Origin of the sequence: Acetobacter sp. DsW_059, from assembly GCF_002153695.1 — a bacterium.
Lineage (GTDB): Bacteria > Pseudomonadota > Alphaproteobacteria > Acetobacterales > Acetobacteraceae > Acetobacter > Acetobacter thailandicus.
In genome coordinates this window covers 1-57,373 of sequence record NZ_JOPI01000041.1, presented here as the reverse complement: position 1 = coordinate 57,373, position 57,373 = coordinate 1, and the positions used below count along the sequence as shown (strand labels likewise).

The following is a 57,373-nucleotide window of genomic DNA, read 5'->3' as shown; positions in this document are numbered from 1 at the left end:
TCAGTTCATCATAGAAATGGGGCGCAAGCTGCCTGCTTTTCCACAGGAATGGTGTAATGATGCACACCGTGTTCCTGGTTGTCAGAGTCAGGTATGGCTTGAAGCGAAAGAAGAAGCTGGCAGGCTGTATTTTGCCGGGCTTTCTGATGCTGCCATTGTCTCAGGCCTGGTGGCCCTGTTGCTCAGGGTTTATTCAGGCCGTTCACGTGAAGAAATTCTGGAGACAGATCCAAAATTTTTGCGTGACCTGGGGCTTGTGCAGGCATTGTCAACAAACCGGGGTAACGGTGTTGAGGCCATGGCACGTGCCATTCGTTCAGCTGCGGCGCAGACTGCCTGAGTACCCTGTTATAGTATGATAATATAAAAAAGGGCCACTTCCCGAGGGAGGTGGCCCTTTTTTGACAGTCTTATATTCAGCCTGCAGTTTTAGCCTGTAAGCCGGCAAGAACATCAGCTGGGCGGATAGGCTGGTGGCGCAGCCGTACACCAACCGCATTAAAGACGGCGTTGGCAATGGCTGCACCAATAGCCGTTACACCTGGTTCCCCAAGGCCGGTTGGTTTTTCAGTACTTTTTATAAACTCAATGTCAATTTCAGGCGCATCGGCAATACGTATCGGGGTATAATTGTCGAGGTTATGTGCCTGAGGGTTGCCATTAACAATTTCGGTTGATTCAAACAAAGCCATGCTCAGTCCCCACAGAGCACCACCTTCTGTTTGTGCGGCCGCACCATCAGGGTCAACAATTGTACCGGCATCAAGCACCAGCCAGATTTTCTGGCAGGTTACGACACCTGTTTTGCGGTCCACATGCACCTGTACAGCACCGGCTGTCCATGTCGGCATGTTGCGTTCCTGACCAAAGGTCGTGGCAATGCCCAGGGCCGTGTCAGCCGGCAGGTTTGTTTTACCGTAGCCACATTTTTCTGCCAGACGGCGCAAAACATTGGCCTGACGCTCAGCACCGCCAACTGCGTTCGGAGCGCTGCCGGCATTTCTGCCAGTTGCCCTGAGGTGCTCCAGGCGGAACTCAAGAGGGTCTTTCCCCGCATCATGTGCCAGTTCATCCATAAAGGCTTCATAAGCCCAGGATGTCCAGCCTGCACTGACCGAGCGTAGCCAGCCGGGGCGGAATGTCGCTTCAGCCAGGTCATTGCTCAGAGCACGTACCTGCATGGGGCCAACATCGTACCAGTTATCGGCACCGGCAATGGCAAACTGATCATAGGGTTTGCCATCAACGCCTTTTTCCATAAAGGCGGGGGCCATAACTTTTGTCGGCCAGCCGGCAGAAGCATGATGCTGCCAGCTCGTTACGGCCTTCTGATCATTCAGGGCCGCACGAAGTGTCTGCACAGAAGGTGAGCGAAAAGAGTCAAACTGCATGTCATCTGAGCGGGTCAGAATGAGTTTAACGGCTTTGCCACTCAAGGCTTTAGAGATAAGAGCTGCGGCTACGGCATAGTCACCATTCAGGCGCCGGCCAAAGCCGCCCCCCAGCAGGTAGCTGCACATAACGACTTCTTTTTCCGGCACGCTCAGAGCTTTGGCAATGACCGGCAGAAAAAGAGATTGCCACTGGTTGCCACAATGAACTTCCCATTTGCCGTCGTGCAGACGTGCCAGGGCATTCATGGGCTCCATGGTGTAATGCATGACAGAAGCACAGGTGTATGTTTGCTCAAATACCTTGCTGGCAGAAGAGAAAGCTTTATCTGTGCCGGGGTCATTAAAAACATAAACGCCGCCGTTTTTGTCGGCAATCTGTTTACGGCCGTAATCAATAATGTCCTGTTCAGAAACAGAGGCTGTTTTGCCAGGAGCCCATGTAACTTTCAGTGCATCCGTTGCACGAATAGCAGCCGGGTATGATGAGGCAATAACGACAACCCAGCCAGGTACAGTGTCTGAAGGGTCTTCGATAACGATGTAGCGTTCGTAGCCTTTAACTTTTTTCGCGCCGCTTTCATCAACCGACAGAACTCTGGAGCCGTAGCGGGTGGGCGGCAGTTTAGGGCGTGCATACACCATCCCCTCAAGGGTGGCATCAATACCGTAAATAGCCTGGCCCGTGGTTTTGGCCGGGATATCAAGCGCTTTAACGTCTTTGCCGATCAGGCTTTGTTTTGATACGGGCTTAAGAGGCAGTTTGGCCATTTCTTCAGGTGTGAAGGTGCGTGTCGGGTGCGCCTTCTGAACAATGTCACCGTAGGAGATAGATTTGTTACCTGCGATAATCTGCCCTTTTCGTGCGATACACTGAGCAGGGGATACGCCAAGCAGCTTCGCACCCTCTTCAAGCAGAACGGTTCGGGCAGCAGCCCCTACCTGACGGAAGAGATCCCACGTCATCCATACAGACCACGAACCACCTGTGACCATCAGCCCCCATTTCGGGTCTGTATCAACCTGGGTGATCTGTACCTTGCTCCAGTCCGCTTCCATTTCATCCGCCATGATGCGGGCAAGAGCTGTGCCAACGTGCTGGCCCATTTCGGCGCGGATGATATTGATGTTGATCTGGCCGTCAGGTGAGACAGAAGACCAGATAGTCGGCTCAAAAGCACCGCTTTCAGGCGCACCATCTGCAATAGGATAGATCTGACTGGCGCTGGCCTTACGGGCAAAGCCAAATAAGAAAGCTGAACCGGCAGATGTCAGTAAAAAGCTGCGTCGCGTTGCTTTGAGTCCGTCTGCGCGGTCCTGCTGCATGGCAATACGTTCAAGTTTACCCATGAGATGGTGTCTCCTCACGTGCCGCAGCGGCAGCCTGTTTGATTGCTTTACGAATACGAAGATAAGTCATGCAACGGCACAGATTGCCAGCCATGACGCCATCAATCTGTTCATCGGTTGGGTCAGGATATGTTTTTAACAGGCAGGCAGCCTGCATGATCTGACCAGACTGGCAATACCCGCACTGAGGCACCTGAATATCACGCCAGGCTTCCTGCACAGGGTGCTGGCCCTGTGGGTCGAGCCCTTCAATCGTGACGACTTCAGCTTCGATTACGGAGCTGACAGGTGTAATGCAGGAGCGTGTTGACTGACCGCCAACATGCACGGTGCAGGCACCGCACTCGCCAATACCACAGCTGAATTTGGTGCCGGTCAGTTTAAGTTCATCACGCAGCACCCACAGAAGAGGGGTATCTTCAGGCACATCGACGGAAACGTACTGGCCGTTGAGTTTGAATTTGATCATTGTGTCGCTCCGTGACTGCCTTAGTGAGAAGAATTGACCGGAATAGTCTCAACAGTTGCACGTGCGGCAGCTGCTTTCTTTTCCAGATCTGTCCATGGTGGCAGTGTTGTGCGCGTGCGGCGCAGGTAGGCGGCCAGTCGTGCCATATCTTTATCAGAGAGCGCATTGTAAAAACTTGGCATAACAACGCCTGCCTGGCCTTCTTCAGCGGTGAAACCACGCAGGATGGCCTGATAAAGGTTTGTTGGTTCGTCAAGCCAGAGGGCGTTATTTAAAGCGAGTTCAGGCCTGCCTGAGGCTGGTGTCGGGGCTGAATTATAGTGACAGCCGGCACATGCTCCCTGGTAGAGCTTGGCATCCGGGTCAACGACCGGATGGGTCAGGTCGACAGAAGACTGATTCATAGCCAGAGCAAGCGCATCTTTATCATGTTTTGCGCGTACAGCAGCATTATCAACAAAAGCGAAATAGTGCGCTATGGCATGGACATCCTCTTCCGGAACTGTGGAGAGGAAGCGGTGAGGAACAGGTGACATGGGCCCGCCGGCTGATCCATGCAAAGGCGCGACACCGTTGCGCAGATAAGCATACAGCTCATCTTCGTTCCATGTGGTGGGTGTCGGGTTGTTTGCATTAAGTGGCGGTGCGATCCAGCCATCCACTACAGCGCCATCATAAGTTGAGCCGCTTTTTTCTGCGCCCATTAAGTTACGTGGTGTATGACATGACCCGCAGTGAGCAACGCCTTCGGCCAGATATGCACCCCGGTTCCATAATGCGTCATGTGTCGGGTCGGGCTGATAAACACCCTGTTTGAAGAACAGGAGTTTCCACCCGGCCTGCAGCAGACGGATATTAAGCGGGAAAGGCAGCTCGTTTGGCCGGTGTGTCAGATGCACGGCGGGGCGTGTCATCATGTAAGCATAAAGATCAGAGATGTCCTGATCAGTCATTTTTGTGAAATGGTCGTATGGGAAAGCAGGAATAAGGTTGCCCCCATCACGGCTGATACCCCGGTGCATAGCCCGGCGGAAAGCCTCTTCTGACCATTTACCAATACCGGTCTGCGGATCGGGTGTAATATTAGATGTATAAATAGCCCCGAAAGGGGTTTTCATCTGGTAGTCACCGGCAAATTCGGGGCCGCCACCCAGGTCAGTGCGGGTATGACATTCCGCACAATAGCCTTCAGCGGCGACAATGCGGCCGCGTTCAACCTGTTCAGCTGAAAAGCTTGAAGCTGCGGGAGGGGTGATGTCAGCGATAGCAGGATGCCAGGCGTAGGCAAGAAAACCTAGTCCTCCAAGGAGACCGGCTCCGGCTATTCCAGCCAGGAAGATACGTTTTTTCACTCTGATCCTGCTCCTGTTATATCAGATTAAATAAGTGCGTGCACAGAAAACGCCTGTTGCATCGTTTTCCGTAACATTCTGACACAGACATAGTCTGGGATTGTGATGTGCTGTTGTTTCGCATTGTTAAACAAAGCTGGGGGCAAATGTAATCTGGGGCGCAAGATAGCGGATGATTACAGGATAAAAAAGACTTATTTGGTACTTAAGGAAAATTAAATACGATGTAAACTTTTGTATTTAAGATGATGATATTTTTCTTTTTTTAGTAAAAATTATGAATATTTAAAAAGTGGCACTGAGTGTCATAAAAATAGCCATTACCTGGATGTTAAGAGTCAGGCAATGGCTAAGAAATTTTAAAAAATACTTTTCAGTCAGGCGTGGTGTTAGTGCTCAAGCTGAAGTAGTGTTTTGCGCACGCCGTGTGACTGTATGCTCTTGCGAAGATTGATTACTTCATTTGTGAAGTCCGGATACTGGGCAAGGTCCCACCCTGAAAAAACTGGTATTGTCAGACCTGCTTTGAGATCATGGCTCAAAATCAGTTTTTGGGTGGCATCTGTCAGCTCAGGTTCAGAGAAGCTATAGCTTTTTTTACTGTCAGTGGTGCCCCGCAGATATTCAAGGAAACAGGCTGTGCCAAAAGCCAGCCTTTTATGGTTTTTTCCCGCTTTAAGAATGCCTTTTACGGTATCTGTCCAGAAAACAGGCAGCTTTGATGCGCTGTCTGAGGCAATGCGTAGCAGCTGGTCGCCTACAGCCGGATTGCGGAAGCGGTTAAGAACCTGGCTGGCGTAGTCCGCGAGAGAGACGTCAGATGGTGGTGTGATAAACGGCGATGCATCCTGGGTCAGAAACTGCTCAAGTAAGGTGAGCAGGGCTGTGTCTTTCATCGCCTCAGGTACTGTGTCGTAATCCATAAGCAGGCCGGGCAGGGCCAGCATTGAATGCGATGCGTTGAGCATGCGCAGCTTGACCTGTTCATAAGGCTCAACATTTTTTGTAAACTGTACACCGACGGTTTCAAGTTCAGGGCGACCTGCGCAGAAGGAATCTTCAATGACCCACTGTGTAAAATCCTCTGCGAAGAGAGGCATCTGATCATCAATGCCGCTGAGTTTATTCAGTCGTTCTTTGTCTGCCCCGGAGACGGACGGAGTAATGCGGTCAACCATGGTTGACGGAAAGGTCACGTTTTCACTGATCCATTGACCTAAAGCCGGATCTTTTGCTGTGGCATAGGCACAAAAAGCTTCGCGGGCTACTTTGCCGTTGTCGCGCAGGTTGTCGCATGTCATCACTGTGAAAGGGCCGGTGCCGTTGTCGCGACGCAGGCGCAGGGCCTCAGTTACGAGGCCAAAAGCTGTGTGAGGCACCTCACGCTTCAGGTCCTCGGCAATGGCAGGTGTGTTGAGCATAAATTTGCCGTCTGCATCTATATTATAGCCGCCTTCGGTAATGGTCATGCTGACAATTTTAATGGCGGGGTCTGCCAGGCGCTGAATGGCAGCGGAGCGATCTTTAGCGGCCTGTACATATTCTGTTATGGCGCCCAGAACTCTGGTGGTGTGGCTGCCGTCAGTTGAGAATTCCGTCAGTGTATAAAGGCCGTCCTGCCCGGCCATAATGCCGGCTCGACGGGTTTCGCGTTCGTTATCGCGCAGCCCTATGCCGACAATAGCCCAGTTCTCCTGTCCGGGGCGGGCCAGAACGCGGTCGATATACAATGCCTGATGCGCACGGTGAAAGTTACCAACGGCGAGGTGCGCAATGCCAGGGGTAACCTTTTTGCGGTCGTACCCAGGGGTAATAACCTGTGAGGGGAGCTGGCTGAGTGTGGCGCTGGACAGGGAAATCATGTGAGTGGCAAACCTCGCTTATAAAGTTACGCTTCATGCTGCGGAATGCATGAATCTCTGGTTGTCTAAAGCCTGCAAAAGAGAGCGTATCATCAGATGCAGGTCAGAGCCATGGGAAAGGCGGCAGGTGCAGGGATAGTCCGCATTGTGCCGTGATGCAGCAGGGCAGGAGTGTGTCTGATTGCCCAGGTGAAGGGCAGGCTGCATCTCTCTGATGGCTCATTTTCTCCATAAATTCATTTGAATGGTAGCTTGTAAATTAACTTAAACTCAGCTATGCACGCGACTTCAGATTACACGCGTCCGGGCCTGTGTGGGCATGCCTGGCCGTGTTCTGCTGTTTTTTGCTGATATAACAGCGATAACAAGTTTTCATGGAGTAGTGAAATGCCCAAAATGAAGACCAAGTCATCGGTTAAAAAGCGGTTCAAAATCACCGCAACCGGTAAGGTGCTTGCTGGCCCATGTGGTAAACGCCACGGCCTGATTAAGCGTCCGCAGAAAATGAAACGTACCAACCGTGGTCCTCAGACAATGACACCGCAGGATGGTCGTACAGTTAAACAGTGGGCGCCCTACGGGCTGGTTTAAGGAGCATCTGAGATATGGCACGTGTAAAACGCGGTGTAACAAGCCACGCCCGTCACAAAAAAGTCCTCGACCTTTCAAAAGGTTTTCGTGGCCGGTCCTCAACAAACTATCGTATTGCTATCGAACGTCTTGAAAAGTCGCTTCAGTATGCATACCGCGATCGTCGTAACAAAAAACGTGAATTCCGCGCTCTGTGGATCCAGCGTATCAATGCAGCTGTGCGCGAGCACGGCCTGACCTACAGCCGTTTTATCAATGGGCTGGCAAAAGCCGGCATTGAAATCGACCGTAAAGTTCTGGCTGCTGTTGCATTTGACGATGCAGCAACATTTGCTGAAATCGTTAAAAAAGCTCAGGCTGCTCTCGCTGCCTGAAGTGTGCTGAGCACTGATGATTTTCAGGAAAGGTCGCCTCCCGCAGGCGGCCTTTTTTGTTTTAAGGGGTTTCCTCATGCTGGCGGAGAGGATATTGCCCTGTAAACTATTTTTCTCCTCGCGTGAGGTTTCATGAACGACGATCTTGAGATTTTCCGGCAGAGTGTTCTGTCAGAGCTGGCTGAGGCTGCAGACCTTAAGGCATGGGATGCCGTCCGTGTTGGTGTGCTTGGTAAGTCAGGGCGCCTGACGACCCTGCTCAAGGCGTTGGGGAAGATGCAGCCTGAAGAACGTAAAGCCCGGGGTGCTGCCCTTAACCGCCTGCGTGATGAGCTTAGCCGTGCAGTTGAAGCACGCGGACAGGAGCTTGAGGCTGCAGCACTCGAAGCCCGTCTGATTGCTGAGCGGGTTGATGTTTCTCAGCCGCCACCAGCGTCACCGCGTGGTGCGATTCATCCCATTTCCCGTGCGGTTGAAGAGATGACCGCTATTTTTGGTGCAATGGGCTTTAGCGTTGCAGAAGGGCCGGATATTGAAACCGACTGGCATAACTTCTCCGCTCTGAATACGCCCGATCATCACCCGGCTCGTACTGATCACGATACGTTTTATATTGCACCGTCACCTGAGCTGGATGTGACGCATGTTTTACGTACGCAGACCTCAGGTGTGCAGATCCGCACAATGTTACAACAGCAGCCTCCGCTGCGGGTTATCTGCCCTGGGCGGACGTATCGTGCTGACCATGATGCAACTCATTCGCCTATGTTTCATCAGTGCGAAGGGCTTGTGATCGGTAAAGATATTACACTGGGGCACCTGAAAGGCTGCCTGATCGAATTTTTGCGGGTTTTCTTTGGTAAACCTGATCTGCCTGTGCGCTTTCGCTCTTCTTATTTTCCGTTTACTGAGCCCTCGATGGAAGTTGATATCGGCTGGTCACGCCGCACAGGTGAAATTGGCGGCGGTGAAGACTGGCTTGAGGTGCTGGGGTCGGGCATGGTGCATGCCCGCGTGCTGGCAAACTGTGGCCTTGACCCGCGTGAGTGGCAGGGCTTTGCTTTCGGCATGGGTATTGAACGCCTGGCTATGCTGAAAAACGGTATTCCTGATCTGCGCTCATTTTATGAGAGTGATATTCGCTGGCTGCGTCATTATGGCTCAGACCCGCTTGCGCCAGCCTTACTGCATGAGGGCGTGTGAGTTATGAAATTTACGCTATCCTGGTTGTATGACCATCTTGATACTTCTGCCACGCTTGCCGAAATTTGTGCCAGACTGAACCAGATTGGCCTTGAGGTTGAGAGTGTTGAAAATCGTGGCGCAGCGGTTGCACCCTTTCTGACAGCGCGCATTCTTGAGGCAGAGCGTCACCCCGATGCTGACCGTTTGCAGGTCTGTCGTGTCGATGCCGGTCCAGGGTTTGAAAATGTGCAGGTTGTGTGTGGTGCGCCTAATGCCCGCGCTGGTCTGCCGGTTATTTTTGCACCACCTGGTACTTATGTTCCTGGTCTTGATATCACTATTAAGGCAGGCAAAATCCGTGGTCAGGCGAGTGGGGGCATGCTGTGCTCTCTGCGTGAGCTGGGTCTGGGTGAAGAAAGTGACGGCATTGCCGAGCTGCCGGATGACACGCTGCCAGGTCAGTCTTATGCCGATTTTGCCGGGCTCGATGATGTGGTGATTGATATTGCCATTACACCCAACCGGGGTGATGCTCTGGGTGTGCGGGGTGTTGCACGCGACCTCGCCGCTGCAGGTCTTGGTAAACTTCGCCCATGGCTGGCATCAGCTGTGGAAGGTACATTTACCTCACCTGTTGTGTGGGAAAATACCAATCTGCCAGCCTGTCCGCTCGTTCTGGGGCGTACTGTTAAAAATGTTAAAAACGGTCCAAGTCCTGAATGGCTGAAGCGTAAGCTTGAAAGTATCGGGCTGCGTCCGGTCTCTGCGCTGGTCGATATTACCAACTATTTCTGCTTTGACCTTGGTCGCCCGCTTCATGTGTTTGACGTGAATAAAGTTGCCGGTGGCCGCCTTAAAGTCTGTCAGGGTGCGGGTGAGACATTCCGTGCGCTGGACGGGCAGGACTATATTGTGACACCGGATGACTGTGTTATCACCGATATTAACGGTGTGCAGTCGCTGGCTGGCATTATGGGGGGAGAAGCGTCGGGCGTCAGTGATGAAACAACTGATGTATTTATCGAATGCGCTTTATTTGACCCGGTCCGTATCGCTTTAAGTGCACGCAGAGCCGGTGTTTCCTCAGATTCAAGCTACCGGTTTGAGCGTGGTATTGACCCTGCATTCCCGGTTGCCGCACTTGAAGCTGCAACCCGTATGATCATGGATCTGTGTGGCGGAGAGGCCAGTGAGGTTGTCTCAGCGGGTGAGGCTCCGGCCTGGCAGCGTGAGGCAACATTACGTTTTGCACGGGTGCGTGACCTTGGTGGTCTTGATGTCGCGGCAGATGAGAGTGTTGCTCTGCTTGAAAAGCTGGGCTTCGAGGTGCAGGAACGCAATGAGACAGAGGTACGCGTCAGTGTACCATCATGGCGTAATGACATTGCTCAGCAGCCGGTCTTGTCGCAGGGGCAGGAGCTTGATGCAGCACTCGCTACAGCGGCTGCTCAGGGTGTTGCTCAGATTGAAGCTGAGAGCGACCTGATTGAAGAGATACTGCGTCTCAAAGGGCTTGATAGTATTCCCGCAGTTCCTTTGCCGGCCCTGAGTGTTGTGCCAGCGACAGCGTTAACACCAAAACAAACCCGCCTGGCCCGTGCAGGTCGTATCCTTGCAGTGCGTGGCCTGGTTGAAACGGTTGGGTTCTCGTTTGTATCCCATGAGGAGGCTTTGCGTTTTGGTGGTGCGCCTGAAGCTCTGCGCCTGCTGAACCCGATTGCATCTGACCTTGATCAGATGCGCCCGACCCCGCTGGTTAATCTGGTTGCAGCCTTGCAGCGTAACAGTGCACGTGGTCGTTCAGATATCGGTCTTTTTGAGGCAGGCCCGGCATTCTCTGCTGAGGGGCAGCAGATGGTTGTTGCTGGTGTGCGTGGCGGACATACCCCACGTTACCCGGGACATGAAAGTCAGGCTGTCTCTTTGTGGGATGTAAAGGCCGATGCGCTTGATGTTCTGACGCAACTTGGTGTTTCACCTGATGCGCTTAGTACGGTTGCAGATGCACCTTCATGGTATCATCCGGGGCGTTCCGGTTTGCTGTGCCAGGGGCCTAAAACAGTACTGGCCTGCTTTGGTGAGCTGCATCCTTCCATACTGCAGGCTGCAGGCATTGATGTGCCGGTTGTTGCCTTTGAAGTGTTTATGGATCGTCTGCCAGAGCCTAAAGTGCGTAAAAAATCTGCACCAAAGCTGTCAGCATTTCAGCCGGTTCATCGTGATTTCGCCTTTGTGGTGAGCAGGGATGTGCCATGCGAAAACCTGCTTAAAGCAGTGCGTAACGCAGAGCGTAATCTGATTGTCGCAGTCAATCTGTTTGACCTTTATGAGGGGCCGCATGTACCCGAGGGTCATCGTTCAGTCGGGATCGAAATTGTATTGCAGCCTGTCGATAAAAGTCTGACAGATGCAGAAATTGAAGCTGTTAGTGAACGTGTTGTCGCTGCGGTTTCTAAAGTCACAGGTGCAGTTCTGCGTTGAGACTTTAAATTTTCACTACTGAAACAGGGCAGCACCTCAGGGAGATTATTTTTCTCCTGAGGTGCTGCTTTTTTCTTTTTTAGGTCCAAGGGAGCGTAAGGCGCGCCTGACAATGCGACGGGTGGCTTTATTCTCCGGGGCTTCTTCTGTCCATTTCCAGCAGAGAGCCGTTACCCACTCAGGCTGATCTTTTGCGGCGTCATTCAGCCAGTTGGCCACTGAATCCTGGGCATAACGTGTGGTTTCAGCACGCATGGGTTCAAGCAGAGGCAGCCCCTGTTCAGGGTTTTCTCGCAGTGGGCGAATATGCTGGCACCATACGCCCCTGGGGCGTAGCACCTCAACAGCAAAACGGCGAATATTAAGGTCGTTATCCGCAGTCCATGGGGTCAGTGCTTTAATCGACTGAGTGAGTGAGGCTGCAAGGCAGGGGCGGGCCGCGATCCATGCCCATTCACGCACAGCAAAATGCGGGTCTGCGGCAAAAGGGCGAACAATTTCAAGGAGCGTTTCGGGCGTATCGTTTTTATAATGACTGATCAGCCCGAAAACAGCAAAGCCACGCACAGTGTCGCTGACGTGGTGGCTCAGTCTGTTTAGCAGGGGTATGCCGCCATCATTATTCAGAGCGGCAGCACATAAGTGCATTTTTTCTATAAAGCCGGCTTTGTCGGGTAAAGGCCTGGCACGGTTGTCTGTCAGGGTGTTGAGAAGTAAAGAAAAATCAATTTGCAGAGCATGCTGGAGTGTCGGCGCGGCCTCTTTTCCTTCAGACAGATTTTTGCGCTGTTCCGGGCTGATCATGACGCGCGGCATATTTTCTCCTTTATCTGCATAGTGTTCGTACAGTTATTCACGATGCTCAGAGGATTATCCTTAAATTGTCCAGAACTTCATCCACAGATTCTGTGGATAAACTGAAAATTTCAAAAAAGAGCGCATGGCAGGAAGAAGTGAAAATACTCAACAAAATTAAAATGGTATTTTTATTTCAATGTAGCCAGACCTGTGAAAATAAAAGCTGATTAACAGGTGTATAAAAAAAATTCTTTAGTCTTGGTGAGGTGATAAGAACGGTTTTTTTTTCAATAAGAGGAGCAACGGGACTTTGAGCCATAACCATGCGGTCGATTGTGCGCCATAATGTTTCAGTTTCCTCTGCTGTGAGGTTTGAATCTGTTTTGACCTGGTCGATCAGTCGCTGGATATCAGGGTTACAAAAGCCGGGGATATTGATTGAATTGTCTGAGTCTGGATGAAAATTTTCACATCCCAGCAGGGTATCAAGAAAATTGGAGGGAGAAGGATAGTCAGTCGCCCAGTCTTTGAGGGCAATTTGCACATGATTTGCTGAATTTTGCATGTAGCCTGAGGCCACGGCTCTGTTAAGCGGGCGAAGGGTTGCTTTGTATCCAATATGTTGCAGCATATCGCGTATCCAGGCGCCCATTGCCATCTCAACACTGGTATCGGCAGTAATGAGCGTGACGGCTTCTCCGTAGGTGCCGCTCTCTCTGACTAACTGTTGTGCTTTTTCCAGGTCGGGGCTTTTCCACTCTGTTACAGGTGCATCCGGTGAAGCCGCTTTGCTGTAAAAACAAAAATCAGTTGCACCGGGCAGTGCGGATGGCACCATACCGCAGATGGGTCTGGCTATACCCGGCCCCCCGTAAAAAATGACCATTGCTTTACGGTTAACGGCATAATTTACAGCCTGACGTGCTTTGAGGCTGTTAAATGGCGGGATATTGACGTTCATGGCCAGAAAATACATGGCGGCATGCGGCATGACATGGGTGTTCTGTGCATAATGGCTGCCAAGTTCACCCAGGCGATCCATAGGGATGCTCTCTGCCATCCAGTCATACTGGCCATTCTGCACTGCCGTTACGGCAGTCTCATCAGGAATGCCAAAGCTATATTCTATCGCATCAGGGTAGGCTTCTGGCTGAGCCTCAGCACTCCATTGTCTGAAGTATGGATTACGTTCAAGCTTAAGGCTCTTATTGGGATCGTACGCAGTGATACGGTAAGGCCCGGTTGAGGGCAGGGGTGTGTTGCCGGTATCATGGTCAGGGGCATCGGCAGGCAGAATGACAGCGTGTGTAAAAGCCAGTTTCTGGAGGAATTCGTTGTCAGGGCCCGTCAGGTGAAAGGTAATGGTGCGATGAAGAGGATCATCCGTAATGCCTGCGCTGAGTGTACAGGTCACTGGTGTTTTCAGGCACAGATCAGCGCCGGCTATGACTGAGTAAAAAGACCCGGCGGATGGTGACCCGACTTTAAAAATACGTTGAAAGGATGCTTTAACGTCAGCTGTTGTAACTGGTTTTCCGTCTGAGAAAAAAAGGCCGGGGCGGAGTGTAAAGATATAGGTCCGTCCGTTATCCTGTACGACAGGCATATTTTCTGCCAGATCAGGCACGACTATATTACCATCAGGTCCTTGTGCTTTTTTGAAAGTTGTTAACCCGTCATACACGTTAGCAAATAAATTAATGTACTGGCTGCTGTAATTAATCTGAGGGTCGAGCGTTCCCCCTGATGCGGCAGCAGCTAATCGCAGAGTTCCGCCTCTGTGTACGACATCATATGGCCGAGGGGTATCAGAGAGAATTTCTGCCCGACTGCTGGTTGCTGTCGTGACAGCGCAGAATAAAATGAAGATGAACAGGGATGTCACTGAGCGCAGTGTAGTTCCTGGCGCGCGCAGTAACGTATCGCTATTCACCATCATATATCCCCTATGATTTCTGACCTGCCTGAGTGGGTGCAGGGGTAACAGCTGTCGGGTTTGACGGGCGTGCATAATCCGGTGGCTGGTACCAGGTCGGGGTGCGTCGCCCGTGATGGGAGTGCGGGTGGTATGCATTGTCAGACTGAAAGCTGCTGCAGGCTGTCAGAGTGATGGAGAAGGTGAGAGCTGCCAGGGCAGGAAATATTTTCATGAAGGCACACTACCAGAGAGAGAAAATAAAGACGATAACCGCTGATATTGTGTTGATCGCCGGGCTCTTGTTTGTATGATGTTATTTAAGGAATATGATCCTGCAATGCCAGACTGTATGTTATCTGCCGTCACGTGAATTTGTTACAGGATGTGACATAGCTGCGTTACGGGGAATGATGGTTGCATAATCGTGTATAGTTATTTTTTATCTTACCAACTCTTTGAGACGATAATTAAAAAAGTATGAAATTACCAAAATTCCATATTTCATTTTAATGTCGTAACTGGCATGTAGTGAATATAAAAAATAGTTTTTGACGGAAAGGACAGGAATAGAATGGCAGTCACTGGTCTTGCTGCGGTACTGCTTGCTATTGGAGTATTGTTTGTTGTTGTAAGTGCTGTTCAGCCAATTGCGCGTAAGCTTGAATTATCTGAAACAGTATTGCTGGCTATTGTTGGTATTATTATCGGCAGTGTTGCTGATTTTATTTTGCGTAATTCGCACCTCGCAGCATTGAGTGGTCTGGCTGAAATGATGCTGGACTTTCCCATTAACAGTGAAGCCTTTTTGTTGATCTTCCTGCCCATGCTGGTGTTTCAGGGGGCTCTGGCGATCGATGTGCGGCGTCTGGCGCACGAAACGGGTACAGTGCTTTTGCTGGCTGTTGTGGCCGTTGTTGTCTCAACGGCGACGATCGGGTTTGCGCTTAAGCCGTTTGCTGACATGCCGCTGGTTGTTTGTCTGCTCCTGGGATCTATCGTTGCAACCACAGATCCTTCAGCCGTTGCAGGTATTTTTCGTGATATTGGTGCCGCAACACGTCTGACCCGCCTGGTTGAGGGGGAAGCCCTGCTGAATGACGCGGCTGCTATTTCTATTTTTTCTATCCTGTTGCCATCTATTACGCTGCATCATTCCATTCATCCTGGTGAGGCTGTTGTTTCTTTTCTCGTCTCGTTTGTCGGGGCCCTGATCGTTGGTATTATCTTTGGCCAGCTGACGCTGATGATGATTACGATTTTAGGGGGATCTTCAGCGGCAGAAATTACCCTGACAGTTGCTCTGCCTTATATGGCTTACATTGTCTCTGACGAAATGCTTGGCGTTTCAGGTGTCGTGGCAACCGCTGCGGCGGGCCTGACACTGTCAATGTATGGCCCTTCGACCTTCAGGCCGCAGACCTGGCTGTTTATGAACCAGCTCTGGCAGCAGCTTGTTTTCTGGGCAGGTTCACTGGTGTTTGTGCTGGCATCAATGTTTGTGCCGCACCTGCTGGTTGGAATTACCTGGTGGGATTGTGTACTGGTGCTGATTGCCAGCGTTGCGGGCCTTGCTGCGCGTGGTGCTGTGGTGTTTGGTTTGCTCCCTGTGCTGGCGATGACCAAGCTTTCCCCTCCGGTGCCCGTACCCTTTAAAATAACAATGGTGTGGGGCGGTCTGCGTGGTGCTATCACGCTGGCCCTCGCACTGGCGGTTACTGAAAATGAGCACGTCTCTGCTCCGGTTGCCCATTTTATTGGTATTATCGCGACAGGTTTTGTGCTGATCACTCTTTTGCTTAATGGTACGACACTTCGTTCCCTGGTTCTGTTTCTCAAGCTGGATAAGCTGTCTCCTATTGATGAAGCTTTGCGCCATCAGATTTTGAGTATCGGCCTTGACCGTGTGTGCGATCGGGCTGCCAGAATGGGGCAGGAGCTTGGTTTTTCAGAAGATTCAACTCGCCCTGTATTACAGCAGATTGACCGCCGCGCGCATGAAGAGCAGCTGGTGAATGAGTTCGATACAGCTTTATCTGATATTCAGCGCGTAAACCTTGCGCTTATTACTATAGCCAGTCAGGAGCGGTCCTTATTGCTGGATCTGTTTCGTATTCAGGGACTTTCACGTCGTGTGATGGAAACCCTGCTGCGTAGTAGTGAAGCGGCTATTGATGGTGCGCGTCTTGAAGGGCGTGCTGGCTATGTGCGGGTTTTGCGTCGCAGACTCAGCCCATCTGTGCGGTTTAAACTGGCTCAGATAATTCATCAGAGGCTGCATCTCGACCGTCCCTTAATGTTATGTATGGCCAAGCGTTTTGAAATGCTTATGGTCGCGCATTTTGTATCTGTTTCTCTGACCCGTTTTATGAAAGAGCGCATGGAGCCCACTCTGGGGCCGCGTGTTGGTGAAATTGTGGCTGAGGTTTTACAACGTCAGCGCAAAATGCTTGATGAAGCGGTGGAGACTTTGCGCCTTCATTATCATGGTTATTCAGAGGCGCTGGAAAGCAGAATTTTCAGGCAGATCACTCTGCGTCTTGAAGGGGAAGAGTATGATTCTTTGCTCGCAGAATCCCTGATTAGTGAAGAGCTGAACCGTGAACTGGTGACAGAGCTTGAGCGTCGCCGTAGTCGCCTGCAAAAACCTCTGAGCTTTAACCTTAAGAGCGGAATTGAAAGCCGCCTTAAAAGTGCGGCCATTTTTAAAGGCCTTCCCGGGGCAGAGTTGCATGACCTCGCAACGACAACGTCACTGCGGTTTGTTGCGCCTCATGAGCTGATCAGTAAGCGTGACCGTAAAGTGCGTACGGTTTATTTTGTGAGCGCAGGTCTCGCCGAAGCTCATGTCGCTGAACGTGATATTTATTATAGTGCCGGTGATCTGATTGGTGCTTTAGAGGTTTATCGTAATGAGCGGGTGCCTGCCAGCATCAGAGCTGTGCAGTTTGGACATTTTATGGCTATCCCGGCATCTCGTTTTCGTCGTCTGATTGAAGAATATCCGATTGTACTGGAGAATATTGAAGCTTTACGTCACAAACATGAAGGGCATTTGCAGGAGCGGGAAAGCGATTGTTCAATTAAGCTGGTGCCTGAAATGATTTCTTCTCAGGAGAATAAATCAGAGGATTTAGGGAAAGATAAATCTTCTCCCATTTTGCTTAAGCATGATCCCTGATCTAATAATTAAAAAAATTAAAAGAAAAATATTGATTGTAAAAATGGCCACTCATTTTTTTGGAGTGGCCATTTTTATATATTACACATAATGTAAAAACTATCATTATCCTATATTATTATAATTAAATAACACACTATATATTATTAAAATTAAATTTTTTACTTTAATTATTACATAAAATTTACTATATTATTTTAATTTTAATAAGTTAAAAGGCTATATCTTTCGCTTTTCCATCATGTGATAGTTTTATCTTAACTTGATAATATATACGCGCAAGTTGGAGAGTATGAAGTATGGCTGATACCCCCACCACGCTAAGTGGCACATGGAGCGCGACCGTCACTGCCGATGGTCAGACAGAATATGTCAGCGGAAGTACAGTTGTTAGTGGCGCCGTTGCGCTTGCTAACGGTGTCACTTTAACCGTTGGTAGTGGTGCAGTTGTTTCTGGTTTGAGTACCTCAGCCAGTACTGTCATTGTCAAGAGCGGGGGAACTCTGAAAGATACCAGTCTGGTCAACGGGACGCTTTATGCTAGTTCCGGGGCGATAAGTGATGAGAATAGCCTGAATTCAGTGACAGCTTATTTTTTATCTGGTTCTGTGTCTGAAAATGATAGTTTTTACACAACATCAGGAAACAGTTTAAAATACGTTTACGTTTCTTCGGGGGCAGCACTTTATTCACCAGTTATTTCTTCTGGTGGTTTCGTTTACCTTAGTTCTGGTGGGTTCATATCCGGTGGCTCATTATCGACGAGTGGTGTTTTAAGTGCTTCTGCGGGCTCAGTTGTTACTAATTTCGGTGAAATTGCCGGAGGGAGTGCAACATTTAGTGGCTCATACGGTAATAATCTTTCTGCGCCGGTAACATACGGTCAAATTTTGACTGGCAGCTGGACCGCAGCGGAGAGTTCTGCAGGTATAGTGACTTACACCAGTGGGACAACGACGGTATCAGGTGCTGTTTCGCTTGCAGGCGGCGCAACTCTGAATATCCAGGCCGGAACTGTTGTTTCGGGACTGGGTACTGTTTCGGGCGGGATTGCAACGGTCAATGTTGCCAGTGGTGCTACCCTGCTGGATTCTTATATTCAGAATGGATACGTGAATGTTGCCTCGGGCGGCACGACCAGCGGTAATAAAATAGACTCTACGGTTCTTACTCTCTCTGCTGGCGCTTCTTCGGTTGAAGATATCATTTACTATGATAAGGGTTATGGCGCTGACCTGACCTATGTCAGTTCAGGTGCTTTTTTAATTAATCCGGTTCTGTCTTCTGGTGGTACGGCCTCAGTGCTCGCTGGTGGTGTTGTTTCTGGCGGTGAAATTTATGCTAGTGGCGGGTTGATCTCTGCTACAGGTGCTTCTGTCAGTGGTCTGAATTATGTGGCTGATGGTTTTACAAATAGCGCTAATTATAATGCGGCTTCAGTTGTTCCAACATCTGCACTTGAGTTTTCATATTCATCAACGTCTCTTACAGGCACCTGGAGCGCTGTGCTGAATAACGATAATCAGACAGTGTATCAGAGTGGCGGTACCATCGTGTCAGGCGCTGTAAGTCTTGCTGCCGGCGCGACCCTGAACATCCAGAGCGGGGCTGTTGTTTCGGGTCTTTACGCATCGGGTGGGGCGGGCGTTATTCACATTGCCTCTGGCGGTGAGCTTATTTCTTCATATTTAGGCTACACAAATATTTATGTGAGTTCAGGAGGTACTACAAGCGCTAACCAGTATAATGCGGATGCTATTTATATTTCCGCCGGGGGATCATCTCTGGGTGATACCTACTATGCAAAAGATGCTTATAGCCAGAACGCGGCGTATGTTAGCAGTGGAGGGTATGTTTCAGGCGCTGATGTTTTGCCCGGTGGTAATATTATAGTTTATAATGGTGGCACTTATGCCGGAGGGTATGTCGTTACCGGCACGATCGTTGCGCCCGAAAGAACAATATTGGGCGGCGTAGTTACCTCTAATACCGGGGCAACAGTATCTGATGTGACCGTTGTTGGTGAAGATGTCACTAATATGCTGTCGGGTAATACGATAGGTTCAGGGGCTTCACCAGTTCTTACATTTTCATATTCAGCGACATCTCTTACTGGTATCTGGAGCGCCGTGCTGAATAGCGATAAGCAAACAGTTTACCAGAGTAATACAACGGTGGTGTCAGGTCCCGTTTATCTGACAAATGGCCTTACATTACATATTGAAAGCGGCGCTGTCGTATCCGGGGTAAACACTCAGTCCGGTGGCATTGATAATATTTATGTTTCTTCCGGCGGTACCCTTGCTGATTCTTACATTCAGAATGGCTATGTTTATATCAGCTCGGGTGGTGTAACCAGCGCGAACCAGTTTAACTCGGACCCTGTTTCTGTGAGTTCTGGTGCGACCTCTGTTGATGATATTTATTATAATTCCGCTTATGGTATTGATCCGGTTACCGTGAGTTCTGGTGGCACGCTGACTAATGCTTATGTGCTTTCAGGAGGTAGTGTTGCTGCGTTATCCGGCTCTGTTGTGCAGGACATCGTTTCTTACGGTGGGTCAGTCAGCAGCGTGGATGGAACTATCACGAATGACTCTGGTAATCCCTGCTTCCTGGCAGGTGCAAATTTCCAGACCCCGGAGGGTGACGTTGTTGTAGAAAACCTTCGGGAGGGTGATGTTGTTGCAACCTATAACCCTGATAATGGTGCGTTTGAATACAGTAAAGTTACATGGGTAGGTAAAGGCAGGCGTCATGCAAGCGTCCACCTGGAGGATGATTTATCAGGTTATCCCGTACGCATTTTGCGCGATGCACTGGCAGACGGCGTACCTTCAGCCGACTTGCTGATCACCTCAGAGCACTCTTTGTTTTTCAATGGCGGCTTTGTGCCAGTGCGAATGCTGGTGAATGGTTATTCAGTATTTTACGATAAAAATATCTCTGAGTATGAGTATTATCACGTAGAAACTGAAAAACATTCCGTGCTGATTGCCAGTAATGTCCTGTCTGAAAGCTATCTCGACACAGGTAACCGTAAAGGCTTTGTGCAGACTGGTCAGGTGGTTCGTCTGGGAGCGGTGAAGCATGACTGGGAAACTGATGCCGTTGCGCCTTTAACAGTCTCACGTGATGTGGTGGAGCCTGTGTATCGTCTGATAGAAGAGCGTGCTGTTCAGCTTGGTCTGGTTAAGCACAGGGAAGAACCTGAGCATGTTGTGGATCATGGTTTGTACCTCTTAACTCAGAATGGAGGGGTGATCCGTCAGGTCCGTAATATAGATGGAAAAGCCCTGTTTATGCTGCCGGCTGGTGTGGAGAGTGTGGTGCTGATGTCACGGGCGTCTCGTCCCTGTGATGTTATTGGCCCGTTTGTCGATGATCGCCGTCAGCTTGGTGTGCTGGTGGGTGAGATCGTTCTGACTGAAGGGAATGACCTGCGCCATATTACCACGCATGCAGAGAAGTTTGATATGTCTGGCTGGCATGGGCTTGAGGGTGGTCCGGCACGCTGGACAAATGGGGCCGCCAGTCTGCCTCTTAGCCGCAGAGCACCATCTGACATTGCGTCTCTGAGTGTGCAGATCTGTCAGGCAGGTCCGTATCTGGCAGAAAATAAGAAAAGGAAGGCCGTACAGGTTGCCTGATTAGTCTTCTGCAATTGTCTTAAGTAGTTTTTATGGAAAAAGACCTCTCATATTTAATGAGAGGTCTTTTTTTGTTCTGACTATTTTTAAATCAGGATGCTTGACCTCTGCGCAGTGCCAGGCCCAGCTGCAGCCAGCTCATGCCGCTAATTATCAGTTCAACCGCAACAAATGTGCCGATCAGCCACAACCCTGACCATGGCAGGGTGAAATACAGGCAAAAACCGACAACCAGACTGATGAGGCCACTAAATAAAATAATGCCCCAGCCATGTAGTGCGCGGTGCTTCACCGCCATAATGCAGCGCGTTATACCTGCGACGATAAAACAGGCTGAGGCGAAAAGCGTGATCATTGTCGCGCCGGCAACGGGCTCCTGGATGATAAAAACTCCGGCGAGAATATAAAGAAGCCCTGCGATGAGTGAGAAGAAGAATCCCCCCCAGTCTTTAACTGCAAATGCGTGAAAAAGCTGTGCTGCTCCACCAACGATCAGTACGAATCCAATGAAAATTGTGCTGGCCAGTGTGACAAATACAGTGTCGATACAGGCAGCAAAGCCAAGTAAAATAAGGGAGATGCCTAAGCCGACAAATAGTCCCCATTTTTTGGTAACGGGCATACAAAGAGCTCCTTTGATTATAGCCGACAGCCTGTGTTTATAAGCTGGTTGCAAATATCACGTCGGCAGCCTGACTTACTTCTCTTTATATATCACCGAATATTTGTGTTAAGTATGCAAAGATAAGTTGACAGAAGAGGCACCTTTACGTAATGGCAACTCTCATTGTCGGGAATGTGGACAGGTCGGCTGCCGCGAACGGATTTATGCTCCCGTTTGCCAGTGATACGAGTTGTGCCCGCTCTGATCCGTGGGGGACAGAGACTACCGGTGTAATCGTCAGAGAAAGAAAACTGTGTTCAGTTTTTGTTTTCTGGCAGAAATGGAAGTGAAGAGCGCCAGATGTCTAAGCGCCTTGAGAGCAAGTACAAAATTAACCGCCGCCTGGGTGTAAACCTCTGGGGTCGTGCAAAATCTCCGGTTAACCGCCGTGAGTATGGCCCAGGTCAGCACGGGCAGCGTCGTAAAAGCAAACCATCTGACTTCTCAGTACAGCTGATGGCTAAGCAGAAGCTGAAAGGTTACTACGGTAACATCAGCGAAAAACAGTTCCGTCGTTACTACCAGGAAGCTGTTCGTCGTAAAGGTGATACATCAGAAAACCTGATCAACCTGCTCGAGCGTCGTCTGGATGCGGTAATTTACCGTATGAAATTTGCGATCACACCGTTCGCAGCACGTCAGTTCATCAACCATGGCCACATTACGGTTAATGGTCGTAAAATGAACATCCCATCTTACCTTGTTAAAGATGGTGACGTTATCGAACTGCGTGAAAAATCAAAACAGCTTGCTATTGTTCTTGACGCGACGCAGACCAATGAGCGTGACGTTCCTGAATATATGGAAGCTGATCACCGCCAGATGAAGGGCACCTTCCTGCGTGGTCCTAAATTCTCTGACGTACCTTATCCGGTACAGATGGAACCAAACCTGGTCGTCGAATTCTATTCACGTTAATAGTTTCGTTTCTGATCAGCACAACGCCGGGTGGGGCTTTGCCTCTGCCCGGCGTTTGCCGTTTTACCCTGTTTTCTTTTCCAGCCGGATGAGCTGCCATGCCTGATGATATGCCCGTAACTGAACTGACCACGGAAATCGCGCGTCGTCGTACGTTTGCTATCATTTCCCATCCGGATGCAGGTAAAACAACCCTGACAGAACGTATTCTGCGTGCCGGCGGTGCTATTCAGCTTGCCGGTAATGTGCGTGCCAAGGGCGAACGTCGCAGAACCCGCTCTGACTGGATGAATATCGAACGTGACCGTGGCATTTCAGTTGTCAGTTCGGTTATGACGTTTGAATATGGCGGGTGTATTTTTAATCTGCTTGATACCCCGGGCCATGAAGACTTCTCTGAAGATACATATCGTACTCTGACGGCCGTTGATTCTGCTGTTATGGTTATTGATGCGGCCAAAGGTATTGAGGACCGTACACGCAAACTGTTCGAAATCTGCCGTCTGCGTGATATTCCTATCGTTACCTTTATCAATAAAATGGACCGTGAAGCACAGGACCCATTTGCTTTGCTTGATGAGGTTGGTTCCTCGCTGGCGCTTGACACAGCCCCGGCAACCTGGCCGGTCGGACGTGCTGCGGGCTTTATCGGTACGTATGATTTTTTAACGAAAAAGCTTCATACTCAGGAGGATATTCCTGAAACTGATCCCAGGCGTGTGCAGCTGGCAGAAGAGCTTGAGCTGGCAGAAGCCGCTTTACCTGAGTTCGACCGTGAGGCTTTTGATGCGGGTCATCTGACACCTGTTTTCTTTGGCAGTGCGATGAAAGAAATCGGTGTTCTTGACCTGCTGGATGCTCTGGTGGCGTTTGGTCCGTCTCCGCGCGATCAGAAGGCTGAAAACCGCACGGTCAGTGCTGCTGAACCTGATATGACGGCTCTGGTTTTTAAAATCCAGGCGAATATGGACCCTAATCACCGTGACCGTATTGCCTTTGCCCGTATTTGTTCGGGCAAGCTGGTACGCGGTATGCGACTGCGCCATGCCCGCACGGGTAAGAGCTTTGCGGTACATACGCCACAGTTCTTTTTTGCACGTGATCGTCAGCTGGCTGAAGAAGCTTTTGCAGGGGATGTGGTCGGTATTCCCAATCATGGTACCCTGCGCATTGGTGATACACTGACTGAGAATGAAGACCTGCAATTTACCGGGGTGCCGCATTTTGCTCCGGAGATTTTGCGTCGTGTCAGGCTTGATGATGCTATGAAAGCTAAAAAGCTGAAACAGGCGCTGATGCAGCTGGCTGAGGAAGGCGTTGTGCAGTTATTCCGCCCGCAGGATGGTGCGCAGCCGATTGTTGGCGTTGTTGGTACCCTCCAGCTTGATGTTTTGCAGGCTCGCCTTAAAGCTGAATATGGTGTGGCGATAGGCTTTGATGCAGTGCCGTTCTCGCTGGCGCGCTGGGTTTCCGGGCCACGCGATAAAATCGAATCCTTTGCTCAGGTGAACCGTAGCGCAATGGCGGATGACCTTGATGATCATCCTGTTTTTCTTGCATCATCCTCTTTCATGATGCGTCGTACGCAGGAGCAAAATCCCGATATCAGCTTCCATGATATCAGGCAGATTGGTCTCGAAGTGAGCTGAAATTCTTTAAAGATCGCCTCTGCTTTCAGAGGTGATCTTGTTTTTCTTCCTGTCAGACAGACAATAAAAAACAGGAAAAGTAACACAGCTGTTTTCTGAAGAGGGCAGATAAAATGTCCCGTGTCTTGGCATGGTTTACAGTCGAGGCAAGGTCAGGCCGTTATGTATGCTGTTATACTATCCGGTGTTAACAGCGTATTTTATAAAAAAGCTTTAAAATATTATACAGCAGGACGGCAGTTCAGGAGCGCTTTGCTGGTTGGCAGAAGGTCGGGCCGTTTTGCCCATTGAGCAATGTGCTGGTCCGTTAACAAAATAAGCTGGTCATATTCTGTGTTGCCACTCTGCTTCCAGCATGTTTCGACCGCGTCGAAAGTCAGGTGGGTGGTCATATAGAGGCAGACATCGAGAATGCGGGTGCCAGGGTGCCTGACGATCAGTCGGGGTGAACTGACTTCGATGCTGTCCGGGGGAAGTCCGAGTTCTTCTTCTGCTTCAGCCAGAAGCTGTTCTTTCAGATTAACGGCGTCAGATGCCTCACGTTTTTCGATACTGCCAGCGGGTGGGCTTTGCCAGAAATTCCCCTGGTAAACGGAGGAGGGGTGTCTGCGCCCTAAAACGTACCCCTGCGGGGTGCGCAGCAGGCCGGTCACGGCAAGAGGGTTAAGCTTTAGCTTGCTGAAAAGAGAGGGATTTTTCATCTGTGCCAGCACCAGGCGATATTCTGTCCAGTGTCCGGTAATACAGGTGCGGCTGACATGGTCTGCAGAAAAAACACAGCCGTTAAATAACTCAGGCCGTGCTTCACAGGCTTTCGCCCATATATGGCTGGCTTCAGTCTGGATTTCTGGTGACAGTGTTCCAGGCGGTTGCGTTACTTTGATGTCACAGGCTGGTAAAAGTGGCAGAACAGGCCACAGCCCGGGGAATAATGTGCTCATTGTTCTGTCACTCTTCCGGCACTGTGTCTGTTTGTAAGAAGAGGAGGGAAATCCTCCTCTTCGTAATATCAGATCAGGACAGCTGCTGTTTCAGAGCTGCAGTCAGATCTTTTGTGGTTGCATTGCCACCCAGGTCTTTGGTGCGAATACCGCCCTCTGTGATGGTTTTTTTGATGCCATGGTTAATGCGGTCAGCCAGGTCCTGACGGCCAACATGCTGCAGCATCATAACTGCTGCCATAAGCAGGGCCAGCGGGTTGGCAAGGCCTTTACCGGCGATGTCAGGAGCCGAGCCATGAACAGCTTCAAACACAGCAGCTTTTTCGCCAATATTTGCACCAGGTGCCATACCCAGGCCGCCAACAAGACCCGATGCCAGGTCGGAGAGGATGTCACCAAACAGGTTCGTTGTTACGATAACATCAAACTGCCATGGGTTAGTGACAAGCTGCATTGCACAGGCATCAACAATACGGTCGTTGAATTCAATGCGGCCTTTATATTCTTCTGCAACTTTGCGGCCTTCTTCAAGGAAAATACCGGTCAGCAGTTTAAGAATGTTAGCTTTATGAACCAGCGTTACCGTTTTACGGTTGTTGGCAACAGCATAGTCGAACGCAAATTTAACAATACGACGACACTCAGCACGTGAGTTGTAGCCGGTGCTCAGAGCGATTCCTTTTGGGTCATCACCGACAGGAACATAATGTTCCATAGCAGCGTAGTAGCCCTCAAGGTTTTCACGGAACATAACGAAGTCAATATCTTCGTAACGACCACCAGGAATGATGGTTTTGGTCGGGCGCATATTAGCGAACAGACCAAACTCCTGGCGCATTGTGACGTTAATTGACTTGAAGCCACCACCAACAGGTGTTGTCAGCGGGCCTTTGAGAGCCAGAGACGTACGGCGGATACTTTCAATGGTCTGTTTGGGCAGTGGGTCGTTGACCGCATCTACTCCTGCCATGCCGGCGAGTTGTTTGTCCCATACGAACGGGGCACCGACAGTATCCAGAATCTCGACGACTGAGTCCATAATTTCCGGACCAATACCGTCACCTGGAATAAGGGTTGCAGGAATAGTCTTGCTGTCTTTAGTCATACTCGAAGCTCCTTACGTTGCCCGCTCTTTTTGCGCCTGTTTACCGGTCGATGCGATTCCCATTTGCGTGACTATACCATTTTGTCGAGGCAGCTATACTCAGACGAGGGGAGCGCAGGCCTTCTCAAGCCATAAACGGGCTTCACCCTGCAGGCGGGGGCCAATCAGCCTGAGCACGCGGGCGTGGTAGGCATTGAGCCGTTCGGTGTCCTCTGCTCCCAGTGTTTTCAGGTCTGTCAGTGTGCGGTCAAATGGTACAAGCGTGAGTGTTTCAAACGACAGGAAGGGTTTCACGTTGTCGTTAGCCATGAAGGGCTGAGCCAGAATCAGCGTTTCAAGGCGTATGCCAAACGCACCGGTTTTATAATAACCAGGCTCGTTGGAGAGAATCATCCCTTCCTGAACAGCAATCGAGCCGGGCACTTTAGAGATGCGTACAGGCCCTTCATGCACAGAAAGAAAGCTGCCAACACCATGGCCGGTGCCATGGTCGTAATCAAGTCCGGCCTGCCACAGGTCAAAACGGGCCAGCGTATCAAGCGCGTGACCGGCTGTACCGGCCGGAAAGCACACACGCCCCAGGCGGAGGTTCCCTTTAAGTACTCTGGTAAATGTTTCTTTAAGCTGCTGTGGCGGGGTGTCAGGGCCGGTCCACACCGTGCGGGTGACGTCGGTTGTACCTTCGGGGTATTGCCCGCCGCTATCAATCAGATACACCTCATTTGCGTGCAGAGGGCGGTTGCTTTCTTTGGTGACGCGGTAATGAATGACAGCCCCGTTAGGCCCTGCACCAGAAATCGCATTAAAGGATTCCTCACAATACCCTTCCTCCTCAGCACGAAAAGAGTCGAGCTTTATTGCGGCTTCAAGTTCTGATGTGGTGTGTGCATGTTCATCCAGCCAGTGAAGGAAACGGCACAGAGCGGCACCATCTTTAAGGTGCGCTTCGCGCGCGCCTGCCTGTTCGGTGGCATTTTTCAGAGCTTTGGGAAGCAGGCATGGGTCAGAATTTTCTTTAATAACAGCATGATAATGCGTTAGTGTCTCTGCAAACCATACAGCGCTGGTTGCCGGGTCAACACTGACTGTTTTTCCTTTAAGGGTAGCCAGCACCTGCTCCATCTGCTCAGGAGCGTGAATACGAACGTCATCACCCAGCCAGGTCTTAACATCTTCTGGCAGTTTGCTGCGCTCAACAAACAGGTCAACGCTTGCATCTTTATGCAGCAGGGCAAAGGCCAGGACCACAGGTGTGCACGGAATATCACGCCCGCGAATATTCAGCAGCCAGGCGACAGAGGCAGAATCGCTGAGCACAACTGCATCAGCTCCGGTTGCCGTAAGTTTTTTAGCCAGTCTCGTGCGTTTGCTGAGAGAGGCCTCGCCAGCATAAACAAGTGGATGAACGGCAGCAGGACCAGCGGGGAAAGCTGGCCGGTCAGTCCATAAACGGTCGATCAGGTTGCCGCTGGTGGCAATAAATTCGAGATGTGAGCAGGCGGCTTTAATCGCGCTGAGTTCAGAGTGGCTGATAGTGCGGGAATCATAGCCGATACGCTGCCCGGCTGAGGTATTCTGTGCCAGCCAGAGTGAGGGGGGTGTTTCGTAAATATGGTTACACTGCCAGCTGGCCTGATCAACCTGCTGATCCATTTGCGTAATATAACGTCCGTCAGAAAAGACAGAGGCAGCTGAGTTCAGGGCAATCGCCAGACCGGCACTGCCGGTAAAGCCTGTTGCCCATGCCAGACGTTCTGCGCAGGCGGGAATGTATTCTCCCAGAAACTCATCACTGTGCGGAATGATAAGTCCGTCAAGCTGCTCCTGTTTAAGAAGGGTGCGGAGGGCGGCAAGACGGCTGGCAGACGTGGAAGGCATAAAAGAGACCTCATAGTGAAAACAACAGATCAGAAAACAGGCAAGCTCCCATACTCAGGGGAGTATGAGAGCAGGTTATCAGATAATCATGATTTATGTGCGGGCAGGGCGAACGGCTTGCGCAGTACCAGAGTGGCCCAGTCACCTTCAGCAAAGGTTTTTTCTAAAACCAGCCCCTGACGGCGGTGAGCGCTCAGTACCATAGGAATCTGGGTGCGTAGCAGGCCTGCAAGAATGGCAGTGCCGCCAGGTGCCAGGTTGATCGCCATGTCTTTGGCCATCAGGCAAAGAGGGCGTGCCAGAATATTGGCAAAGACAAGATCATAAGGTGCCTGACGGCGAATTTCAGGGGTGCGCCAGCCATTGCCCAGCCGGCATGTCAGGGCATGTGCCAGCCTGTTGCGTGCGGCGTTGGACGCTGAAACCCGCACAGACCAGGGCTCGATATCTACAGCGAGAACTTTACGGTGCAGCAGGGCCGCTGCAGCCATGGCCAGAATGCCCGAACCACACCCCAGATCGAGGATGCGGCGCGGTTTGCGGTAAGCCATCCATTCAAGGGCACGCAGGCAGCCACGGGTTGAGCCATGTTCGCCCGAGCCGAAGGCCACGCCGGCATCAAGTGTCAGCACGATACGGGTTTTATCAGGGGTGTCAGGCAGGTGTGTGCCACGAATAACGAAACGTTGCCCGACCTGTTGTTCGGGGAAAGATTCATAGGTGCGGGCAAGCCAGCCTTCGGCCTCAGTCGCTTCGCGGTGCAGAGGGGCGTCAACAGAGCTTATCAGACTGGCCAGGGCCAGAGCCGCAGCAAGTTCATCATCGCGATGCCCTGCATCTTTAACACCCTCAACACGCCATAGAGTGCCCTCAGGGTTAGCTTCAAACAGGCCAACTGTGGTGCATACGGTGCCTATGGCGTTTTCGTAGGCCTCGACAGCACTCTCCGGAATGGTGACCGAGACCGTTTCAAGAGCCGTAGCGTGTCTGCGGGAGGGAGCGGTCATCAGATTTTCTTTACAAAAGAGGAAAGGAGACGCTTTGTCTGGCCATTTTCAAAAACAATTTCAAGATGGGTGTGCTCTACATTCAGCACGATGCCATTGCCAAAGCGGGGGTGGGTGACCTGTTCACCAGGCTGGAAAGAAGGACCTCCGGAGGGGGCGGAGAAGGAACCCTGTCTGTGGCCATTATTCATAATACCCTGACTGAAAAGCGATTCATCACGCAGGCTTTTCTGGCGTGGTATACCGTCATTTTTGCGGGTAACGTGCTCTTCAGGCAGTTCATCAAGAAAGCGGCTGGGCATGGATGGCTGCCAGCCTGTATAGGTGCGGCGCCGGCCGGCATGGTAAATCAGGGCATGCAGGCGTGCGCGGGTAATGCCCACATAGGCAAGGCGGCGTTCTTCTTCCAGGCCTTTCTGTCCACCGTCATCCAGAGTGCGCTGCGAGGGGAAAACCCCTTCCTCCCACCCTGGCAGGAAGACAATATCAAATTCCAGGCCTTTAGCACCGTGCAGTGTCATGAGAGAGAGTTTGGCTTCACTGGCGGTTTTGTCATCGTGCTCCATAACCAGAGCAATATGCTCAAGAAACTCCCCTAACGTGCCAAAATCTGTCAGAGCACGCACCAGCTCCTTCAGATTCTCCAGCCTCCCTGGTGCTTCGGGTGAGCGGTCATTACGCCACATATCGAGGTAGCCGCTGGCCTCAAGCAGATATTCCGCGGCTTGTACGTGTCCTTCGCGCTGAAGGAGGCTTTGCGTGCTGAGCAGTGCGCTGACAAAGCTGTTAAGGTGTTCTGCAATTTTTCCCTTCAGCTCTCCGCGGCTTAACATCATCTCCGTGCCGGCAAATAAAGGGACCTGTTCGCTGCGTGAGGCTGTATGAAGTTTTTGCAGGCTTGCAGGGCCAATCCCACGTTTTGGTACGTTGATAATACGTTCAAATGCCAGGTTATCTGCCGGGTTATGTAACAGGCGCAGGTAGGCCAGAGCATCACGAATTTCAGCCCGTTCATAAAAACGGGTGCCGCCGATAATACGATAGGGCAGCCCTGTCTGCATCAGTCGTTCTTCAAAGGCGCGTGTCTGAAAGCCTGCCCGTACCAGAATGGCCATTTCGGCCAGCGAATGGCCTTGTCTGTGCAGGGAATCAGCCTCTGTGCAGATAGCCAGAGCCTCGATCTCAGAGTCTTCCACTCCGGTCACAACAACCTTTGCCGCAGGCTGGTTGTCATTGCGACCTGTGCGCAGTGTTTTGCCCAGGCGCTCTGTATTATGGGCAATAAGCCCTGCGGCTGCCCCGAGAATATGCCGGGTGGAGCGGTAGTTGCGCTCAAGACGTACAACCTGAGCTCCGGGGAAGTCCTGCTCAAAGCGGAGAATATTGGCTATTTCTGCACCGCGCCACGAATATATTGACTGGTCGTCGTCGCCTACACAGCAAATGTTAGAGACTTCACCCTGTCTGCGTGCCAGCAGGCGCAGCCAGAGGTACTGAACCGTGTTTGTATCCTGATACTCGTCGACGAGTATATAGCGAAACAGGCGCTGATAATGTGCCAGTATCTCAGGGTGAGTGCGCAGCATTTCTGTGACATGCAGCATCAGGTCGCCAAAATCACAGGCATCAAGTTCGCGCAGGCGGGTCTGATAAGCGGCATAAATGGCCCGGGCATGTCCGGCTGCAAAATCGCAGTCCTCTGCATCCGTCACAGCGGAGGGCGTCAGGCCACGATCTTTCCAGCGTTGTATAACTCCCATCAGACCAGGGGCTGGCCAGCGTTTGGTGTCAATGTGCCATGGCTCCATCACCTGTCTGAGAAGGCGGAGCTGATCGTCTGTATCGAGAATGGTAAAATTATGTGTCAGGCCAGCGCATTCGGGGTGCTGGCGTAGCATACGGGTGCACAATGCATGGAATGTGCCCAGCCAGAGTCGTTCTGTTTCGGTACCTAAAATGGCATTAACGCGCTCGCGCATTTCGCGGGAGGCTTTGTTTGTAAAGGTGACCGCCAGAATCTGCCACGGCTTAGCTCGCCCGGTCAGCAGAATATGTGCGAAGCGTGTTGTCAGTACACGTGTTTTTCCGGTCCCGGCACCAGCAAGAACAAGAAGCGGGCCATCAGTTGTTTCAATGGCATTGCGCTGTTCTGTATTGAGACGTGATAAATAATCTTTATTATCTTCTGTGTTTTCAGAAGAATAAGGGGGAGGAGAATACTCTGAAATTGTCATTTCTCCTGTTCTGTATTAATAATTACTCTAAAGAGTAGTGGGTGGATAAGGTATAAGAGTTTGCTTGTAAGGTCAAAGGCATACATCAAAAAGATATAGAAAGGGAGCTGATTTGAGACAGGTTTTTGCCAGTACGGGGGGGGCTGGTCATCGTCAGCGCATGCGTGAGCGTGTTATGTCTCAGGGTGCTGGCACATTGCAGGATTATGAGGTGCTGGAGATGCTGCTTTTTCCTGGCGTGCCGAGGCGCGATACAAAGCCGCTGGCCAAGACCCTTATCAATGCCTTTGGTTCCTTGTCGGGTGTTTTGTCAGCCTCAGAAAAAGAGCTGCGCAGGCATGGCGCAGGCCCTGCGGCTTTGCGGCTTCTCGCTCTTATTCCAGTCCTGAATGAGCGTTTAAGTTTTTCTGATGGGAGAGCAGAACGCTTTGATATCAGTAACTGGGATGCACTGATAACCTATTGTAATGTTACATTAGCGGGTCTGCCTAGCGGGCAGTTACATGCGCTTTTTCTTGATAGTAAAAATCAGATTCTGGTGGATGACATTATTGAAGAGGGAGGCGCTGCGGGCCTTACTTCTTCTGACCGGAGAGCTGCACTCGGGAGCCATGCAGCGTGCAGTATGGCTGTTGCGCTGCTGAGGCATGCTCTTGCTTATCATGCGTCTGCACTGATTACGGTGCGACTTGCTTGTGACGATATATCCTCAGGCGAGCAGATGGAGAGGGAGAGGATGCTGATAGAAGAGCTGATGGCGGCGGCTCCGTTGTTATCAGTCGATTTCCATGATCATCTGGTTCAGAAAAAAAACGGCTGGCTGAGTTTTCGGTCGTGGAGGGAGAGTCTGGATTGTGAGAGCCAGAGGCTCTGATGGTGGATAAAAAAATAAAAAACAGAGTAAAAGACAGATTTAGCAGAGAAGGGCATTATCCAGTACGACCGGCAGCTGAAAGAGAGGCTGACTATCAGAGTTTTGCAGCCGCTGGAGGAAAGATTGATGATGCTCAGTTACTTCAGGCTTTTTTAAGAGCGACTGCTCCTGATTTACATGATAGCGAAAAGATAGTCGTACGCTTGATGGCTCGTTTTGGTTCTCTTGTCGCAATACTGAGCGCATCAGCTGAAGAGTTGTCAGAAGAGCTGAAAAAGCACACCGCACTGATCGTTTATTTTCAGCTGATCAGAGAGGCTGTACTGCGATCTCATTTATTTCATCTGAAAAAAGAAGGGGTTAGGCACAACACCAGATGGCTGTATGCCTACCTCCGTGTGATGTTATCACAGGAAGGGAGAGAGCAGGCCCGTGTTTTATTCTTTGATTCGGCGAAATGTTTGCTTGCCGAAAAACTTATGGGACAGGGTACGGTAGATACGGCCCCTATTTATCCCAGAGAGGTCGTGCATGCAGCGGTAAACTGCAAAGCACAGTTTCTGGTGCTGTCGCATAATCACCCGAGTGGAGATCCTTCTCCTTCTTCAGATGACCTTGCGTTAACGCGCCATATTCAGGACGCCGCGCGTCTGATGAATATTACTGTGCTTGACCATATTATTGTCGGTCAGAACAGCTTCTTCAGTTTTTGTGATGAAGGGCTGCTCTGACCATATATTCAGGCTAAGTGTCTGGTGGCCGTTATGTCGGCAAGTGGGCCAAGTGCATCCTGCACACCAAATTCACCTGGCAGGCTGCCATAAGGGAACAGAATGTTGACATGCCCCATTTTACGTCCCGGGCGTGCCTCGGCCTTACCGTAAAGATGGGGGAGTAAAGCAGGCGCTGCGATAATCTGAGGCCACAGGGCCATATCATCAGGGCCAACCAGATTTTTCATAACTGCATCAGAATGTCTGCGCGCGGGGGGAAGAGGCATGCCCGTAACAGCCCGAATATGCATATCAAACTGATCGGCCGGGCAGGCATCCATAGTCCAGTGCCCTGAATTGTGAGGGCGTGGTGCAATTTCATTAACCAGCAGATTTGCTTTATGGTCGAGAAACATTTCAACGCCGGTAATGCCTGTAAGATCAAGCTGTTCAGCTATCTGTGCAGCGAGTGCCTGTGCCTTATGTGCGACTTCTGCCGTGACAGGAGCCGGAGCTAGGGTCAGGTCAAGGATACCATTGACGTGGTGGTTCTGAGCCGGGTCAAAACAGCGAATGGTGCCGTCTGTGCCACGTACAACCATCACGCTGAGTTCGCAGGTAAAATTAACCATGCCCTCTGCCACCAGAGGGTGCGGCGATAATGTGCTGAGAGCGTTATCAAAGTCATCAGCACTGTAAATGCGGCACTGACCTTTGCCGTCATATCCCTCACGTGTGGTTTTCAGGATAAATGGAAAGCCAAGGGTCTCAGCAGCATTCTGCAATGAGGGCAGATCAGTAACAGAGCACCACGGGGCGACCGGAATGCCAGCGTTAGTCAGGAATGTTTTTTCGGCAATACGATCCTGGCTGATACGTAAAATCTGTCCTGATGGCCTGACAGGGCGATGTTTTGAGAGAAAATCGAGCGCATCTGCGCTGATATTTTCAAATTCAAATGTGATAACATCGACTGACTGAACAAAATTGTTCAGGGCGTCAAAATCGTCATAAGCACCGATTGTAATACCGTGAGAAACCTGAGCTGCAGGGCCATCTGCCTCCTGTGTCAGAATATGTGTTCTGAAACCCAGTTTTGCGGCAGCCATGGCTGACATACGCCCAAGCTGCCCTCCGCCGATAATGCCGATGATAGAATTAGGCGCAAGAGGGGCGTTTGTGATGTGAGAGGTCATTCGTTTTCGGTCACTGGAGCATTGGCAACAGAGGCAGTTTGCAGAGCACGCCAGGCATCAAGGCGTGCGGCAAGAGCCGGGTCATGTAAAGCAAGAACAGAAGTTGCAAGCAGGGCGGCATTTTTTGCGCCTGATGCACCGATAGCCAGGGTGCCGACAGGTACACCACCTGGCATCTGCACAATGGAAAGAAGACTGTCCATACCTTTGAGTGCGCGCGACTCAACCGGAACCCCCAGCACCGGCAGGCGTGTCCAGGCGGCACACATGCCGGGCAGATGCGCTGCACCGCCTGCACCGGCAATAATGACACTCAGGCCGCGGTCTGCGGCGCTTTTGGCATATTCTGCGAGTCGGTCAGGTGTGCGGTGCGCAGAAACGATCAGTGTTTCATGCGGAATTTCAAACTCTGTAAGGATGAGGTCAGCATGACGCATGGTTTCCCAGTCTGACTGACTGCCCATAATAATGCCAACTTTGGGCTGGGTATTCTGGTCGATGACTGAAGCGGCTAAGGCGGTTTTTTCGTTCACGGTCACAATCTGTCTGTCTCAGGCTATAGGAAATAAGATCAGGCAATATCATCAGGGATAAGCTGATTTTCAAGCCATGTAATTTTATCTCTCAGGAGAAGTTTACGTTTTTTCAGGCGTCCTGTCTGAAGCTGGTCAATAATGCCATCGCTGTGAAGAAGGCGGTTGATGATCGTGTCGAGGTCACGATGTTCGCTGCGTAACTCATGAAGCTGGCTCAGAAGAAAATTGCGGTCATTGAGCATAATACCGTGCCTCAGTCAGGATGAAGAAGGTCTGATTATGATCCGGAATATGAGCAGGGCGCCAGTTTTTTATGTAGTCTGATATCTGAAAAGCAGACCGGAATAACGTGATATCAGTGCAAAAGTTATGAGGTCAGAGCATGCCTGGACGATTAAAAATTAAAAAAAACATATAAAAAAAATTTCTTTTTGCGCTACGCTTCCTAAACCACCTGTTAATAAGTTGGAGGTTGCTAATGACTATTCTGTCCAGAATTGCGAATCTGAAATCGCGTCATTCACGCATCGATCAGCAGATTGAATCGGAGGATGGCCGTCCAAGGCCTGACCAGCGGGTTCTTACGACACTCAAACTTAAAAAACTACGCCTTAAAGAAGAAATAGAGAGACTTTCTTCCTGAAGATTTTTTTATTTATTTCGCCTTAAAAGACGAATCGCTGGCCATTTTGATCTGGCCAGCGATTTTTTTTAGTCTTCTTCGCTGTGTGTATGTGTCAGCTCAGCAGGAAAATGCAGCTCTTCAGCACTTGCCGGTAAAGGCTGTGGAATTTCCTGGCCATCGCGTTCAAGGCGCAGCGTGGCTGCCTGCACAGCAGCATTCAGGTCAGCCTGGCGGCACAGACCAATAGTAACCGGGTCACGTGGTTTAATATTGGGTGTGTTCCAGTGCTGCTTGGTACGCACTTTGCTGATGGTGTCTTTAGTGGTGCCCAGTAGTTTAACAATTTCCTGGTCATTGAGCTGCGGAAAGTTACGCAGCAGGAAAGCAATACCGTCCGGGCGGTCATGGCGTTTTGCCACAGGAGTGTAACGAGCGCCTTTTGAACGCCGCTTAACCGGATTATTGGTTGGCAAAATTTTCAGTCTGGCATCAGGATTAGCTTCGCAGCGGGTGATCTCATCCTGTGTGAGCTGGCGGTTGGCAATCGGGTCATACCCGACGATGCCCTGAGCGACTTCGCCATCGGCAATAGCCTGGACCTCAAGAGGGTGCAGGCCGCAAAATTCAGCCACCTGAATAAAGCTCAGGGCTGTCTTTTCAATGAGCCACACAGCGGTGGCTTTTGGCATCAGCGGTAACGTTGTCATCGGTTTATCCTGTCGTCGGGCAGCGGCTTATGCAGGCACCGGTCAGTTTACGACGGTTCGGAGCGTTCCGAAGAGGGTGCGTGCGTGCCAGCGTACTATGCAGGCGTTGATATGGGGGAGGGGAGTGCGTGAGGTCAAGACGCAAATGCATCAATATAAAAAAAGGAGGGGTAAAAACCCCTCCTTTTTTCTAATCTTTAAGGCTGATGCAGCTATGCGGCTACAGTTGCGAGCTGTGTTGCCGCGGCTTCAACCGGCAGGGATTCGGAGGTTGCTGCTCCTGTACTAATGGCAATACGACGCGGCTTGAGTGCCTCAGGCACGACCTGCCGCACAGAAACAGAGAGAAGACCATTGTCCATTCTGGCTTCTATAACCTCAGCATGGTCAGCCAGAGCAAAGCGCCGTTCGAATGCCCGGCGTGCAATGCCCCGGTGTAAAACTTCACCTGTTTTTGGCTGCTCGCCAACACGGCCGGAGACAATCAGCGTGTTATCCTGCACAACGAGCTCAATATCGTCAGGGGAAAACCCGGCGACTGCCATTGTCAGGCTGTAACTGTCGTTTCCTGTTTTAGAAATATCATAGGGAGGATAGCTTGCGGTCGATGTATTGCGCGCTGCTGTATCCATCACCTGTGCCAGCCTGTCAAAACCAATAGCTGAACGAAACAGGGGGGCAAAATCGTAAGACATAAAAAAACCTCCTCATCTGGCAAGGTCAGACCGTCACTATGCTCCCGTGTGGCAAGCATAATCGGGTCATTGCGTTGTTTTATGGCAAAACCCCGTTTGGGCGTTTGTGCCATATACCAGACATGGAAAACCCCGCTCCCTCTTTCAAGGGGCGGGGCTGAAGCAAGTTCTGCCAGAAGGCAAAATTTTATTTCTTGCGAGAACCGATACCGGCAAAGCGTTTGTTGAACTTTGCAACCTGGCCCCCGGTGTCCATCATACGCTGAACGCCGGTCCAGGCGGGGTGAGATTTTGTGTCAACATCGAGGCGCAGTGTGCTGCCTTCTGAGCCATAGCATGAGCGTGTTTTGTACTCGCTGCCATCGGTCATGACGACGTTAATTTCGTGATAGTCAGGGTGAATGCCGGTTTTCATGTTAAAAATCTTTCTGTTCAGGCAAGGTTGTCCCGATGCCGACCGGGATATGCGTGCGTGTGCATATAGCCGCACGTTGCAAAGTGATCAACTGTTCTTATTCAAACTTATCATCAGACAGGTATATTTTATGTAAAACCAGGTCACAGATGAAGCGATAAAGAAAATTTAATCTTAAAAACAGATGTTAATTTAATCTTTTCTTTTCTAGTCTAAGCTGGCCATGCCGTAATTTATTCTTTAACTACGGCAGGTCTCTCATGTGATAACAGGGGTTTTTTATGGCTGAGTCCAAGTTGAAAGTGCATACGCCGGGCTGGGTTTCTGAGTTTCGTGCTTTTATTATGCGCGGAAGTGTTGTCGACCTGGCTGTTGGTGTCATTGTCGGTGCTGCTTTTACCGGTGTTGTAAACAGTCTGGTAAAAGATGTATTTAACCCCGTTATCGGTTTAATTATTGGTGGTATCGACTTTTCAAACGTTTTTATCACCCTTAAGGGCCCGCACGTTACCTCTCTGGCTGAAGCGCAGAAGGTTGGGGCTGTTACCATTAACCTTGGTATGTTCCTGAATGCGATTATTCAGTTTCTGATTACCGCTATGGTCATTTTCTGGGTGATTAAGGCTTTAACGAAAATGCATGTCCGTGAGGATGCAAAACCAGCAGCACCGCCGGCTCCGACCAAAACTGAGATTTTGCTTGAGCAAATTCGCGACGAACTGGCATCTAAACGCGCTGAGTGATAGGTGTTAAGCTTGTCGTGGATCAAAAAAGCCTGTGACAATGTTGTCGTAACAGGCTTTTTTACCATATTGAGCAAGCTTAATGACTAATTTTAAAAAATATATTGCTACTTATTTTACAAAGCGCATCACAGTGGTGGTGCTTTTATCTGTGACCCTGCTGGGTGGCTGTCAGACACATCCCCGGGGGCTTGACCTGACGCCCACGCCACGCACGCTGGTATATTCTTATATTATTGCCAATGGGATGGCACGCGGACGTATTATGAGAGGCGCGGTCAGCCATGAGCAGCTTATAGCCCTGGCCAAAATTGATCGTCAGGCGTTGCTTAGTATTCTCATCGCGCAGAGATATCCCTCTCACAGGAATTTCCATCTGGCGGAAGATGCCGTCATTGCTTACCTGGCGGCTATTGAGAGTTAAATACCCTCAGCATATTCAGGTTAGTGACCCGTTATTATAGTCAGATAAATGATACTTTCATCTGACCTGAAACGGGTTCTGATAGAAAAAGCCTTGTGGTTTTTATGGTCGCATAGCCTCTTTGAGGCTGTATTTTTATTTGCCCGGGCCATTTCGTCGGTCGTCTCTTCGGGAGCAGCCGCACAATAATACACGGTTGTTTCCTGGTTGTTGTTATCTGATAAAAAAGCTCTGCCGGCATAAAGCCGGCAGAGCCTGATCGTATTGAAACGCAAAAGAAATGATGTGTTTTACTGGAATGGCATATAGCGCAAAGAAACAAAGGCCATATTGTCGTCTGTATGCGGGCGGCCACCAATGCCAGAGAAACCGGCAACATCTGTGTGAGAGAACTGAGCGCCCAGAGCAAGTGTACCATAGGCTCCCTGGCTGTAACGCCACCAGAAACCAAGGGTGCCCTGAGCGACTCTTTTGATATTTGCATTACATGTCAGCGGGCTGTCCTCTATGTTACAGCCAGCCACATTAAACAGTGAGTTACCATAACCGTAAGCTTTACCGTTCACACTATATGAGCTGCGGCTCAGGATTTGCTCCATACCGCCATAAGCATAAACGTCGATGGTTTTGGTGGGGTGACCAATCAGGCCAACCAGAGCCTGGGCTTCTGGCAGAGGGGCTGGTGAGCCGTTCATGCGGGTTGTGGCATCTGGCAGGTTAGATGTACCATAGCGCCCGATACCGTAGCCGGCGAGGCCTGAAGCTTCGAAGTCAAATTTGTGCTTGATAATCGGGATAATCATACCACCGCCACCGCCACCGGCGACTGCAGTATTGCTTTTGCCGCCACCGACATGGCTAACGCGATCATGCAGGAAGCGCAGAAGACCATAAGCCTCAAAGTGGCCAAAGCTTGGGTCAGCTGTTCCCTTCAGGATAACGTCGGGAGCAACATCGGTAGAGTAGGTTGTGGTTGAGTTGTAAACCTGACCACCGGCGTTGTTGTAAGTGATCTTCTTGCCTTCTGGTGTGTAGACCGTGCCTCCCCAGATAGATTGTGGGTTTTCGATCGAAAGACCAACATGATATTCGTGGTTGTGGAAGCCCTTAACAATGCGCACGCCGGTATTTCGGGTCCAGGTAAAGCCAGGAATATACTGTGCGTCGATAACCAGCGGTACTTCTTCGCTACGTACAGCCATGCCTTTTTTAAACATGGTTGCCATAGACCATGACTGACCGCCCATAACATAGAAGTCGTTGCCGCGGTCTTCATAAACGCCATACATCAGGCGTGAGCGCAGAACGTAACTGTTGCTCTGTCGTGAGTTGGATGAAGAGCCTGCACCCTGGAAGTCAAGCTCGGTATAGCCTGAGACGCTTTTTGTGTCAGAGATATTGGCGCCCACAAGTGCGGAGAAACGGCTCTGACGTTCAGACTGATGATACTCATTAATATGAGCATTCGGGCTTTGTTTCCAGGGGATGGTAGCAAAGTTTGAACTGATATCTGATGTTTCGTTTCTTGAACGGAACATGCCGGCCATTTCAACAAAGCCACCCAGGGTAATAGAGATACGCCCTACGTTAAACTGTCCTTTATGCAGAAAGTTTTTCTCAGAAGATGCTGCTGACTGAGGGACTGGCATACCGGTGATGCTGGCATAGCTGGTTGGAGAATTTTTTCTGTCAGATGGCCCGATTGTCAGGAAAGGACGTTTTGACAGTTCTGCGTTGTCGCTAAACCTGATTGGTCCGTCTATTTTTTCCTGGCCGACACGATGCATGTGTTCAGCGGTGATTTTTTTAAGCCTGAAAATCTCCTGGTCACGTTTGGCCTGGTGAACCTTCATTTGCTGAAGTTGGTTCTGCATATTTCTGATTTGCTGCTCCATCATTTCTATCTGAGATGGTGCTGCATAAGCACTGTGTGCTTCGAGGGTCAGACAGGATATAACCGAGGCAGAGATAAAAAGTTTATGTTTTAACAGCCGCGCGCCCAGCAATGTTGCTACTCCAGATCAGGGAAACTTCCTGCTCTGTTAGGCTATTTGTATCGCGTTGAATGAGAAGGTTTTATGACAATTATTCCGTAGTGGAAACGGAGTGACAGCGCTGTTAATTTATGAAAAATATTTACATAAAAATGGCCACGGCACAGGATTTTTTGTCTTGTACCGTGACCTGAGAGCAACGTTTTTTATGATGGCGTGCTGGCACCACGTCTCAGGCGCTTTTCTCCCATAAACAGGAGAAGAGGGGCTGCAATGAAAATAGAAGAAGATGTGCCAACAACAATACCAAAAAGCATGGTCCAGGCGAAGCCGGAAAGCGTGGCTCCGCCAAACAGCGCCAGAGGCAGTGTCGCCAGAAAAACAGTTGAGGATGTGCCCAGCGTACGGTTGAGCGTTTCATTAATAGAAAGGTCGAGCAGTTCTCTCAGTGGCATTGTGCGGTATTTGCGCAGGTTTTCACGTACCCGGTCATACACCACAACTTTGTCGTTCGTTGAATACCCCAGAATGGTCAGAATAGCTGCCACCATAACCAGGTCAAATTCAAATCCGGTAACGACCAGGAAGCCAACTGTTTTTGTCAGGTCGAGCACAAGGGTAATAACCGCACTCAGCGCAAACTCCCACTCAAAGCGAACCCAGATATAAATCAGAATCATCCCAAGGCTGAGTACCAGAGCCAGAATGCCGTTGCGGAACAGCTCCGCAGAGACAGATGCCCCTACAGCATCAGCTCTGATAACCGTTGCGCCGGGCTGGGCTTCATTGATGGCATGGCGAACAGTGTCAACAACAGCTTCAGTTTTCTGACCTACTGCTGTGTCGAGCCTGATCAGAACATCTTTGTCACTGCCAAAGGTCTGAATAGAGGCATGCTCAACACCAGAGCTGGCCAGCGCATGGCGCAGCCTGGCAAAGTCAGCATTGTCCGGGGTTTTTGCTTCAACAACAATGCCACCACGAAAGTCGAGCCCCAGGGTCAGACCCGGGTAAAAGAACAGCCCGAGTGATGCCAGTGACAACACGGCAGAGGTAATGAGGCCGGCGAAGCGCCCGCGCATAAAGTTGATATGAGTGTCTTTGCGAACAAAGCGCAGAAGAGGACGTCCGAACATATGATGCGCCTCGTCTCAGACCGGCAGGCTTGCCGGGCGCGTCAGAGCGTACCAGCGAACCATAAGCAGTCGGGAAAGGAAGAGAGTGGTAAACAGGGTGGTGACAATACCGATGGTAATTGTCAGGGCAAAACCTTTGACCGGGCCTGTGCCGAACACAAACAGCATGACGTGTGCCAGCAGGGCTGTCGCATTACTGTCTACGATAGTTGATGTAGCCCGTTCAAACCCGACCTGCATCGCGTTGAGAGGGCTGCGGCCCCGCGCCACCTCTTCACGTATACGCTCATTGATCAGGATATTGGCATCAACCGCCATGCCCAGGGTCAGAAGCATACCGGCCATTCCTGGCAAAGTCAGTGTGGCTTCAAACAGCGAGAGAATAGCCATCATCAGCACCAGGTTGGCCAGCAGAGCAATGTTGGCATACCAGCCAAAACGGCCATAAAACAGTGCCATAAACACAATAACCAGGACAAAGCCTGTTGCCAGGCTAAACATACCGGCACGGATAGAGGCAGCACCCAGTGACGGGCCAATGGTACGCTGTTCAACAACGGTCAATGGGGCGGGCAGAGCGCCGGCATTAAGCATCAGAGCCAGGTTTGTAGCGCTGTCTTTATTAAAGCCACCGGTAATCTGACCATTCCCGCCAGTTATCGGGCCTCTGATAACAGCGGCTTCAACGACCTTATTGTCGAGCACAATTGCAAAGCGTTCGCCAACGTGAGCGCGTGTGATGTCTGAGAAAGCATGAGCCCCGGTTGAGTCGAGTGAGAAAGCAACCGCCCAGCCACCGCTGTCAGAATCAATTGTTGCTGCCGCATTTGTCAGGCTCGTACCGTCGACATCCACGTGGTCGTAGACCGGCAGAGTCGTGCTGTCGTTTGAGTCATACATCGGCAGCAGAGTAACGCCAGGAGGCGGAGCCGAGGCGTGCATCGGGTTGGCATCAACCAGCCTGAAGGTCATTTTGGCTGTTGTGCCAAGCAGGTTTTTAATCCGTTCAGGATCACTGACGCCAGGCAGCTCTACTACAATACGGTCATCACCCTGGCGCGTAATTTCAGGGTCAATCGCGCCCGTTCCGTCGATACGGCGGCGGACAATTTCAATCGACTGGGCAATGGCTGAGCGCGCGCGCGCTTCCATAGCTTCAGGCGAGAGTGTCAGGGCAATGGTGCCGTTCGGCCCGGCTGTTACAGTAAATTCGTGTGGGGCGGCCTGAGGCATTTTACGCAGAACAGCCAGGTCAGCCTCAGTTTCTGAGGGCACACGTGGGGTAAACGTAACTGCGCTTTTGTCCGTGTCGACGGTGATATTGCGGTAGCCAAGCTGGGCCTGCAGCAATGTTGAACGCATGTTGTCGGCCAGTGCCTGTAACCGGTCGTGCGTCAGGCTTTTCAGATCGATCTGCATAAGCAGATAGGAGCCACCGCGAAGGTCCAGTCCGAGATGGACCTGGCGCCAGGGGATGGAGGGGACGGGCTTGCGCAGGCCATTGGGGAGGCAAAGCAGCAGACCTGCCAGGCACACACCTAAAACCAGGGCCATCTTAAGTCGGCTGTAGTACATTCTCACCTGAAATTGTCAGTTTGGGTTGGCGAAACATGCCGCTCTCTGCCAGATGATGCAACACTCGTCAGCCATAAACCCATCGTTTATGATATATTTTATGGTGAACTGTGTCTCGTCTGCCTGTTTTGTGCGGGCAGGGGAAATCTCAGGCTGGTGTGCAAAATGCCGTGCTGTGGTTTTATAAGGTGGTAAAATTAAGCCATAGTAGAATGGCAGATCAGGACAGGGCGCGTGGCAGGTGTTGCAAAGCCGCGATACAGGAGAGCACGCCCGTTGAGGCGGAGAAGAAAAGTGCAGAAAAAATTGCGGACAGGCGTTATCGGAGCCGGACATTTCGGGCGTTATCATGCGCTTAAGGTCGGAAGTGTGGCCCGTGAGGTGCTGGCTGGTGTGTATGACCCGGATTCGCAGCGTGCTGCCCTGGTGGCTTCAGAGGCGCAATGCCCTGTGTTTGATACAGCAGAGGCCTTATTTGCTTTGTGCGATGCCGTGGTGATTGCTGCACCGGCAGAATTTCATTTCGACCTGGCTGTTAAAGCTCTGCGAGCAGGCAAACATGTGCTGGTTGAAAAGCCGGTTGCGGCTACTCTTGAACAGGCTGACCAGCTTGTGGCTCTCTCTGATGAGACGGGTCTGGTCTGTCAGGTCGGGCATTTGCTGCGTTATTCCGCTGAGCATGCCGCGATTACGCAGCGTATTACGCGCCCTCTTTACATAGAGGCGACACGTATCGCGCCCTTCAAACCACGCGGCACAGATGTATCCGTTATTCTTGACCTGATGATTCATGATCTGGATCTGGTGATGGCGATTGTCGATAGCCCTATCGCGCAGGTTGATGCCCTTGGGGCAGCGGTGAGCTCAGATCATGAGGATATCGCTAATGCGCGGGTGCGCTTTGAAAACGGCTGCGTCGCAACGATTACAGCCAGCAGAATTTCTCTCAAAACTGAGCGCAGAATGCGCCTGTTCTCGCAGGAGGGCTATCTGTCAGCTGATTTTGGTAAGCGCGAACTGGTGATGATAGGGCGCGAGCGTGGCCTGCCCTTACCTGGTACAGGGGGCTTCAGACGAGAATCGATGACCTGGAAGGAAAGTGATTCGCTGCACGCTGAGCATGAGGCTTTTGTTGCGGCCTGCCTGGATGGGGCTTCGGTCGTGGTTGACGCACGTGCGGGCCGGCGCGCGCTTGAGGCTGCGCTGCTGGTTGCTGAGGGAATTGAGACGACGCGGCGTCGCATGGAATTGTCTGGCCTGATTCAGGAGGGCTAAGAAGAGAGGTGACTTTTTTTTAATTTTCAGGAATCCGCTGAAAACCGCAGCAAAAGTGAGATGCAAGTTTTTTTCGTGGGCAATGTGTAAAAAAAACACTAGATATAGGGGGCTTCATCAAGCAAAAGCACGAAATGTGGTGTTGCTCTTGAAGCCCTGATATACACCCGTAGTGATTAACTATTAAAGCGGAGCCAGCGATCCATGAGTCTCGTCGACGTTCAGGAAGCAAAAACCTATTGTTCTGAGCCACGCGAGCCCGGGATGTGTGATATGTTCTCTCCCTCACAGCTCGATGACATGGTTCAGCTCCCGGGCTATCATCAGGTCCGTGTTGACCGTTCGCGTGATGCCCTTCTGACGCCGTTTGGCAAAGCAACGCTTGATAACCGTTACCTTCTGCCAGATGAGAGCTACCAGGATCTGTTTGGTCGTGTAGCCTCGTATTATGGCGCTGACGCTGCACATGCTCAGCGTATTTATGATTATATGAGCCAGCACTGGTTTATGCCAGCAACACCTGTTCTCTCCAACGGTGGCACCTCGCGCGGTCTGCCTATTTCATGTTTCCTGAACGAAGCCAGCGACAGCCTGGAAGGTATTGTCGGGCTGTGGAATGAGAATGTCTGGCTGGCCAGCCGTGGTGGTGGCATCGGGTCGTACTGGGGTAACCTGCGCTCTATTGGTGAAAATGTCGGGCGTAACGGCAAAACCTCAGGCGTTATTCCTTTTATCCGGGTGATGGACAGCCTGACACTGGCGATCAGCCAGGGCTCGCTGCGTCGTGGTTCAGCTGCGGTTTATCTGCCTGTCTGGCATCCTGAAATTGAAGAATTTGTTGAAATTCGCAGACCCACCGGCGGCGACCCGAACCGTAAGGCACTGAACCTGCACCATGGTATTCTGGTGTCAGATGCCTTTATGCGTGCTGTTGAGACTGACAGTGAGTGGGGCCTGATTTCACCTAAAGATGGTACGGTTGTGCGTACCGTTTCGGCTCGTGGTCTGTGGATCCGTATTCTGACAGCTCGTATGGAGCAGGGTGAGCCTTATGTGGTTTATTCTGACCATGTGAATAATGCCCGTCCTGAACACCATAAGCTGGCGGGCCTTGAGGTTAAAACCTCGAACCTGTGCTCAGAAATCACGCTGCCAACCGGTATCGACCATCACGGCAAGCAGCGTACGGCTGTCTGCTGCCTGTCATCGCTCAATCTGGAAACCTGGGCACAGTGGCATGATAACCCGCAGTTCATTGAAGATGTTATGCTCTTCCTTGATAACGTGTTGCAGGACTTTATAGATCGCGCTCCGCCTGAAATGTCCACGGCAGCTTATGCTGCAATGCGTGAGCGGTCTGTTGGTCTGGGTGTTATGGGCTTCCATTCCTTCCTTCAGGAAAAGAAAGTCCCGTTCGAAAGCGTAGTTGCAAAATCCTGGAACCGTAAGATATTTAAACATATCCGTACCCAGGCGGATGCGGCATCCCGCAAACTGGCTGATCTGCGTGGCCCATGCCCGGACGCAGAAGAATATGGTGTGCACGAGCGCTTTTCTAACAAAATGGCAATTGCGCCAACGGCATCTATTTCAATCATTGCCGGTAATGCGAGCCCTGGTATTGAGCCGATTGCGGCTAACGTGTTCCTGCAAAAAACGCTTTCTGGTTCATTTACAGTCCGCAACCGCCATTTGCAGAAACTACTCGCCTCTAAAGGTAAGGATACAGATGAGGTCTGGTCACATATTACTCTGAATAAGGGCAGTGTGCAGGGTCTCGACTTCCTGAGTGATGACGAGAAAGACGTTTATAAAACAGCGTTTGAGCTTGATCAGCGCTGGATTGTTGAGCACGCAGCAGATCGCCAGCCGTTTGTCTGTCAGGCGCAGTCTGTCAATCTGTTCCTGCCGGCTGATGTGCATAAGCGTGACCTGCATCAGATTCATCATCTGGCATGGAAAAAAGGTTTAAAATCATTGTATTACTGCCGTTCGCTTTCTATTCAGCGTGCAGATACAGTGAGTGATGTACTGACAAAAGACAGTGTGCTGGCTGCTGATGCCGCTCAGCGTGATGCAGCAAGACCGGCTCCTGCTAATCCGACCGATTATGATGAGTGCCTTTCTTGTCAGTAATTGTTTGATTTTTAAGTTTTTATTTTTCAGGACGTATCATGAGCGAAGAAAAAACCGGGAATAATGGTGAAGAGCATTTTGACCTGCTCACCTCCAATCCAGTTTACAAACCCTTTCGGTACCCCTGGGCGTATGATGCCTGGCTGACACAGCAGCGTCTGCACTGGCTGCCTGAAGAGGTGCCTCTGGCTGACGACGTTAAAGACTGGCATCGTGTACTGAATGATACGGAACGCCATCTGGTAACGCAGATTTTCCGTTTCTTCACGCAGTCAGACGTTGAAGTGAACAACTGCTATATGAAGCATTACAGCCGGGTGTTTAAGCCGACTGAAGTGCTGATGATGCTCTCAGCATTTTCGAATATTGAGACCATTCATATAGCGGCTTACAGCCATCTGCTTGATACGCTGGGTATGCCTGAGTCAGAATATTCTGCATTTCTTAAGTATAAAGAAATGAAAGATAAATATGACTATATGCAGGCTTTTTCGGTCGATAGTAAGCACGAAATTGCCAAAACTCTGGCAGCCTTTGGTGCCTTCACAGAGGGACTTCAGCTTTTTGCTTCTTTTGCAATTTTGCTTAATTTCCCGCGCTTTAACAAGCTGAAGGGTATGGGGCAGATCGTTTCATGGTCGGTGCGTGATGAAACACTGCATTGTCTTTCAACGATCAGACTGTTCAAAACCTTTGTGCACGAAAATCCGGAAATCTGGACAGATAAGCTCCGTGATGAGCTGTATGATATCTGCCGTGCAATTGTTGAACATGAAGAAGCGTTTATTGACCTTGCTTTCGAAATGGGTTCTGTTGAGGGGCTCGATGCGCAGCAGGTGAAGAGTTATATTCACTTTATTGCTGACCGTCGTCTGATTCAGCTGGGTCTTGAGCCAATTTATAAAACGCAGAACAACCCGCTTCCATGGCTTGATGATATGCTTAATGCTGTTGAGCATGCGAACTTCTTCGAAAACCGGGCAACGGAATATAGTCGTGCCTCGACCACCGGAACGTGGGAAGAGGCTTTCGAAGCCTCTGTTTTTGAATAAAATATCTTTAGCTGTTGCCCGGGTTCGCCCGGGTGGCAGCCTGCACCTGTTGCAGTGAGAGGCGCAGAGCCTCTCCCTCTTTAAGAATGCGACTGCTTTCAGGTGTAAAGCCGCCTTCGGGTGTGTGCAGGGTCAGCCCTGGCAAAATGCGTGACGGTCCTTTCACGCCATATCTTCCCTGAATGAGCATGAGGCGTGCTTCACGTCCGGTTTTTGGCCAGAGCGGAAAAAGTGTAACATCACCAAAGCGGTGTTCTGTCAGTGCTGTACAGGCGCGACTCATAAGAGAGGCCGGCAGAATGAGTGTCAGGCTGCCTTTATGTCTGAGCAGGCGCGTGCAGCCTTTGATCCAGCTTTCAAGCGTATCAGTCAGGGCACGACGGGCGAGATCACGCTGAGCATGAGGTGAGGGTGTACCTTCGGTCGGATGCCATGGCGGATTCGCAAAACAATGGTCAAATCGACAGAAAGGTAGTGTCCCGGGCAAATCATAAGGGAAAGTGGCTTGCAATAATGTCACATTCTCGCGCTTATTGGCGGCAAGATTGTGGCGGGCCAGTTCAATCGAGGGGGCGTCTGCTTCAATACCCCATAAATCCAGCTCAGGCAGGCGCTGAGACAGGCAGAGCAGGCCTGCACCTGCGCCGCAGCCTATTTCAGCGACCCGCTGCTTTGCGCGTGCGGGCACAGCAGCCGCAATAAGGACTGGTTCAAGCCCTGTTCGGTTGCCGGAAAGAAACTGGTCATAAACTATTTTTCCGGCCATAAGGGTGCCAGACGAAAGAGAGGACATAAAAGACATACCCGGCTCTGATCAGAATTATCAGTTTATTGTAAAACGGTTGAAGCTTGACGCTGTTCTGGTGCCCCGCATATGAGAGTGCGTCAACTTATTCCATTGGCTGGGGGAAGTAGCGTTTGAATAGTATCATTAGTCTGTCGAAATTCGGCACGGCCACAAAGCCAGGATGGATTGAGTATTTCAGTGAGTAAGCCAGGAGAAGCGGGCTTAAAAGCCCTGGCTGATTATCTTGCCGCAGATATGCGGGCATGTAATCAGGTGATTATTGATCGTATGCAGAGTTCTGTGGCGTTGATTCCTCAGCTCGCAGCACATCTGGTCGCGGCGGGCGGTAAGCGCTTAAGGCCTTTGCTGACACTGGCTTCGGCACGTCTCTGCGGGTATGACGCAGGGGATCAGAATTTACGGCATGTTGAAATTGCAGCATGTGTAGAGTTTATTCATACTGCGACTTTGCTGCATGATGATGTGGTTGATGAAAGTCAGCTCAGGCGCGGTCTTGCCAGCGCCAATGCTATTTTTGGCAATAAGGCCTCAGTTCTGGTTGGTGACTTCCTGTTTGCGCGTGCCTTTCAGATTCTGACAGCTGATGGCTCTCTCGGTGTCATGGCTATTCTGTCTGCTGCGTCTGCTACGCTGGCAGAGGGGGAGGTTATGCAGATGACCACCCAGAATGATCTGTCTACCTCGGTCGATCAGTACCTTCAGGTCATTTATGGTAAAACTGCCGCTCTGTTTGCCGCAGCCTGTGAGGTTGGCGCCGTTATTGGTGAGGTTCCGGCCGAAAAACGTGAGGCCTTGCGTCTGTATGGTGCAAACCTGGGTATGGCGTTCCAGCTGGTTGATGATGCTCTTGATTATGCAGCAGACCAGGCTCTACTGGGTAAAGAAGTTGGTGATGATTTCAGAGAAGGTAAGGTCACGCTGCCTGTGCTTGCGGCCTATGAAGCCGGCAGTGAAGAGGATCGGGTTTTCTGGCGCCGTGTGATTGAAGAGACTGAGCAGCAGCCTGAAGACCTTGATAGAGCTTTGCGTTTAATTAAAGAGACTGATGCAATAGCAACAACGCTCAGAAAGGCAGAAGACTATGCCCAGAAGGCGCGGGCTTCTCTGAGTGTTTTTGAAGAAAGCGCTCTTAAAACGCTTCTGACTGAAACAGCAAGTTACTCAGCCAGTCGCGAAAGCTGACAGACTTTTACGTTCATTTTTTTTGCAGAACTAACAGGCACTGACCGGAGATATTTCGGTCAGTGTTTTTTATTTTGCAGATTCTTTTATATCTGCCAGCAACATATGCGGTGCGTCATCTGCCCAGTCTCTGATGTCAGAATAGCCATAATGCGTAAGGCGGGGCAGAAGTTTATCTGCCTGTAGTGGCGGGGCTGTAAACCACGCAGCGGGAGCCTGATCGGGTACAGGCCTGTCAGTGGGGGGAGGGGCAGCACGAAGCAGGGTTAAGGCCTGTCGTGCAACCGCCATGGCAGGGTCAAGCCAGGTAATGTGAGGTGGTGAAACGGCTTTTAGCTGGTCGAGTATGAATGTATAATGTGTGCAGCCAATGCCAATAGTATCAAGTCGGTCACTGTCTTTATGTGTAAATAAGCCAGCAATTTCCTGTCTCACAGAGTCTGCAGAGACATCATCACCACGGAATGTTTTCTCTGCCAGAGTAGCGAGACCCGGCGCGGCATGCGCAATGAGAGTACATTCAGGAGCATAAAGTGCGTGCAGCCGCCCCAGGTAAGGGCGTCGTGTCGTTGCACGGGTGGCAACAAGGCCGATAACACCGGTCTGTGTTGTGCGGGCGGCCCATCTGATGGGGGGCACGCAGCCGACAAACTGCATATCCGGTCGCGCTGCGCGCAGTGCATCAAGAGCGAGAGTGCTGGCGGTATTGCAGGCAATAACCACAAGATGCGGGTTCAGCCTGTCGATCGCCTGCGAGATAAGCGTAACAATACGCTGCGTTAAAAATAAATCATCCTGTTCGCCATAAGGGAAAACAGCTGTATCTGCCAGATAGTCAATGGCCAGAGTCGGGCTGAGTTCTCTTATGGCCTGCACGATACCAAGGCCACCTATTCCTGAATCGAAAGTCAGAATACGGGGTAACCCTGAACGTGCAGTAAGGCTCATAGTATCTGTTTTATCCCTGACGGGCTTTATAAGCAGCTGCTTCTTCAAGAGTCGCAACCCCACCATGTCGGGCTGACCACGCACATGGGTCTTCAAGGAAGCGACGTACTTCTGAGGCAGCACTTTCTGAGAAGTAAGGGTGTGTTGAGCAGGCTTCAAGCACATCCCACCAGGTGCACAGAGAATGCAGGGTAACATTCATATCAGCAAGGGTGCGGTGCACACCAGGGAAAACGCCATAGTAGAAAACAACAAAAGCATGGTTAACGACAGCACCCGCTTCACGCAGGGCATTCGCAAACTTTACTTTTGAACCGCCATCAGTCGTCAGGTCTTCCACCAGCAGGGTGCGCATGTTTTCAGGCACATCACCTTCGATCTGAGCATTGCGACCAAAACCTTTAGGCTTTTTACGCACATATGCCATTGGCAGCAGCATGCGATCAGCCATCCATGCAGCAAAGGGAATACCAGCAGTTTCGCCGCCTACAACGGCATCCAGGCTTTCATAGCCTACATGACGGCCAATTTTTTCAACACCCAGCTCCATAATCTTTGTACGGGCGCGAGGGAAGAAAATGATGCGACGGCAGTCGATATAGACGGGTGACTTCCAGCCAGACGTCAGGGTGTAAGGGTCTTCAGGGCGAAAATTGACGGCTTTGATTTCTAAAAGCAGACGTGCTGTTGTCAAAGCGGCATCGTGATCCCAGCTGCTGGCCTGGCCAGAATAGGACGAAGCCAGATTTTCTGGTGATGTCATGAGCACTTCCTCACACGATAAAAGGAGTTAAACTGATGCTGGCATAGCCGCTGACAGCGCGAAAATCCATTCTTCATTGCATTTCTGGTCTTATTTTTCAGCCAGAAAATAATTTGATTTTCACTCTGTTCTTTTATGCAGTAAACATAACGGGTAATTAAGATAAAACTGATGTGTAAAACAGACGTGAAGGTTTGTAATATTTTTGCTCTTGCATCTGGCCATAATCTGGCCTTTAATCAGCGAAAGTTAAGAATGTTTATCAACTAGGAGAAATGTCGTGGCTACCGGAGCGAGTCGGATTACCCGCAAGTGCGAACGGGCCGTCATTACGGCATATCAGGAGCTGCGTGAGGTTGGTACACAGGATCTTACCGCTTTCAACGCATGCACCACTCTGTATCGTATTCACCACCCTGAAGCATCGCTGAACGAAGCGCGGCGCCTTGTTTCAGAGTGGATTGATCATCATATTGTACGTAAGGCTGACGGGGTGACCAACGGCTGCGACTGTCCCTGATAGCGTATCAACAGTTTTAAAAAATAATTTTATATCAGGTGCAGGGCTGGCTCTGCGCCTTTTTTGTTATGTCTCATTATCTGATGGAATGTGCGCCACTTAGGCTCAGGACCTGTTAATTTATTGCCGTGAGAGAGTTGTTGTGATTCAACGGGCTTGCCGATGAAGGTGAGCCTGTGAGTGATGTATTTTTGTTGTCTGAACGTCAGATGGAGCGGGTTGAGCCGTTTTTTCCTCTGGCGCACGGCGCGTGCCACGCGTGGAGACAAGATACGATCGCTGTGCTCATACTTTCATGTCCGCGATTCATATCGCAGCACGTTTCATCTTCTATCTTAAAGAATGAGGCCTGAGCCTAATGGGTCACTATATGACCCTGTTATAACCGGAAAATAAATGATGCAAAGCGTGTGTAAATCATACGATCCTGAGATTTTACCTGAAGGTTTTTCTTACCCGCAAACATATTTAGATCTCGAAAAAACGTTTCGACCTTTAAAATACTTTATGTGGTGGTTTTTAGATTCTCGTTCCCAATCGGGTCAACTGGAATGGAAATTAAGAATGAGTTGTAAAACAGAAGGGTGGAAGTATTTTTCAGATATTGATCCCATCCCTTTTGCGCGAGACGGTGACTGGGCCGCATTTTTTAATGGAAATGACCACTCTGGTAACCCTGCAATTGTTGTCGCTGATTTAGGAAATAAAGAAAATTCCTACAAAATTGCTAATTTTGAAGTCTGGTATGATAATGCACTCAGAGATGCCGGTTTGAAATAAATTTAGCTGGCACTTTTTCCCCCAGGGTCAGGACCTGTTAATTTATTGCTGTGAGAGAGTTGTTGTGATTCAACGGGCTTACCGATGGAGGTGAGCCTGTGAGCAATGTATTTTTGTTGTCTGAATGTCAGATGAAGCGGGTTGAGCCGTTTTTTCCTCTGGCGCACGGCGTGCCACGCGTGGCGACAAGATACGATCGCTGTGCTCATACTTTCATGTCCGCAATTCATATCGCCGCAACTGCCATCTTCTATCTTAAAGAATGAGGCCTGAGCCTGAGTATTTACTGGCGTGATATCTGTAAGGACGGGGCAGATATAAAAAAGGCCGGAAAAATTTCCGGCCTTCAGTATTTTCAGCGTTCGCTGAATGGAACAAATGCTCTGGGGGCTGCCCCGGTATAAAGCTGGCGAGGGCGACTGATACGCTGTCCTGGTTCTTCAACCATTTCCAGCCACTGGCTGACCCAGCCTGTTGTTCTGGCAAGAGCGAACAGCACAGTGAACATGCTTGTTGGAATACCCATAGCTTTAAGAATAATGCCTGAGTAGAAATCAACGTTAGGGTAGAGTTTACGCTGAACGAAATACTCGTCAGTGACCGCAATTTTTTCAAGTTCAATGGCCAGGTCGAGCAGCGGGTCGTTTTTAATGCCCAGTTCGTCAAGCACTTCGTAGCAGGTTTTCTGCATAATCTTAGCGCGTGGGTCGAAGTTTTTATAAACACGATGCCCAAAGCCCATAAGCTTAACGCCGCTGGTTTTGTCTTTAACCTGTTTGATAAAGGCCGGAATATTCTCTTTAGTGCCGATTTTTTCGAGCATTTTCAGCACAGCTTCGTTTGCACCACCATGTGCGGGTCCCCACAAAGCAGCAATACCAGCAGAGATGCAGGCAAATGGGTTTGCACCGGTTGAACCAGCCATTCGTACGGTTGAGGTCGAAGCATTCTGTTCATGATCCGCATGAAGGATAAGAATGCGGTTCATTGCTCGTGCAAGCACCGGATTGATTTTGTAAGGCTCTGATACACGTGTGAACATCATAGAAAGGAAGTTCTCAGCGTAATTCAGGTCATTACGGGGGTAAATCAGGGCCTCACCCAGGCTGTATTTATAAGTCCATGCGGCGATGGTCGGAATTTTTGCAATTAAACGCATTGCAGCCAGCTGGCGGTTGGCTTTGATTGCGATGTCACCGGCATCAGGGTAGAATGCTGCCAGAGCTCCCACAGTGCCACACAGCATTGCCATTGGATGAGCGTCACGACGGAACCCGTTGAAAAAATTGCGAATCTGTTCGTGCAGAAGGGTGTGATTAGTCAGTGTGTGTGTGAATTTTTTATATTCATTCTGGTCAGGCAGCTCGCCATTCAGAAGAAGGTAAATGACCTCTTCAAAAGTTGCGTTCTCGGCCAGCTCAGCAATTGAATAGCCGCGATGAAGGAGAATGCCCTTATCGCCATCAATAAAGGTTATTTTGCTGTTGCAGGATGCGGTTTCCCCATATCCCGGATCAAATGTAAATGCGCCAAGCTGCGCAGGTAACGTGCGGATGTCGATAACATCCTGGCCCAGGGTGCCTGACAGGACAGGAAATTCGGCTGTTTTACCGTCGAGCGAGAGGGTAGCGGTTCTCTGCTTACCTTCGTTTTGCGATGCGCTCATAATCGTTCCTTTGATGCTTTTAATATCGTGCTGTGATCCACGATCAGATTTGCGGATCATCTTTCCCTGATCTTGCAGGAAACGAAAAGGAGCTTCACGGTAAAGCGGTCGTTATCGCGGAATGCGTTCCCGGAAAACTGCGGTTTTTCGGTGTCAGGGTCGCGAGAATGTGTCCAGAGAAAGGCTTAGTGCATCACAGTCTGACCAGCCCAGGGAGACCGGAGAGCTATCGCATTTCCACAAAGAGAATATGGCAAGTGCGCCAGGTGTGAAGTCGCATTCTGTTTGGCTGTCGCGGGAGGCAAGAATGCGGGCCAGCTCAGAAATGCCAGGGTTGTGGCCAACCAGCAGAATAGTTTGTGCATAATCCGGTGCGGCCTGAATGTTCTGAAGCAAAGACTGCCATGAGGCATTATAAAGCTGTGCTGAGAAGATAACCGGTTTATGAGGTTGTGGCACCACGACTGAGAGTGTCTGGCGCGTGCGTTGTGCGGGGCTGCAAAGAATATAATCCGGCACAGGCATCCGTTCCTGCAACCAGAGGTGACAGCGTCGTGCCGTTTCTTCCCCCCTCTGTGTCAGAGGGCGGGCAAGGTCAGCCTCTTCGCTAAAGTCACCAAAGGGTGCCGGAGCTGCTTCAGTATGTCTGAGCAGTATCAGGCGTCGTGCGGTCACGCTGATGTTTTATCAGTTTCTGAACGGGCAATAGCCTCATGGTGACGAATAACTTCATTGATAATGAAAGTCAGGAATTTTTCTGCAAAATCCGGGTCCAGACGCGCTTCTTCAGCTAGCCTGCGCAGACGGGCAATCTGGCGTGTTTCACGCGCAGGGTCAGCCGGCGGCATATGATGGCGGGCTTTAAGGGCGCCTACGGCCTGTGTGCAGCGAAAACGCTCAGCCAGCATGGAGACAAGCGCAGCATCAATATTATCGATGCTGTGACGAAGGGTGAGGAGGGCTTCAACGGGGGTGGGCTGATCTGACACGCTAAACTCATTTTTTGAAAAGGGACAGGGAGGCAGTATATCGTGATTGTTGTCAGGAAGGAATGTTTTCGAGATCAAGTGCTTCTGCCGGCAGGTCAATCCATGCCAGATGGCCGCCTTTGCCGGCACCGGTGTCTGTAAAAACGGCCTGCCCGCCAGCCCGGCCAGGCAGTGTCAGCGGGCAGCCGTTAGTTGAGCGCTGGTCGTGACCGCAATAAACAGTATAGCCGGTTGGAATATAGTTAACCCAGTTCAGGCATCGTTCGGGGTATCCGTCTTTCTGCACACGGTTGGTGGTTTCACCAAATAATGCCCGTGAGAGCAGAAAGGTGACACGCCCGAGCGCAGGCGGTGGTGGTTCAAGCAGCATGCGCAGGTCGAACGCACCATGGACAAAGGCTTTTTGCCCCAGAACGGCCCACGCTGGTGCGTCTTCCAGATAGGGCAGGATACGGTCGAGGACATCTTCGTTTTCGGGGCGGTTCAGCTGAGCGAGAGTTTTTTCTAAAGGCGGATCAGAACGCAGCTTACGCCCCATAAGCGCACGACCCAGCTTCCGGTCATGGTTGCCTATCAGAAAAAAACCTTTTCCTTTATCAATAATGTCCATCATGACGCGCAGCACACCGGCACTTCCCGGGCCGTAGTCAATGAGGTCTCCGAGCTGAATAATATAGCGATCAGTTGAAACTGCGTGACGGAAAGCTTCAAAATCCCCGTGTACATCACCGATAATGCGGAGTCCTTTTTTAAGTGCAGGGTTCACTTTTCCGTCAATATAAAAACCTCGGGGCATTAACATTTATCCGCTTTATCAGTCTTACAGTGGGCTCTGGCTACGGCTGCATAAAAAGAGAGAACACATTTTGTACATAATTGCCTGATGCACAAGCATGTGAAAAGTCAGAGAGGGCGTTTTCTGCCTAAACTAGCTTAAATTACGGCGTTGTAAGATGTCGTGCTGAAAAACATAAAAGTAGAAAAACAGGAAGTTCTCTCATGAAAGAGCGCATTCGTAACGTATCACTGCGCAGTAAAGTTTGTTCGGCTGAAGATGCCGCAGCCCTGATCCGTCATGGTCATGTTGTTGGCACAAGTGGTTTTACCGGCGCAGGGTACCCTAAGAGTGTTCCGGGCGCTCTGGCTAAACGTATGGCGGAAGCTCAGGCAAAAGGTGACGAGTATCGCATCAGCCTGATTACAGGTGCATCAACAGGCCCGCAGCTTGATGGTGAGCTGGCAAAAGTAAACGGTGTGTCTTTCCGTTCACCGTTTAATACAGATGCGGGAATGCGTAACCGTATTAATGCAAATGAAACAGACTATTTTGATAACCATCTTGGTCAGGTAGCAGCCCGGGCTGAGCAGGGAAATTACGGTAAGTTTGATATTGCAGTGGTTGAGGCAACGGCCATCACCGAAGACGGTGGCATTGTGCCAACCTCGTCAGTTGGTAACTCTCAGACCTTTCTCGATCTTGCTGATAAAGTCATCATCGAAGTGAATGAATGGCAGAATGCAGAGCTTGAGGGCATTCATGATATCTGGGATGGCAATGTCAGTGGTGCGCCAGGGCGTGATATTATTCCGCTGCGCCGGGCAGATGACCGGATCGGTGGTTTGTCACTGCGGCTCGACCCCTCTAAAGTTGCTGCTATTGTCAGAACAAATGATTCTGACCGTAATGCTCCTTTTGCAGCCCCGGATGCCGCGGCTAAGGCGATTGCAGGGCATTTGCTTGAATTTTTTCAGCATGAGGTAAAAACAGGGCGTCTGCCTCCTTCACTCCTGCCATTGCAGTCAGGCGTTGGTAACGTTGCCAATGCGGTGCTTGACGGCCTGAACGAAGGCCCGTTTGAAAACCTTATCGGCTACAGCGAAGTGATCCAGGACGGCATGCTGTCTATGCTGGATTCCGGCCGTATGCGTATTGCCTCAGCGACATCGTTCTCGCTGAGCCCGGAAGCTGCGACTGAAATTAATAACCGGATGGATTTCTTTAAAAAGAAACTCATTTTGCGTCAGCAGGATATCAGCAACAACGTGGGTGTTATCCGCCGTCTTGGCTGTATTGCTATGAACGGTATGATTGAAGCTGATATTTACGGTAACGTGAACTCAACGCGCGTTATGGGTTCAAAAATGATGAACGGTATCGGCGGCTCAGGCGATTTTGCCCGTAATGCTTATCTGTCCATCTTCCTGTCACCTTCTACGGCTAAAGGCGGTTCAATTTCTGCTATCGTGCCTATGGCAGCGCATGTTGATCATATCATGCAGGATACGCAGATTTTTGTAACAGAGCAGGGCCTTGCTGACCTGCGTGGCATGTCACCAGTTAATCGTGCACGCACAATTATTTCGAAATGTGCTCACCCTGATTATAAGCCAATGCTTCAGGATTATTTCGATCGCTCTCTCAAAGAATCTTTCGGCAAGCACACACCACATCTGCTGAAAGAAGCTCTGTCATGGCATCAGCGCTTTATTGATAACGGCACAATGAAACTCTGACTGAAGGATGTAAGGGCAGGGCGGTTTATGCCGCCTTTGCTTTTATAACAGCTAGGCTCAGGACTCATTCTTTGAGATAGAAGATGAAGCTTGCAGCGATATGGATTGCGGA

Annotated in this window: 51 protein-coding genes (1 of these 51 cut by a window edge); 22 read left to right on the top strand and 29 right to left on the bottom strand. The window is 50.6% G+C overall.

Annotated features, from left to right (window positions below; genetic code table 11):
- Positions 1 to 340, top strand: partial view of a SufE family protein gene (locus HK25_RS09680; RefSeq protein ID WP_086555444.1) — the 3' portion only. Its footprint begins 101 nt before the window's first position; only the last 340 of its 441 coding nucleotides appear in the window; the start codon falls outside the window, past its left edge; it ends in the stop codon at positions 338 to 340.
- Positions 341 to 416: 76 nt separating this feature from the next.
- On the opposite strand, the gene HK25_RS09675 is transcribed toward HK25_RS09680, so the two are convergent.
- The 4 genes from HK25_RS09675 to HK25_RS09660 all read right to left on the bottom strand — a co-directional run bounded on the left by HK25_RS09675 (position 417) and on the right by HK25_RS09660 (position 6,424).
- Positions 417 to 2,741, bottom strand: coding sequence for a xanthine dehydrogenase family protein molybdopterin-binding subunit (locus tag HK25_RS09675; protein WP_086555443.1), 2,325 nt, complete (start codon positions 2,739 to 2,741; stop codon positions 417 to 419).
- Positions 2,734 to 3,210 carry a (2Fe-2S)-binding protein gene (locus HK25_RS09670; protein ID WP_086555442.1) on the bottom strand — a complete coding sequence of 159 codons (477 nt, stop codon included), beginning with the start codon at positions 3,208 to 3,210 and terminating at the stop codon, positions 2,734 to 2,736. The genes HK25_RS09675 and HK25_RS09670 overlap by 8 nt, the downstream gene beginning before the upstream one ends.
- Before the next feature lie 20 nt (positions 3,211 to 3,230).
- Positions 3,231 to 4,562 (bottom strand): cytochrome c, encoded by a 1,332-nt coding sequence (locus HK25_RS09665; protein ID WP_086555441.1) that lies wholly within the window; start codon positions 4,560 to 4,562, stop codon positions 3,231 to 3,233.
- A 389-nt stretch (positions 4,563 to 4,951) separates the two neighbouring features.
- Positions 4,952 to 6,424 (bottom strand): mannitol dehydrogenase family protein, encoded by a 1,473-nt coding sequence (locus tag HK25_RS09660; protein WP_086636065.1) that lies wholly within the window; start codon positions 6,422 to 6,424, stop codon positions 4,952 to 4,954.
- Between the two features lie 387 nt (positions 6,425 to 6,811).
- On the opposite strand from HK25_RS09660, the gene rpmI reads away from it, so the two are divergent.
- The 4 genes from rpmI to pheT all read left to right on the top strand — a co-directional run bounded on the left by rpmI (position 6,812) and on the right by pheT (position 11,055).
- On the top strand, positions 6,812 to 7,015 hold the full coding sequence (rpmI, locus tag HK25_RS09655) for a 50S ribosomal protein L35 (protein WP_086555439.1): 204 nt from the start codon (positions 6,812 to 6,814) through the stop codon (positions 7,013 to 7,015).
- Between the two features lie 14 nt (positions 7,016 to 7,029).
- The gene (rplT, locus tag HK25_RS09650; RefSeq protein ID WP_086555438.1) at positions 7,030 to 7,389 is read left to right on the top strand and encodes a 50S ribosomal protein L20; all 360 of its coding nucleotides are present in this window, start codon (positions 7,030 to 7,032) and stop codon (positions 7,387 to 7,389) included.
- Positions 7,390 to 7,521: 132 nt separating this feature from the next.
- Positions 7,522 to 8,592: a phenylalanine--tRNA ligase subunit alpha gene (pheS, locus tag HK25_RS09645; RefSeq protein WP_086555437.1), complete on the top strand. Its 1,071-nt coding sequence runs from the start codon at positions 7,522 to 7,524 to the stop codon at positions 8,590 to 8,592.
- Between the two features lie 3 nt (positions 8,593 to 8,595).
- On the top strand, positions 8,596 to 11,055 hold the full coding sequence (gene pheT, locus HK25_RS09640; protein ID WP_086636064.1) for a phenylalanine--tRNA ligase subunit beta: 2,460 nt from the start codon (positions 8,596 to 8,598) through the stop codon (positions 11,053 to 11,055).
- A 45-nt stretch (positions 11,056 to 11,100) separates the two neighbouring features.
- Here pheT and HK25_RS09635 read toward each other — a convergent pair whose 3' ends face one another.
- The 3 genes from HK25_RS09635 to HK25_RS09625 form a co-directional block, all read right to left on the bottom strand.
- Positions 11,101 to 11,871 carry a hypothetical protein gene (locus tag HK25_RS09635; RefSeq protein WP_086636063.1) on the bottom strand — a complete coding sequence of 257 codons (771 nt, stop codon included), beginning with the start codon at positions 11,869 to 11,871 and terminating at the stop codon, positions 11,101 to 11,103.
- A gap of 175 nt (positions 11,872 to 12,046) precedes the next feature.
- Positions 12,047 to 13,789 (bottom strand): ABC transporter substrate-binding protein, encoded by a 1,743-nt coding sequence (locus tag HK25_RS09630; RefSeq protein ID WP_086636068.1) that lies wholly within the window; start codon positions 13,787 to 13,789, stop codon positions 12,047 to 12,049.
- Between the two features lie 10 nt (positions 13,790 to 13,799).
- Positions 13,800 to 14,003 carry a hypothetical protein gene (locus HK25_RS09625; RefSeq protein WP_086555434.1) on the bottom strand — a complete coding sequence of 68 codons (204 nt, stop codon included), beginning with the start codon at positions 14,001 to 14,003 and terminating at the stop codon, positions 13,800 to 13,802.
- Positions 14,004 to 14,342: 339 nt separating this feature from the next.
- Between HK25_RS09625 and HK25_RS09620 the strand changes: the two genes are divergently transcribed.
- Complete coding sequence (locus HK25_RS09620; protein WP_086555433.1) at positions 14,343 to 16,949, top strand: cation:proton antiporter; 2,607 nt, start codon at positions 14,343 to 14,345, stop codon at positions 16,947 to 16,949.
- Between the two features lie 299 nt (positions 16,950 to 17,248).
- Positions 17,249 to 20,599: a Hint domain-containing protein gene (locus tag HK25_RS09615; protein WP_086636062.1), complete on the top strand. Its 3,351-nt coding sequence runs from the start codon at positions 17,249 to 17,251 to the stop codon at positions 20,597 to 20,599.
- 91 nt (positions 20,600 to 20,690) lie between these two features.
- On the opposite strand, the gene HK25_RS09610 is transcribed toward HK25_RS09615, so the two are convergent.
- Positions 20,691 to 21,221 (bottom strand): HdeD family acid-resistance protein, encoded by a 531-nt coding sequence (locus tag HK25_RS09610; RefSeq protein ID WP_086636061.1) that lies wholly within the window; start codon positions 21,219 to 21,221, stop codon positions 20,691 to 20,693.
- A gap of 342 nt (positions 21,222 to 21,563) precedes the next feature.
- Here HK25_RS09610 and rpsD point away from each other — a divergent pair, with 342 nt between their 5' ends.
- Both rpsD and HK25_RS09600 read left to right on the top strand, forming a co-directional pair.
- Positions 21,564 to 22,181: a 30S ribosomal protein S4 gene (rpsD, locus tag HK25_RS09605; RefSeq protein ID WP_086554087.1), complete on the top strand. Its 618-nt coding sequence runs from the start codon at positions 21,564 to 21,566 to the stop codon at positions 22,179 to 22,181.
- A gap of 98 nt (positions 22,182 to 22,279) precedes the next feature.
- Entirely contained in the window at positions 22,280 to 23,830 is a 1,551-nt protein-coding gene (locus HK25_RS09600) for a peptide chain release factor 3 (protein ID WP_086554088.1), read from the top strand.
- A gap of 221 nt (positions 23,831 to 24,051) precedes the next feature.
- Here HK25_RS09600 and HK25_RS09595 read toward each other — a convergent pair whose 3' ends face one another.
- From HK25_RS09595 to HK25_RS09575, 5 genes are all read right to left on the bottom strand, one after another.
- A complete protein-coding gene (locus HK25_RS09595; RefSeq protein ID WP_086636060.1) occupies positions 24,052 to 24,771 on the bottom strand; it encodes a phosphohydrolase in 720 nt (239 codons plus the stop codon).
- Positions 24,772 to 24,844: 73 nt separating this feature from the next.
- Complete coding sequence (locus HK25_RS09590; protein ID WP_086636059.1) at positions 24,845 to 25,876, bottom strand: isocitrate/isopropylmalate dehydrogenase family protein; 1,032 nt, start codon at positions 25,874 to 25,876, stop codon at positions 24,845 to 24,847.
- A gap of 99 nt (positions 25,877 to 25,975) precedes the next feature.
- A complete protein-coding gene (locus HK25_RS09585) occupies positions 25,976 to 27,754 on the bottom strand; it encodes an aminopeptidase P family protein (RefSeq protein ID WP_086636058.1) in 1,779 nt (592 codons plus the stop codon).
- 86 nt (positions 27,755 to 27,840) lie between these two features.
- The gene (locus tag HK25_RS09580; protein ID WP_086554092.1) at positions 27,841 to 28,761 is read right to left on the bottom strand and encodes a 50S ribosomal protein L11 methyltransferase; all 921 of its coding nucleotides are present in this window, start codon (positions 28,759 to 28,761) and stop codon (positions 27,841 to 27,843) included.
- Entirely contained in the window at positions 28,761 to 30,995 is a 2,235-nt protein-coding gene (locus HK25_RS09575) for an ATP-dependent helicase (RefSeq protein ID WP_086636057.1), read from the bottom strand. Before HK25_RS09575 ends, HK25_RS09580 begins: the two co-directional genes overlap by 1 nt.
- Positions 30,996 to 31,107: 112 nt before the next feature.
- On the opposite strand from HK25_RS09575, the gene HK25_RS09570 reads away from it, so the two are divergent.
- Both HK25_RS09570 and HK25_RS09565 read left to right on the top strand, forming a co-directional pair.
- A complete protein-coding gene (locus HK25_RS09570; protein ID WP_086636056.1) occupies positions 31,108 to 31,869 on the top strand; it encodes a RadC family protein in 762 nt (253 codons plus the stop codon).
- Complete coding sequence (locus HK25_RS09565) at positions 31,869 to 32,600, top strand: RadC family protein (RefSeq protein ID WP_086636055.1); 732 nt, start codon at positions 31,869 to 31,871, stop codon at positions 32,598 to 32,600. The genes HK25_RS09570 and HK25_RS09565 overlap by 1 nt, the downstream gene beginning before the upstream one ends.
- 8 nt (positions 32,601 to 32,608) lie before the next feature.
- On the opposite strand, the gene HK25_RS09560 is transcribed toward HK25_RS09565, so the two are convergent.
- The 3 genes from HK25_RS09560 to HK25_RS09550 are packed head-to-tail and all read right to left on the bottom strand — an operon-like array spanning position 32,609 to position 34,556.
- Positions 32,609 to 33,778 (bottom strand): 5-(carboxyamino)imidazole ribonucleotide synthase, encoded by a 1,170-nt coding sequence (locus HK25_RS09560; RefSeq protein ID WP_086636054.1) that lies wholly within the window; start codon positions 33,776 to 33,778, stop codon positions 32,609 to 32,611.
- The gene (purE, locus tag HK25_RS09555) at positions 33,775 to 34,311 is read right to left on the bottom strand and encodes a 5-(carboxyamino)imidazole ribonucleotide mutase (RefSeq protein WP_255375960.1); all 537 of its coding nucleotides are present in this window, start codon (positions 34,309 to 34,311) and stop codon (positions 33,775 to 33,777) included. The genes HK25_RS09560 and purE overlap by 4 nt, the downstream gene beginning before the upstream one ends.
- Positions 34,312 to 34,349: 38 nt before the next feature.
- Positions 34,350 to 34,556, bottom strand: coding sequence for a YdcH family protein (locus HK25_RS09550; RefSeq protein WP_086554097.1), 207 nt, complete (start codon positions 34,554 to 34,556; stop codon positions 34,350 to 34,352).
- A 236-nt stretch (positions 34,557 to 34,792) separates the two neighbouring features.
- On the opposite strand from HK25_RS09550, the gene HK25_RS09545 reads away from it, so the two are divergent.
- Positions 34,793 to 34,957 (top strand): DUF465 domain-containing protein, encoded by a 165-nt coding sequence (locus HK25_RS09545; RefSeq protein ID WP_086554098.1) that lies wholly within the window; start codon positions 34,793 to 34,795, stop codon positions 34,955 to 34,957.
- Positions 34,958 to 35,025: 68 nt separating this feature from the next.
- On the opposite strand, the gene HK25_RS09540 is transcribed toward HK25_RS09545, so the two are convergent.
- The 3 genes from HK25_RS09540 to rpmE form a co-directional block, all read right to left on the bottom strand.
- Positions 35,026 to 35,646 carry a DUF1013 domain-containing protein gene (locus HK25_RS09540; protein WP_086554099.1) on the bottom strand — a complete coding sequence of 207 codons (621 nt, stop codon included), beginning with the start codon at positions 35,644 to 35,646 and terminating at the stop codon, positions 35,026 to 35,028.
- Between the two features lie 212 nt (positions 35,647 to 35,858).
- Positions 35,859 to 36,341: an Hsp20 family protein gene (locus HK25_RS09535; protein ID WP_086554100.1), complete on the bottom strand. Its 483-nt coding sequence runs from the start codon at positions 36,339 to 36,341 to the stop codon at positions 35,859 to 35,861.
- A gap of 187 nt (positions 36,342 to 36,528) precedes the next feature.
- On the bottom strand, positions 36,529 to 36,756 hold the full coding sequence (gene rpmE / locus HK25_RS09530; protein WP_086554101.1) for a 50S ribosomal protein L31: 228 nt from the start codon (positions 36,754 to 36,756) through the stop codon (positions 36,529 to 36,531).
- 281 nt (positions 36,757 to 37,037) lie between these two features.
- Here rpmE and mscL point away from each other — a divergent pair, with 281 nt between their 5' ends.
- The 3 genes from mscL to HK25_RS12975 all read left to right on the top strand — a co-directional run bounded on the left by mscL (position 37,038) and on the right by HK25_RS12975 (position 38,112).
- Positions 37,038 to 37,499: a large-conductance mechanosensitive channel protein MscL gene (gene mscL, locus HK25_RS09525; protein WP_086554102.1), complete on the top strand. Its 462-nt coding sequence runs from the start codon at positions 37,038 to 37,040 to the stop codon at positions 37,497 to 37,499.
- A gap of 82 nt (positions 37,500 to 37,581) precedes the next feature.
- Entirely contained in the window at positions 37,582 to 37,923 is a 342-nt protein-coding gene (locus tag HK25_RS09520) for a hypothetical protein (protein WP_086636053.1), read from the top strand.
- Positions 37,924 to 37,971: 48 nt separating this feature from the next.
- Complete coding sequence (locus HK25_RS12975; protein WP_158092942.1) at positions 37,972 to 38,112, top strand: hypothetical protein; 141 nt, start codon at positions 37,972 to 37,974, stop codon at positions 38,110 to 38,112.
- 101 nt (positions 38,113 to 38,213) lie between these two features.
- Here HK25_RS12975 and HK25_RS09515 read toward each other — a convergent pair whose 3' ends face one another.
- The 3 genes from HK25_RS09515 to secD all read right to left on the bottom strand — a co-directional run bounded on the left by HK25_RS09515 (position 38,214) and on the right by secD (position 42,634).
- Entirely contained in the window at positions 38,214 to 39,776 is a 1,563-nt protein-coding gene (locus tag HK25_RS09515; protein ID WP_233127784.1) for a hypothetical protein, read from the bottom strand.
- A 347-nt stretch (positions 39,777 to 40,123) separates the two neighbouring features.
- On the bottom strand, positions 40,124 to 41,053 hold the full coding sequence (gene secF, locus HK25_RS09510; RefSeq protein WP_086636052.1) for a protein translocase subunit SecF: 930 nt from the start codon (positions 41,051 to 41,053) through the stop codon (positions 40,124 to 40,126).
- 15 nt (positions 41,054 to 41,068) lie between these two features.
- Positions 41,069 to 42,634: a protein translocase subunit SecD gene (gene secD, locus HK25_RS09505; RefSeq protein ID WP_173560242.1), complete on the bottom strand. Its 1,566-nt coding sequence runs from the start codon at positions 42,632 to 42,634 to the stop codon at positions 41,069 to 41,071.
- Between the two features lie 288 nt (positions 42,635 to 42,922).
- Here secD and HK25_RS09500 point away from each other — a divergent pair, with 288 nt between their 5' ends.
- The 3 genes from HK25_RS09500 (at position 42,923) to HK25_RS09490 (ending at position 47,091) form a co-directional block, all read left to right on the top strand.
- Entirely contained in the window at positions 42,923 to 43,903 is a 981-nt protein-coding gene (locus tag HK25_RS09500; RefSeq protein WP_086636050.1) for a Gfo/Idh/MocA family protein, read from the top strand.
- A gap of 264 nt (positions 43,904 to 44,167) precedes the next feature.
- A complete protein-coding gene (locus tag HK25_RS09495; protein ID WP_369822917.1) occupies positions 44,168 to 46,039 on the top strand; it encodes a ribonucleoside-diphosphate reductase subunit alpha in 1,872 nt (623 codons plus the stop codon).
- Between the two features lie 38 nt (positions 46,040 to 46,077).
- Positions 46,078 to 47,091 (top strand): ribonucleotide-diphosphate reductase subunit beta, encoded by a 1,014-nt coding sequence (locus HK25_RS09490; protein WP_086554109.1) that lies wholly within the window; start codon positions 46,078 to 46,080, stop codon positions 47,089 to 47,091.
- Between the two features lie 7 nt (positions 47,092 to 47,098).
- On the opposite strand, the gene HK25_RS09485 is transcribed toward HK25_RS09490, so the two are convergent.
- Entirely contained in the window at positions 47,099 to 47,884 is a 786-nt protein-coding gene (locus tag HK25_RS09485; protein ID WP_233127783.1) for a tRNA1(Val) (adenine(37)-N6)-methyltransferase, read from the bottom strand.
- A 249-nt stretch (positions 47,885 to 48,133) separates the two neighbouring features.
- Here HK25_RS09485 and HK25_RS09480 point away from each other — a divergent pair, with 249 nt between their 5' ends.
- Positions 48,134 to 49,081, top strand: a complete 948-nt coding sequence (locus HK25_RS09480) for a polyprenyl synthetase family protein (protein ID WP_086554223.1) — start codon at positions 48,134 to 48,136, stop codon at positions 49,079 to 49,081.
- Between the two features lie 69 nt (positions 49,082 to 49,150).
- Here the strand turns inward: HK25_RS09480 and HK25_RS09475 are convergent, their stop codons facing one another.
- Complete coding sequence (locus HK25_RS09475) at positions 49,151 to 50,029, bottom strand: glutamate racemase (protein ID WP_086636049.1); 879 nt, start codon at positions 50,027 to 50,029, stop codon at positions 49,151 to 49,153.
- Between the two features lie 10 nt (positions 50,030 to 50,039).
- Positions 50,040 to 50,792, bottom strand: coding sequence for an orotate phosphoribosyltransferase (locus HK25_RS09470; protein WP_086554112.1), 753 nt, complete (start codon positions 50,790 to 50,792; stop codon positions 50,040 to 50,042).
- 280 nt (positions 50,793 to 51,072) lie between these two features.
- Between HK25_RS09470 and HK25_RS09465 the strand changes: the two genes are divergently transcribed.
- Together HK25_RS09465 and HK25_RS12805 are read left to right on the top strand one after the other, a co-directional pair.
- Complete coding sequence (locus HK25_RS09465; protein WP_086554113.1) at positions 51,073 to 51,312, top strand: hypothetical protein; 240 nt, start codon at positions 51,073 to 51,075, stop codon at positions 51,310 to 51,312.
- A 396-nt stretch (positions 51,313 to 51,708) separates the two neighbouring features.
- Positions 51,709 to 52,092 (top strand): hypothetical protein, encoded by a 384-nt coding sequence (locus HK25_RS12805; RefSeq protein ID WP_143295983.1) that lies wholly within the window; start codon positions 51,709 to 51,711, stop codon positions 52,090 to 52,092.
- A 355-nt stretch (positions 52,093 to 52,447) separates the two neighbouring features.
- Here the strand turns inward: HK25_RS12805 and gltA are convergent, their stop codons facing one another.
- From gltA to HK25_RS09440, 4 genes are all read right to left on the bottom strand, one after another.
- Positions 52,448 to 53,758, bottom strand: coding sequence for a citrate synthase (gene gltA, locus HK25_RS09455; RefSeq protein WP_086554224.1), 1,311 nt, complete (start codon positions 53,756 to 53,758; stop codon positions 52,448 to 52,450).
- Positions 53,759 to 53,911: 153 nt separating this feature from the next.
- Positions 53,912 to 54,433, bottom strand: coding sequence for a histidine phosphatase family protein (locus HK25_RS09450; RefSeq protein ID WP_086636047.1), 522 nt, complete (start codon positions 54,431 to 54,433; stop codon positions 53,912 to 53,914).
- Positions 54,430 to 54,747 (bottom strand): chorismate mutase, encoded by a 318-nt coding sequence (locus HK25_RS09445; RefSeq protein ID WP_086554115.1) that lies wholly within the window; start codon positions 54,745 to 54,747, stop codon positions 54,430 to 54,432. Before HK25_RS09445 ends, HK25_RS09450 begins: the two co-directional genes overlap by 4 nt.
- 52 nt (positions 54,748 to 54,799) lie before the next feature.
- Positions 54,800 to 55,543, bottom strand: coding sequence for a metallophosphoesterase (locus tag HK25_RS09440; RefSeq protein WP_086636046.1), 744 nt, complete (start codon positions 55,541 to 55,543; stop codon positions 54,800 to 54,802).
- 203 nt (positions 55,544 to 55,746) lie between these two features.
- On the opposite strand from HK25_RS09440, the gene HK25_RS09435 reads away from it, so the two are divergent.
- Positions 55,747 to 57,261: a succinate CoA transferase gene (locus HK25_RS09435; RefSeq protein ID WP_086554117.1), complete on the top strand. Its 1,515-nt coding sequence runs from the start codon at positions 55,747 to 55,749 to the stop codon at positions 57,259 to 57,261.
- Positions 57,262 to 57,373 lie beyond the last annotated feature (112 nt).

What these genes read in the sequence shown, in the direction of transcription:
- HK25_RS09590 (WP_086636059.1), bottom strand. Translation starts at nt 25,876, where the DNA reads ATGACTAAAGACAGCAAGACTATTCCTGCAACCCTTATTCCAGGTGAC.
- rpmE (WP_086554101.1), bottom strand. Translation starts at nt 36,756, where the DNA reads ATGAAAACCGGCATTCACCCTGACTATCACGAAATTAACGTCGTCATG.
- HK25_RS09540 (WP_086554099.1), bottom strand. Translation starts at nt 35,646, where the DNA reads ATGACAACGTTACCGCTGATGCCAAAAGCCACCGCTGTGTGGCTCATT.
- HK25_RS09615 (WP_086636062.1), top strand. Translation starts at nt 17,249, where the DNA reads ATGGCTGATACCCCCACCACGCTAAGTGGCACATGGAGCGCGACCGTC.
- rplT (WP_086555438.1), top strand. Translation starts at nt 7,030, where the DNA reads ATGGCACGTGTAAAACGCGGTGTAACAAGCCACGCCCGTCACAAAAAA.
- HK25_RS09440 (WP_086636046.1), bottom strand. Translation starts at nt 55,543, where the DNA reads ATGCCCCGAGGTTTTTATATTGACGGAAAAGTGAACCCTGCACTTAAA.
- HK25_RS09435 (WP_086554117.1), top strand. Translation starts at nt 55,747, where the DNA reads ATGAAAGAGCGCATTCGTAACGTATCACTGCGCAGTAAAGTTTGTTCG.
- pheT (WP_086636064.1), top strand. Translation starts at nt 8,596, where the DNA reads ATGAAATTTACGCTATCCTGGTTGTATGACCATCTTGATACTTCTGCC.
- HK25_RS09535 (WP_086554100.1), bottom strand. Translation starts at nt 36,341, where the DNA reads ATGTCTTACGATTTTGCCCCCCTGTTTCGTTCAGCTATTGGTTTTGAC.
- HK25_RS09575 (WP_086636057.1), bottom strand. Translation starts at nt 30,995, where the DNA reads ATGACAATTTCAGAGTATTCTCCTCCCCCTTATTCTTCTGAAAACACA.
- HK25_RS09635 (WP_086636063.1), bottom strand. Translation starts at nt 11,871, where the DNA reads ATGCCGCGCGTCATGATCAGCCCGGAACAGCGCAAAAATCTGTCTGAA.
- HK25_RS09560 (WP_086636054.1), bottom strand. Translation starts at nt 33,778, where the DNA reads ATGACCTCTCACATCACAAACGCCCCTCTTGCGCCTAATTCTATCATC.
- HK25_RS09585 (WP_086636058.1), bottom strand. Translation starts at nt 27,754, where the DNA reads ATGCCTTCCACGTCTGCCAGCCGTCTTGCCGCCCTCCGCACCCTTCTT.
- HK25_RS09660 (WP_086636065.1), bottom strand. Translation starts at nt 6,424, where the DNA reads ATGATTTCCCTGTCCAGCGCCACACTCAGCCAGCTCCCCTCACAGGTT.
- HK25_RS09620 (WP_086555433.1), top strand. Translation starts at nt 14,343, where the DNA reads ATGGCAGTCACTGGTCTTGCTGCGGTACTGCTTGCTATTGGAGTATTG.
- mscL (WP_086554102.1), top strand. Translation starts at nt 37,038, where the DNA reads ATGGCTGAGTCCAAGTTGAAAGTGCATACGCCGGGCTGGGTTTCTGAG.
- HK25_RS09490 (WP_086554109.1), top strand. Translation starts at nt 46,078, where the DNA reads ATGAGCGAAGAAAAAACCGGGAATAATGGTGAAGAGCATTTTGACCTG.
- HK25_RS09600 (WP_086554088.1), top strand. Translation starts at nt 22,280, where the DNA reads ATGCCTGATGATATGCCCGTAACTGAACTGACCACGGAAATCGCGCGT.
- HK25_RS09480 (WP_086554223.1), top strand. Translation starts at nt 48,134, where the DNA reads ATGCGGGCATGTAATCAGGTGATTATTGATCGTATGCAGAGTTCTGTG.
- HK25_RS12975 (WP_158092942.1), top strand. Translation starts at nt 37,972, where the DNA reads ATGATACTTTCATCTGACCTGAAACGGGTTCTGATAGAAAAAGCCTTG.
- HK25_RS09485 (WP_233127783.1), bottom strand. Translation starts at nt 47,884, where the DNA reads ATGTCCTCTCTTTCGTCTGGCACCCTTATGGCCGGAAAAATAGTTTAT.
- HK25_RS09610 (WP_086636061.1), bottom strand. Translation starts at nt 21,221, where the DNA reads ATGCCCGTTACCAAAAAATGGGGACTATTTGTCGGCTTAGGCATCTCC.
- HK25_RS09545 (WP_086554098.1), top strand. Translation starts at nt 34,793, where the DNA reads ATGACTATTCTGTCCAGAATTGCGAATCTGAAATCGCGTCATTCACGC.
- HK25_RS09515 (WP_233127784.1), bottom strand. Translation starts at nt 39,776, where the DNA reads ATGAAGGTTCACCAGGCCAAACGTGACCAGGAGATTTTCAGGCTTAAA.
- HK25_RS09470 (WP_086554112.1), bottom strand. Translation starts at nt 50,792, where the DNA reads ATGACATCACCAGAAAATCTGGCTTCGTCCTATTCTGGCCAGGCCAGC.
- HK25_RS09520 (WP_086636053.1), top strand. Translation starts at nt 37,582, where the DNA reads ATGACTAATTTTAAAAAATATATTGCTACTTATTTTACAAAGCGCATC.
- HK25_RS12805 (WP_143295983.1), top strand. Translation starts at nt 51,709, where the DNA reads ATGATGCAAAGCGTGTGTAAATCATACGATCCTGAGATTTTACCTGAA.
- pheS (WP_086555437.1), top strand. Translation starts at nt 7,522, where the DNA reads ATGAACGACGATCTTGAGATTTTCCGGCAGAGTGTTCTGTCAGAGCTG.
- HK25_RS09595 (WP_086636060.1), bottom strand. Translation starts at nt 24,771, where the DNA reads ATGAGCACATTATTCCCCGGGCTGTGGCCTGTTCTGCCACTTTTACCA.
- HK25_RS09495 (WP_369822917.1), top strand. Translation starts at nt 44,168, where the DNA reads ATGTGTGATATGTTCTCTCCCTCACAGCTCGATGACATGGTTCAGCTC.
- HK25_RS09630 (WP_086636068.1), bottom strand. Translation starts at nt 13,789, where the DNA reads ATGGTGAATAGCGATACGTTACTGCGCGCGCCAGGAACTACACTGCGC.
- secF (WP_086636052.1), bottom strand. Translation starts at nt 41,053, where the DNA reads ATGTTCGGACGTCCTCTTCTGCGCTTTGTTCGCAAAGACACTCATATC.
- HK25_RS09550 (WP_086554097.1), bottom strand. Translation starts at nt 34,556, where the DNA reads ATGCTCAATGACCGCAATTTTCTTCTGAGCCAGCTTCATGAGTTACGC.
- HK25_RS09675 (WP_086555443.1), bottom strand. Translation starts at nt 2,741, where the DNA reads ATGGGTAAACTTGAACGTATTGCCATGCAGCAGGACCGCGCAGACGGA.
- HK25_RS09625 (WP_086555434.1), bottom strand. Translation starts at nt 14,003, where the DNA reads ATGAAAATATTTCCTGCCCTGGCAGCTCTCACCTTCTCCATCACTCTG.
- gltA (WP_086554224.1), bottom strand. Translation starts at nt 53,758, where the DNA reads ATGAGCGCATCGCAAAACGAAGGTAAGCAGAGAACCGCTACCCTCTCG.
- HK25_RS09580 (WP_086554092.1), bottom strand. Translation starts at nt 28,761, where the DNA reads ATGACCGCTCCCTCCCGCAGACACGCTACGGCTCTTGAAACGGTCTCG.
- HK25_RS09475 (WP_086636049.1), bottom strand. Translation starts at nt 50,029, where the DNA reads ATGAGCCTTACTGCACGTTCAGGGTTACCCCGTATTCTGACTTTCGAT.
- HK25_RS09565 (WP_086636055.1), top strand. Translation starts at nt 31,869, where the DNA reads ATGGTGGATAAAAAAATAAAAAACAGAGTAAAAGACAGATTTAGCAGA.
- rpsD (WP_086554087.1), top strand. Translation starts at nt 21,564, where the DNA reads ATGTCTAAGCGCCTTGAGAGCAAGTACAAAATTAACCGCCGCCTGGGT.
- rpmI (WP_086555439.1), top strand. Translation starts at nt 6,812, where the DNA reads ATGCCCAAAATGAAGACCAAGTCATCGGTTAAAAAGCGGTTCAAAATC.
- HK25_RS09670 (WP_086555442.1), bottom strand. Translation starts at nt 3,210, where the DNA reads ATGATCAAATTCAAACTCAACGGCCAGTACGTTTCCGTCGATGTGCCT.